This window comes from Rhodococcus koreensis, from assembly GCF_017068375.1.
Taxonomy (GTDB): Bacteria; Actinomycetota; Actinomycetes; order Mycobacteriales; family Mycobacteriaceae; genus Rhodococcus_F; species Rhodococcus_F koreensis.
This window is the reverse complement of the sequence record NZ_CP070609.1, coordinates 285,748-343,418: the sequence shown is the minus strand read 5'-3', so window position 1 is coordinate 343,418 and position 57,671 is coordinate 285,748. Positions and strand designations below refer to the sequence as shown.

Sequence of the window (57,671 nt, the reverse complement as noted above, 5' to 3'; positions counted from 1 at the left end):
CGAACACCCGGGTGGAACTCGACGGGCTCGAGGTCGAGGCCGCCGAGATCGACGTCCAGGTGGCGAAGTTCGACCTGCAACTCACCGTCGTCGAGCAGTTCGACTCCGCCGGCGACGCCGCAGGTCTGGCCGTGCAACTGTCCTACGCGACAGATCTGTTCGACCACACCACGGCCGAGTCGATCGGCGAACGATTCGCCCGGCTCCTCGACGCGGTCGCAGGCAACCCGCCGGTCGCCGTCGGCGACCTCGACCTCCTCGCGGCGGGGGAACGCGCCGCCCTCACCGCGGCCAACGCAACGCACCGTCCGGTGCTGGCGGACACCCTGGTGTCGCTGTTCGCAGCCCAGGCCGCCGCCACCCCGGATGCCGTGGCGCTGGTGTTCGACGATCGGCGGCTGACCTACGCCGAGTTCGACGAGCAGACCGACCGACTCGCCCGCCACCTGATCCGGAACGGGGTGGGACCGGAGTCCGTCGTCGCGGTCGGGATGCGGCGCTCGATCGACCTGCTCGTCGCCGTCTACGCGATCGTGAAGGCAGGCGCAGCGTATCTGCCGATCGATCCCGACCATCCGGTCGAGCGCACCGCGTACGTGCTCGACACCGCACAGCCGGTCTGTGTGCTGACACGCGCCGCCGACGACACGACGTTCTCCACCGCGGCACTCGTGGAGTACATCGACACCCTCGACCTCCCCGAGGAGGACTCGGAACCGGTCGCCCCCGCGCTCACCGCGGCGAACACGGCGTACGTGATCTTCACGTCCGGCTCGACGGGTCGTCCGAAGGGGGTCGCGGTCACGCACGGCGCGATCGTGAACCGGCTGCTGTGGATGCAGCACGAATACGCCCTGACCAGCTCGGATATCGTTCTGCAGAAGACCCCGGTGACGTTCGACGTGTCGGTGTGGGAGCTGTTCTGGCCGCTGCAGGTCGGGGCGTCCCTGGTGATCGCCGCACCGGACGGGCACCGCGATCCCGATTACCTCGCCACCCTCATCCGCCGGCACCGCGTCACCACCACGCATTTCGTGCCGTCGATGCTGTCGGTGTTCACTGCTGAACCGGCTGTGGTGCAGTGTGATTCGTTGCGGTTGGTGTTCTGTTCGGGGGAGGCGCTGACGCCGGAGCAGGTGTCGCGGTTCCGGGCGGTCAGTGGTGCGGGTCTGCACAATCTGTACGGGCCGACGGAGGCTGCCGTCGACGTGACGTACTGGGAGACCGGTGCGTCGGACACATTCTCTGTCCCGATCGGTCGTCCGGTGTGGAACACCCAGTTGCATGTGCTCGATGCCCGGTTGCATCCGGTGCCGAACGGGGTGGCGGGGGAGCTGTATCTGGCGGGTGACCAGTTGGCGCGGGGGTACCTCGGCCGCGTCGATCTCACCGCGGATCGGTTCGTGGCGAACCCGTTCGCCGCGGGTGGGCGGATGTATCGGACGGGGGATCTGGTGCGTCGCCGGGCCGACGGGGCGTTGGAGTATCTGGGTCGTACGGATTTCCAGGTGAAGTTGCGGGGGCAGCGGATCGAGTTGGGTGAGATCGAGGCGGCCCTGGAGACGCATCCGGATGTGGTGCAGGCGGTTGTGGTGGTGCACCGGGACGAACGCGGCGAGGAAGCCCTCGTCGCCTACACGGTCGGTGCCGCGAACACCGAGGCGGCGGATCTCCGAGACCACGTTGCCCGGGTGCTGCCGTCGTACATGATTCCGGCGCAGGTCGTGCACCTGGACACGCTGCCGCTGTCGGTGAACGGAAAACTCGACCGTAAGGCCCTGCCCGCACCGAATCTCGACACCGCGACCGCTGAATACGTGGCACCGCGGACCCCCGCCGAGGTGGTTGTCTCCGACGTGTTCGCCGAGATCCTGGGTGTCGAGCGGGTCGGCATCCACGACCACTTCTTCGACCTCGGCGGCAACTCCCTCGTCGCCACCCGCCTGGTATCGCGACTGCGCAACGCACTCGGCGTCCCGGTGTCGCTGCGCGATGTCTTCGATGCGCCGACCGTCGGCGGGCTCGCACAGAGACTCGACGGGGCCGACCCTGCGGCGCACCTCGCGCCTCCCGCACTGACTCCGCGGAAGCGGCCCGAGCAGGTGCCGTTGTCGCCAGCCCAGCAACGCGTGTGGTTCCTCAACCAGTTCGACACCGCGAGTCCGGTCTACAATCTGCCTCTCGCCGTGCGGTTCTCGGGTGACCTCGACATCACGGCACTGAGTCGCGCGCTCCGCGACGTACTGCACCGGCACGAATCGCTGCGCACCGTGTTCCCCGCCTCGGACGCCGGCCCCTGGCAGCGCATCCGCGACGTCCACGACGCCGACCTCGACCTCACCGTCGCCGAGGTGACGGAGGCCGACCTCCCCGCCGCGATCCGGGGATTCGCCCTCGCCGGCTTCGATGTCACCACCGAGATTCCGGTACGCGCTCAACTGCTGCGCGTGCGGAACGACGAACACGTGCTCGTCCTGGTGGTGCACCACATTGCCGCCGACGGATGGTCGTTTGCGCCGCTGTCCCGCGACCTGATGCTCGCGTACGCCGCGCACAGCGGCGGCCACGAACTGCAGTGGACGCCGCTGCCCGTGCAGTACGCCGACTACACACTCTGGCAGCGCGAACTCCTCGGCGACGAGGACGACCCGGACTCGCGGGCCGCCCGCCAACTCGCGTATTGGGGAACCGCGCTGGCCGGGCTGCGGGACAGCCTCGACCTGCCCACCGACAGGCCGCGACCCACCGTCGCGTCGAAGCACGGCGCCACCCTGTCGTGGGAGATTTCCGCCGAACTGCACGAACGCCTGCTAAACCTGGCCCGCACACAGAACGCCACCCTGTTCATGGTCGCGCACTCCGCACTGTCGGTACTGCTCAGCCGGCTCAGCGCGACCACCGACATCGCCATCGGCACGCCCGTCGCCGGCCGCGGCGACCGCGACCTCGACGACCTGGTCGGCATGTTCGTCAACACCCTCGTGCTCCGCGCACAACTGGACCCGGCTTCGTCGTTCACCGAACTACTGCAGCAGGTCCGAGACGTGGACCTCTCCGCGTTCGCGCACACGGATGTGCCGTTCGAACGTCTGGTGGAGCACCTGAACCCCACCCGCACGGCAGCACACCACCCGCTGTTCCAGGTGGCGCTGTTCTTCCAGAACCACGCCCCCACGCACCTCGAACTCCCCGGCCTGTCGGTGTCGAGTCAACCGATCCTTCCCGACGTCGCCGCGTTCGACCTGCAACTCGTCCTCACCGACACCCACGCCGCCGACGGGCGACCCGGCCCCATCGCCGCCGAATTCAACTACGCCACCGACCTGTTCGACGAGAGCACGGTCCGCTCGTTCGGTGCACAGTTCGTCCGGATCCTCGAGGCCGTCACAGTTGCACCGCAGACGCCGGTCGGCGACATCGCGATCGCGGACCCCGCCACACGCATCCGAGAACTGTCCGGATGGAACGCCACCGACCACGACGTCCCCCTCACCACACTGCCGGATCTGTTCGACGCGCAGGTGGCGCGGACTCCCGAAGCCCCGGCACTGGTTTTCGAGGGCGTCTCCCTCACCTATGCGGAATTCGATGCTCGGGTGAATCAGCTTGCCCGGTATCTGATCTGGTGTGGTGTGGGGCCGGAGTCGAGGGTCGCGTTGGCGATGCGGCGCTCGCTGGACCTGGTGGTGGGAATGTACGCGGTGGTGAAGGCGGGCGGTGCCTACGTGCCCGTCGACCCCGACCATCCCGTCGACCGCATCGGGTACGTGCTGGAGTCTGCCAGGCCGGTACGCGTTCTGACCAGTACCACGGATCACAGTGCAGTTCCCTCCGACGTCGACGTGATCACGATCGATGACCTGGACCTGACCGACTACTCCGGCACGCGCATCACCGACGCCGAACGATTGCATCCCTTGCGCGCGGACAATACCGCCTACGTCATCTACACCTCCGGATCGACCGGTAAGCCGAAGGGTGTGGCGGTTGCGCATGCGGCGATTGTGAACCAATTGCTGTGGATGCAGTCGGAGTACGCGTTGACCGGTCGGGATGTGTTGTTGCAGAAGACGGCGACGACGTTCGACGTGTCGGTGTGGGGGTTCTTCTGGCCGTTGCAGGTGGGTGCCACCATGGTGTTGGCGTCTCCGGACGGCCACCGCGATCCGGCGTATCTCGCGGAGGTGATCGACGAACACGGGGTGACGGTGACGGATTTCGTGCCGTCGATGCTCGACGTCTTCGTCGCCGCGGCCTCGGAGGCATCCTGCGCCACACTGCGGCACGTCTTCGTGATCGGCGAGGCACTTCCCCCCGAAACCGCAAGTCGGTTCCGGGCCTTGTCGTCCGCAGGCCTGCACAATCTGTACGGTCCGACGGAGGCGGCGGTGTCGGTGACGTACTGGGAGACGTCCGACACCGACGAGACGACAGTGCCGATCGGGGTTCCGGAGTGGAACACACAGGCGTATGTGCTGGATTCGCGGTTGCATCCGGTTCCGGTCGGGGTGCCGGGTGAGTTGTACCTCGGTGGCGTCCAGTTGGCTCGGGGGTATCTGGGCCGGGTGGATCTGACGTCGGACCGGTTTGTGGCGAATCCGTTCGGTGGTGTCGGGGCGCGGATGTACCGCACCGGTGATCTGGTGCGGCGCCGGCGGGACGGTGTGCTGGACTACATCGGGCGTACCGATTTTCAGGTGAAGTTCCGTGGTCAGCGGATCGAGTTGGGTGAGATCGAGGCGGTGTTGCGGTCGCATCCGGGGGTGACCGGTGCCGCTGTTGTCGTCTACTCGGATGCCGTCACGGGTGATCATCTGGTGGCGTATGTGGTTCCGTCACAAAGTGATGCGGTCGATGCCGCAGGGCTGCGTGCGCATGCCTCGGGCTCGCTCCCGTCGTACATGGTGCCGTCGGCGACGGTGCTGGTCGACGAGTTCCCGTTGAACACGAGCGGGAAGCTGGACCGCAAGGCACTCCCCGCGCCGGAGTTCTCTTCCGCTGCGGGTGAATACACCGCACCGACCACGAGCGTCGAGCACTCCGTTGCCGCGGTGTTCGGCACGGTACTCGGACTCGACCGGGTGAGCGTCCACGACAGCTTCTTCGACCTCGGCGGCAACTCGCTGATCGCGACCCAGCTGGTGTCCCGGATCCGTGGCGAACTGGGTGTCCCGCTCGCGGTGCGGGACCTGTTCGAGTCGCCGACCGTCGCGGAACTCGCGGCCAGACTGTCTCAGTCGACCGGTGCGGACACCCGACTGTCGCTGACCCGGCGGGAACGGCCGGAACGGATTCCGCTGTCGCCGGCCCAGCAGCGCATGTGGTTCCTCAACCAGTTCGATCCGTCGTCCCCGGCGTACAACCTGCCGTTCGCGGTCCGCTTCACCGGGGCACTCGACCGCGTGGCGCTCGCGGCGGCCGTCGCGGACCTGATCGAACGGCACGACACGCTGCGCACCGTATTCCCGGATTCGGCGACCGGACCGCACCAGGTCGTGCGCGACACTGCCGACGCGCTACCGAATCTGACCGTCGCAGACATCGCCGAGGACGAACTGGAGACCGTCCTGGCACGATTCTTCACGACGGGGTTCGACGTCACCACAGACCTGCCGGTCCGCGTCACGTTGCTTCGGGTGGGCGCCGACGACCACGTCCTGGCACTCGTGGTGCACCACATCTGCGGTGACGGCTGGTCGATGGCACCGATGGTCCGCGACGTGATGGTCGCGTACGCGGCCCGCACCCGGGGAGAACGCCCCACCTGGACGCCGCTGCCGGTGCAGTACGCCGATTACGCCCTCTGGCAGCGCGAACTCCTCGGCGACGAATCCGACCCCGAATCCCTCGCCGCCCGGCAGCTCGCCTACTGGACGAACACCCTCGCGGGCATCCCCGAGGAACTGGATCTCCCGACGGACCGGCTGCGACCCGCGGAACAGTCGTATCGCGGTAGGCACGTCGACTTCGTCATCGACGCGTCCACGCACCGCGCGCTGACGGCGCTCGCGCAGTCCCGGCGGGCCACGCTGTTCATGGTGATGCACACCGCGCTCGCCGTGCTGCTCGGACGTCTCAGCGCCTCCTCCGACGTCACCATCGGCACCCCCGTGGCCGGTCGCGGCGAACCCGAACTCGACGATCTGATCGGCATGTTCGTCAACACGGTGGCCCTGCGGACCCACATCGATCCGGGGTCCGCGTTCACCGACCTGCTCGACCACGTCCGGGAGGTGGATCTCGCGGCGTTCTCCCGCGCCGACGTGCCGTTCGAACGGCTGGTGGAGGTGCTCAGCCCCACCCGGCACGCGGCCCGGCATCCGTTGTTCCAGGTGATGCTCACCTTCCAGAACCTCGAGCAGACCGCACTCGAACTCGACGGACTCACCCTGCACGGACTCGACACCGACATCGGCGTCGCGAAATTCGATCTGCACGTGACCCTCGTCGAGCGGTTCGACGCCGCAGGCGACCCCGACGGGATGACTGCGCAACTGACGTACGCAGCCGATCTGTTCGACGAGGACACGGCCGCCTCCATCGCCACCCGATTCACCACGATCCTTGAATTCGTTACCACCGACGCGAGAACGCCGGCCGGTGACATCGCCCTACTCGGCGCCGACGAGCACGCCGCACTGACCCACTGGAACTCGACCGAACACGCGGTCCCCGCGACGACCCTGCCGGATCTGTTCGATGCGCAGGTCGGGCTAACTCCGGGGGCGACGGCCGTGGTGTTCGAGGGAGCCGCGCTGTCGTATGCGGAGTTCGACGAGCGGATAAATCGGCTTGCGCGGTATCTGATCTGGTGTGGTGTGGGGCCGGAGTCGCGGGTCGCGTTGGCGATGCGGCGCTCGCTGGACCTGGTGGTGGGAATGTACGCGGTGGTGAAGGCGGGCGGTGCGTATGTGCCGGTCGACCCGGATCATCCGGCCGATCGCATCGGGTATGTGCTCGACTCGGCGCAGCCCGTCTGTGTTCTCAGCACGTCAGCTGATCGCGGGGATCTTCCGGGCACGTTCGCGGTGCTCGACATCGACGACCTGGATCTCTCGGGATTCGGGTCGAATCCGATCACCGATGCCGACCGGATTTCTCCATTGCGTCCGTTCAACACCGCGTATGTCATCTATACGTCGGGGTCGACGGGGCGGCCGAAGGGTGTGGCGGTTGCGCATGCTGCGATCGTGAACCAGTTGGTGTGGATGCAGTCGGAGTATGGGCTGACCGGTCGGGATGTGTTGTTGCAGAAGACGGCGACGACGTTCGACGTGTCGGTGTGGGGGTTCTTCTGGCCGTTGCAGGTGGGTGCCACCATGGTGTTGGCGTCTCCGGACGGCCACCGCGATCCGGCGTATCTCGCGGAGGTGATCGACGAACACGGGGTGACGGTCACCGATTTCGTGCCGTCGATGTTGGACGTGTTCGTTGCGTCGGTTCCTGCGAGTTCGTGTGGTTCCTTGCGTCATGTGTTCGTGATCGGTGAGGCGTTGCCGCCGGCGACGGTGACACGGTTCGGGGAGTTGTCGACGGCGGGATTGCACAACTTGTACGGGCCGACGGAGGCCGCGGTGTCGGTGACGTACTGGGAGACGTCCGACACCGACGAGGCGACGGTGCCGATCGGGGTTCCGGAGTGGAACACGCAGGCGTATGTGCTGGATTCGCGGTTGCACCCGGTTCCGGTCGGGGTGCCGGGGGAGTTGTACCTCGGTGGCGTCCAGTTGGCGCGGGGGTATCTGGGCCGGGTCGACCTCACATCGGACCGGTTTGTGGCGAATCCGTTCGGTGGTGTCGGGTCGCGGATGTACCGCACCGGTGATCTGGTGCGGCGCCGGCGGGACGGTGTGCTGGACTACATCGGGCGTACCGATTTTCAGGTGAAGTTCCGTGGTCAGCGGATCGAGTTGGGTGAGATCGAGGCGGTGTTGCGGTCGCATCCGGGGGTGACCGGTGCCGCTGTTGTCGTCTACTCGGATGCCGTCACGGGTGATCATCTGGTCGCGTATGTGGTCGGAAAGCCTGCCGGTCAGCTGGATGTGGAGGATCTGCGCCGGCATGCTTCGGGTTCGCTGCCGTCGTACATGGTGCCGTCGGCGACGGTGTTGCTGGACGAGTTCCCGTTGAACACGAGCGGGAAGTTGGACCGCAAGGCCCTGCCCGCACCCGAGTTCACCTCGGATACAACCGAATACGTGGCACCGCGCAACGAGGTGGAACAGGTGCTCGCCGACGTGTTCGCCGGCGTGCTCGGCGCCGGCCGGATCGGTGTCCACGACAGCTTCTTCGACCTCGGCGGCAACTCGCTGTCCGTCACCCGCGTCGCCGCGCGCATCGCCGAGTCGACCGGCACCCGGCTGTCGGTACGGGACGTGTTCGAAGCACCCACCGTGGCCGACCTGGCACTGCGCGTCGACCCCACTACGACGGACGCGCGCCCCGCCCTGACGGCGGCGACCCGGCCCGCCCGCATCCCGCTGTCGCTCGCCCAGCAGCGCATGTGGTTCCTCAACCAGTTCGACGCCGGCTCCCCGGCCTACAACCTGCCGTTCGCGGTGCGCCTCTCCGGCGTCGTCGACACCGCAGCGTTGGCGGCCGCGTTCGACGACGTCGTCGAACGCCACGAGTCGCTGCGCACGGTGTTCCCGAATGGCGGGGACGGCCCCGAGCAGGTCGTACTGGCCGCCGCCGACGTCACCGTGACACTGCCTCCGGTCGACGTCACCGAAGACGATCTCCCCGGCGGGATGGCGGCGTTCGCGTCCCGCGGATTCGACGTCACCGCCGAGACACCGGTACGGGCCACCCTGTTCCGCACCGCGCCCACCGAACACGTCCTGGCCATCTCGCTGCACCACATCGCGGCCGACGGCTGGTCTTTCGGACCACTCGGCCGCGACGTCATGGTCGCCTACGCGGCCCGCGCGGAGGGCAACGCCCCGCAGTGGGCGCCGCTCGAGGTCCAGTACGCCGACTTCAGCGTGTGGCAGAGGAACGTCCTCGGCAGCGAAGACAACCCGGAATCCGTGATGGCCACGCAACTCGGATTCTGGACGCGCACGCTCGCCGGCGCGCCCGACGAACTGCCCCTGCCCTTCGACCGGCCACGCCCCGCGCAACCGACGTTCACCGGGGGAACGGTGCGCTTCGGCATCGACCCCGAAACCCACCGGCGCATTCGACGACTCGCCCGGGAACACGGGGCCACCACGTTCATGGTCGCCCACGCCGCCTTCGCGCTGCTGATGGGACGACTGTCGGCCACCGGCGACGTCGCGATCGGCACCCCGATCGCCGGCCGCGGCGAACGCGCCCTCGACGACCTCGTCGGAATGTTCGTCAACACTTTAGTTCTGCGCACAGCCGTGCGTGGCGGAGACAGTTTCGCCGATATGCTCCGTACGGTGCGCGACACCGACCTCGCAGCGTTCGCCCACGCCGACGTCCCGTTCGAGCGGCTGGTCGACGTCCTCGCCCCGACACGCACCGCGGCGCATCACCCCATCTACCAGGTCGCGCTGTCGATGAACCCGCTGCAGTCAGCGGACTACGAACTGCCGGGATTGCGGATCGGCGTGGAGGACGTCGATCCGGGGGTCGCCAAGATCGACCTCCAGCTGACACTGGGCGAGGAACTCGATCACACGGGCTCGCCGTCCGGGATGCGTGCCGAATTCGTCTACGCCACCGACCTGTTCGACGAGTCCACCGTCCGCGACTTCGCGTGGCGGCTGCAGCGGATTCTCGAGGCCGTGACGTCCAACGCGGATACCGCGGTCGGGGACCTCGATCTACTCCACGACACCGAACGGCAAGGTCTGGTCCCGGCACACGGCCGCCCCGGGCTCGCACCGGTCACGCTGCCGGATCTGCTCGCCGCCGCCGTCCGCAGCAACCCGGACGGTGACGCCCTCGTCGCCCCGACACTTCTCGGCGGCTCCACGAGCACCGTCACCTACCGAGAATTGGACGCAGAGTCGAACCGTGTGGCGCGACTGCTCGCAGCCATGCAGGTGGGCCCCGAGGTGTCGGTGGCGTTGGCGTTGCCCCGCTCCCTGGAGTCGGTTACCTGCACGTGGGCGGTGGCGAAGTCGGGGGCGGCGTTCGTTCCGGTGGATCCGGGTTATCCGCTCGAGCGGATCGTGCACATGCTCGAGGATTGTGGTGCGCCGATCGGTATCACGACTGCGGCGTTGCGGGAAACCCTGCCGGATTCGACGCAGTGGCTCGTTCTCGACGACGACCCCGTGATCGGTGCTCTGGCGTCGTACTCCCCGGAACCCCTGCAGGATTCGGATCGGGTTGCCGCATTGTCGGTGGATCATCCGGCGTACGTGATTTACACGTCGGGGTCGACGGGACGGCCGAAGGGTGTGGCGGTCACGCACCGGGGTCTGGTGAATCTGGCGGCGGACGAGCGGGACCGTCTGGTGGTGTCGGCGGGTTCGCGGGTGTTGCATTTCGCGTCGCCGAGTTTCGATGCGTCGGTGTTCGAGTTGGTGATGGCGGTGTGTGCGGGGGCGACGCTGGTGGTGGCGCCGACCACGATTTTTGGTGGGTCGGAGTTGGCGGAGTTTTTGGCCGACCACGAGGTGTCGCATGCGTTCTGCACGCCGGCGGCGTTGGCGTCGCTGGATCACCGCGGTCTCGAGCATCTGCGGACTGTGGTGGTGGCGGGTGATGTGTGTCCGCCGGAGTTGGTGGCGCGGTGGGCGCCGGGCCGGGTGATGGTCAATGCGTACGGTCCGAGTGAGACGACGATCATGTCGTCCGCGACCGGACCGATGGTGTCCGGGCAGCCGGTGACTATCGGGTCACCGACCGTGGGTGTCGATCTCGTTGTCCTCGATGACCGGTTGCGTTCGGTGCCGGTGGGGGTGCGCGGTGAACTGTATGTCCTCGGCTCCAGCTTGGCTCGGGGGTATGTGCGCCGGGCGGGGTTGACGGCGGGACGGTTTGTGGCGTCGCCGTTCGGCGCGGGTGGCCGGATGTATCGCACGGGGGATGTGGTGCGGTGGGTGGCCTCGCCGGGCGGGTCTCGGGTTCTGGAGTTTTTGGGCCGTAGTGATTTTCAGGTGAAGGTCCGGGGGTTCCGGATCGAGTTGGGTGAGATCGATGCGGTGTTGGCTGCGCATTCGGTGGTGGAGTTCGCCCACACGGTCGGGGTCGACGACGGCACCGGAAATACTCGCTTGGTGTCGTATGTGCTTGCCGCGCCAGGTGCGGTGGTCGACGACCGGGTGTTGGTGGAGTTCGCGGGGCAGCGGTTGCCGGGGTACATGGTGCCCTCGGCGATCATGGTCCTCGACGTGTTGCCGTTGACGCCGGCGGGCAAACTCGACCGCAACGCGCTGCCCGCACCCGTCTTCGCGCGCCGCAGCGCGTTCACGGCACCGCAGACTGCGGCCGAGCAGGCGATCGCCGCCGTATTCGCCGACGTCGTGGGGGAGCCGTCCATCGGACTCGACGACAACTTCTTCGACCTCGGCGGCAACTCGCTGTCCGCCACCCAGGTCGTCTCCCGCGTCGGTTCGGCACTGGGAACACGCATCTCCGTCCGCACCCTGTTCGACAACCCCACCGTGCGCGCACTCGCGACCGCCGCAGCGTCCGACACGACGGCCGAGCGACCTGCCCTCGTCGCCGGTGATCGGCCCGCGACGATCCCGCTGTCGCCGGCGCAGCAACGGATGTGGTTCCTCAACCAGTTCGACACCTCCTCGGCCGCCTACAACATTCCGCTCGCGCTGCGCATGTCCGGCCGGATCGACGTCGCCACCCTGCGCATGGCACTCGGCGACGTCCTGGCCCGTCACGAGGCACTGCGCACCGTCTACCCGGCGACCGAGAACGGTCCGCATCAGGTGATCGCCGCGGTGGAGTCGATCCCCCTCGATCTGACGCCCATCCGCCTGTCCGGTGAAGACCTCACCGGTGCGATCCTGCGCCACGCCTCCGCCGGGTTCGACGTCTCCACCGACCTCCCGCTGCGGGTCCACCTGTTCCGTGAGAGCCGGTCGGAGCACATCCTCCTGTTCGTCGTCCACCACATCTCCGCGGACGGCTGGTCGTTCATCCCCCTCGCCTCCGACGTGATGACGTCCTACGCGGCCCGGACCGCCGGCGACGCCCCGGCGTGGAACGCGTTGCCGGTGCAGTACGCGGACTACGCGATGTGGCAGCGGAACCTGCTGGGCGACGCCGACGATCCGCAGTCGCTCGCAGCCGGTCAGATCGCGTACTGGAAGCGGACACTGGCGGGTCTGCCGGATCAGGTCGCACTGCCCACCGACCGTCCCCGTCCACCGGCACCGTCGCACCGCGGCGGAACGGCGCGACTGACCCTGGACGGCGACATCCACCAGCGCCTGCAGGACCTGGCGCGCGCCCACCACGCCAGCCTGTTCATGGTCGTCCACACCGCACTGGCCGCACTGCTGTCGCGGATGGGTGCCGGTCCCGACGTCGCTATCGGAACGTCCGTCGCGGGCCGCGGCGAGCAGTCCCTCGACGGACTCGTCGGCATGTTCGTCAACACCGTGGTGCTGCGCACCGACGTGCGACCGGACTCGACGGGCGCCGCACTGCTCGACCAGGTCAGGCGCGTCGACCTCGAGGCGTTCTCCCACGTCGACGTGCCGTTCGAGCAATTGGTCGACGCGATCAACCCGACCCGCTCCACCGCGTTCCACCCGCTGTTCCAGGTGGCGCTCGCACTGCAGAACCTGCAGACGCCGACGCTCGAACTGCCGGGACTGGAGGTGTCCGCACTCGACATCGAGTCGCCGATCGCCAAGTTCGACCTGAACTTCGTGCTCGGTGAACGCCACGACGAGGACGGGAACCCGGCGGGACTCGACCTCGACCTCGGTTACGCCAAGGACCTTTTCGACGCGGACACCGCGCTGCGGATCGGCGAGTCCTACCTCCGGGTGCTGTCCGGGCTGGCCTGCGATCCGCGAATCCCGGTCGGCGACCTCGACCTGCTCGGCGACGACACCCGGCTGCGTCTCCTCGCCCAGTCGCACGGCGCGACACGGGACACCGTGCACTCCACCCTCACCGGTCTGCTCGACGAACAGGTACGGGCGACCCCGGACGCCCCCGCCGTGCTCTGGCGCGGCACGACCCTGACGTACGCCGAGTTCGACGCCCGGGCGAACCGACTCGCACGCAGGCTCATCGGCGAGGGTGTGGGGCCCGACGTCGTCGTGGCGGTGGAGATCCCGCGGTCGCTCGACCTGCTCGTCGCCGTCCACGCCGTGGTGAAGGCCGGCGGCGCCTACACCCCACTCGACCCCGGTCAACCGGAGCAACGCAACCGCGACATCGTCGAACAGTCCGGCGCGTCCCTGGTGCTCACCGGCAGCGACCTGCTCACGCAGACCGAAGCCACCCGGCACGGAGTGCGAGCGATCGCACCGGACGACCTCGACCCGGCCGCGTTCGGCGGGGAACCGATCCGTACCGGCGAACGGATCGCACCGCTGCGCCCGGACAACACGGCGTACGTCCTCTTCACATCCGGATCCACGGGACGGCCCAAGGGCGTGGCCGTCTCCCATGCGGCGATCACGGCGCAACTCGAGTGGCTGCGTGAGCAGTACGCGCTCGGCACCACCGACACGATGCTGCTGAAGACTCCGGTGACGTTCGACGTGTCGGTGTGGGAATGCTTCGCGCCGCTCGCCGCCGGCACCCGGCTCGTCATCGCCGAACCCGACGGACACCGCGACCCCCAGTACCTCGCGGACGTCCTCCGCACGCACGGCGTCACCGTCGTGCACTTCGTGCCGGCGATGCTGGCGGCCCTCACGTCCGGGCCCGGCGTGACCGGCCTGCCGGCGCTGCGGCACGTGCTGGTCGGCGGCGAAGCGGTGTCCCCGGAGACGATCGACGACTTCCGGGCATCCCATCCCGCCGAGATCGACAACACGTACGGACCCACCGAGGCGGCGGTGACCACCACGTTCTTCGCGGCCCGGTCCGACAACTCCGACACCGTCCCGATCGGCCTGCCCGTCTGGAACACCAGCACCCTCGTCCTCGACGATCACCTCCGTCCGGTGCCTGCCGGGGTGGCGGGAGAGCTGTACCTCGGCGGTGTCCAACTCGCCCGCGGATACCTGGGCCGCCCCGACCTCACCGCCGAACGCTTCGTCGCCGACCCCTTCTCGACGTGCGGCGCACGGTTGTACCGCACCGGCGACCTCGTCCGCTGGACCGCGGCGGGCCTGCTCGAGTACCTCGGGCGCACCGACTTCCAGGTGAAGGTCCGCGGATTCCGCATCGAACTCGGCGAAATCGTCTCCGCGCTGCTCCGGCACGAGGACGTGGAGCAGGCGGTCGTCGTCCCGCACTCGGACCCGCACACCGGCGAGCACCTGGTCGGGTACGTCGTGCCGCGCGGCAACATCGCACTGGACCGCGACGCCGTCCTCGCCGAGGCAGCGGGCAGCCTGCCCTCCTACATGGTTCCGTCGCTGCTGGTCCCGCTGACCGAACTGCCGGTGACGCCGAACGGCAAGGTGGACCAAAATGCCCTGCCCGCACCGGTATTCGCGGGTAAAGCGGAATACACGGCGCCGCGCACCGCGTCGGAGCGTGTCGTGGCGGCCGTCTTCGCCGAACTCCTCGGCGTTCCCCGCGTCGGTGTCGACGACAACTTCTTCGACCTCGGCGGCAACTCGCTGTCCGCCACCAAACTCAGCACCCGCATCGGTGTGGCGACGCAGACGCGGATCGCGATCCGCGACGTGTTCGACGCCCCCACCGTCGCGGCCCTGGCCCGGCGACTCGACCAGCACGATCCGTCCACTGCGATCGCACCGCTGACGGCGGCGGTCCGCCCCGACCGGATCCCGCTGTCGCTGGCGCAGCAGCGGATGTGGTTCCTCAACCAGTTCGAAACGTCCTCACCCGCCTACAACTTGCCCGCAGCGGTCCGGTTGACCGGCCCGCTGGACACGGCGGCGCTGGCCGCGGCGATCGGTGACCTGATCGCCCGGCACGAATCGCTGCGGACCGTCTTCCCCGATTCCCGGGGTGGGCCGCACCAGGTGATCCTCGCGCCCGGGGACTTCACCCCCGACGTCGTACCGGTCCAGGTGAGCGAGACCGGTTTGCGCGCGGATCTCCAGGAGTTCCTCCTGGCCGGTTTCGACGTCTCCCAGGCGGTGCCGCTGCGGGTGAAGGTGTATTCGCTGGGCGACGCCGAGCACGTGCTCGCCCTCGTCGTCCACCACATCTCCGCGGACGGCGTGTCGATGGAACCGCTGATCCGCGACGTGATGATCGCGTACGCGAGCCGTGCCGCGGGCCATCCGCCCACCTGGGCACCGCTGTCGGTGCAGTACGCCGATTACGCGCTGTGGCAGCGGGAGGTGCTCGGCGCCGAGTCCGACCCGGGTAGCCTCGCCGCCGCGCAACTGGACTACTGGACCCGCACGCTCGCCGGTGTCCCGGACCAGCTGTACCTGCCCGGCGACCGGGGCAGGCCTGCGGTGCCGTCACATCGGGGTGCGGCGACCCGTTTCACCCTGGACGCCGGCACGCACCGGGCCCTGGCCGAGCTGGCACGGGCGCACGGCGCCAGCATCTTCATGGTCGCCCACGCCGCGCTCAGCGTCCTGCTGGGGCGCCTCAGCACCACCGGCGACATCGCCGTCGGCACCGCCGTCGCGGGCCGCGGCCGGGCCGAACTCGACGACATCATCGGCATGTTCGTCAACACCCTCGTCCTGCGGACGACGCTGGATCCGGGAGCGTCGTTCGTGTCGCTGCTCGAGCAGGCGCGGGACGTCGACCTCGAGGCGTTCGCCCACGCCGACCTGCCCTTCGAGCGGCTGGTGGAGGTCCTGAGCCCGGTCCGCTCCACCTCGCACCACCCGCTGTTCCAGGTGGCGCTCGGTGTGCAGGCCGTGTCCGCCGACGGACTGGAGCTGGACGGACTGTCGGTGGAACCGCTCGCCCTCGACGCGAGCATCGCCAAGTTCGATCTGCACTTCACGCTCACCGAGCGGCTCGACGACACGACCGAGCCGGCGGGCATCGACGCCGAACTCATCTACGCGACCGACATTTTCGACGACAGCACCGCCGCCGGATACGCGACCCGGCTGCGCCGGATCTTCGAGGCGGTCGTCGCCGACCCGCAGCGGCCGATCGGCGACATCCCCGTTCTCGGCGAAGACGAATACGCGGCGCTCACCCCGGTCCGCGGCGCCGACCCGCGGCCCGTGCAGATGCTGCCCGAGATCCTCGCCGACGCCGTCGCCGCAGCACCCGACGGCCTCGCCGTCGTCTTCGACGGTGCCGGCCTGACGTACCGGGACCTCGACGAACGGTCGAACCAGCTGGCCCGGTTGCTGGTGGACAGGGGAGTGGGACCCGAAACCCGGGTCGCGCTGGCGCTGCCCCGGTCCTTCGAATCGGTGGTGGCCGTCTGGGCGGTGGCCAAGACCGGTGCCGCCTTCGTGCCCGTCGACCCCGGCTACCCCGCGGACCGCATCCTGCACATGGTGCAGGACTCCGGGGCGATGGTCGGGATCACCGTGTCCGGGAAGCAGGCACTGCTCCCGGACTCGATCCGGTGGATGCTCCTCGACGACCCGGCACTCGAGGTGCACTGCACCCACGAGTCCCGGTTGCCGCTCACCAACCGCGACCGCATGCGGCCGATCCTGTCCGACCAGGTGGCGTACGTCATCTACACGTCGGGATCGACCGGCAGGCCCAAGGGGGTCGCGGTGACGCACCGCGGTCTGATGAACCTGGTGACCGACGAGCGTGAGCTGCTCGGTGTCACGTCCCGTTCGCGGACACTGCATTTCGCGTCGCCGAGCTTCGACGCCTCCGTGTTCGAGATGCTGATGGCACTCGGCGCGGGAGCCACGATGGTCATCGCGCCGCCCACGATCTACGGCGGATCGGAACTCGCGGAACTGCTCGCGGCGGAACGCATCACCCATGCGTTCTCGACCCCGGCGGCGCTGGCGTCGGTGGACCACCGCGGGCTGGGTGACCTCGCCGTGGTCGTCGTCGCCGGTGACGTGTGCCCGCCGGAACTGGTCGCCCGCTGGGCGCCCGGACGCCGCATGGTCAACGCATACGGCCCCAGTGAGGCGACGATCATGTCGTCCATCACCGAACCCCTCCGCGCCGGCGAACCGGTCACCATCGGCGGTCCGAGCCGCGGGGTGCGGGCACTCGTGCTGGACGGGCGGCTGCGTCCGGTGCCGGTGGGGGTGCCGGGCGAACTGTACGTCGGGGGACCGAGCCTGGCCCGCGGCTACCTCGGACGGCCCGGACTGACCGCCGAACGCTTCGTCGCCGACCCGTACGGCGAGCCCGGCGACCTCATGTACCGCACCGGCGACCTCGTCCGGTGGCGGGAGAACCGCGTCCTCGATTTCGTCGGCCGCACCGACCACCAGGTGAAAATCCGCGGATTCCGCATCGAACTCGGCGAGATCGACGCCGCCCTCACCGCACACCCGCAGATCGAATACGCCACCACGGTCGGCTACGAGCACCCGAACGGGGAGACCTCCCTCGTCGCGTACGTGCTGCCGTTCACCGGTGAGGACGTCGACCGCGTCGAGGTCGCGAATTTCGTCGGCCGCACCCTGCCCGCGTACATGGTGCCCGCGTCTGTCACCCTCCTCGACGCCCTGCCGCTCACCCCGGCGGGCAAACTGGACCGGGCCGCGCTGCCCGAACCGATCTTCGCCGCCGCGGCCACGACGTTCGAGGCGCCGCGCAACCCGATGGAGGTGATCGTCGCCGGCATCTTCGCGGACATCCTCGCCCTGCCCGAGATCGGCATCCACGACAGCTTCTTCGACCTCGGCGGCAACTCGCTGCTCGCAACCCAGGTGGTGTCGCGGATCAACGCCGCCCTCGACGTCCACGTCGGGGTCCGTGAGGTGTTCGAATCGCCCACCGTCGCCGCGCTCGCGGCGCGGATCACCGAGACCACCACTCACGGTGCACGGCGGCCCGCACTGACGGCGAGGGTTCGCCCCGAACACATTCCGCTGTCGCTCGCCCAGCAGCGGATGTGGTTCATCAACCAGTTCGACACCGCGTCACAGGCCTACAACCTGCCGGTCGCACTCCGGCTGTCGGGTGAGGTGGACCTGCGCGCCATGCAGATCGCCATCGCCGATCTCGTCGGACGGCACGAGGCGCTGCGCACCGTCTACCCCGATTCCGCCGACGGCCCGCACCAGATGATAGTGCCCGCCGCCGACGCGGTGCCTGACCTGACCCCGGTGCCGGCGCACCCCGACGACATCCTCGGACGGGTGCTCGCACTCGTGACGACGGGCTTCGACGTCACCTCGGACGTGCCGCTGCGGGCGCGGATGTACCGCGTCGGCGCCGACGACTACGTGCTCGTCATGGTCGCCCACCACATCTCGGGGGACGGCTGGTCGCTCGCCCCGCTGGCCCGCGACGTCATGCTCGCCTACACCGCCCGCACCGAGGGACACGTCCCCCTGTGGACGCCGCTGCCGGTGCAGTACGCCGACTACAGCCTGTGGCAGCGGGAACTCCTCGGCGACGAGTCCGATCCCGAATCGGTTGCCGCCGAACAGATCGCGTACTGGACCCGCGCCCTGGACGGTCTGCCGGACCGGGTGTCCCTGCCGACCGACCGCCCCCGGCCCGCTGTCGCCTCCCACCGGGGCGCGCACGTGCCGTTCACCATCGACGCCGACACCCACCGCGCACTGCTGACCCTCGCGCGCGGCCGCAACACCTCCCTGTTCATGGTGATGCACACCGCGCTCGCGGTGCTGCTCGCGCGACTGAGCAACGAATCCGACATCGCCGTCGGCGCGCCCATCGCCGGCCGCGGCGAGGAATCCCTCGACGAACTCGTCGGCATGTTCGTGAACACCCTGGTTCTGCGCACCCACGTCGACCTCGAGAGTTCGTTCGCGGACAGCCTGAACGTCGCACGGTCCACCGACCTGAGCGCGTTCGCGCACTCGGACATCCCGTTCGAGCGCCTCGTCGACGTGCTGAACCCGGCGCGCTCGCGCTCACACCACCCGCTGTTCCAGGTGGCGTTCTCGTTCCAGAACCTCGCCGCCACCACACTCGAACTTCCCGGCCTGCACGTCGAGGGACTCGACGTGCCGAACACGATCTCCAACTTCGATCTGCACCTGACACTGTCGGAGAAGCACGACGCGGACGGCACCCCGGACGTGATCGAGGCCCAGTTCACCTACGCCACCGACCTCTTCGACGACGCGACCGTCCGGGCGTTCGCGGAACGGTTCACCCGCATCCTCGGGTCGGTCGTGCAGAACCCGGACATCGCGGTCGGTGCCATCGACCTGCTCGACGACGCCGAACGGCAGTCGGTGATCACGGAATTCAACGACACCGCTGTCGATCTGCCGCCGACGACCCTCCCCGACCTGTTCTCCGCTCAGGTGGTGCGCACACCCGACGACCCCGCGGTCTTCTTCGAGGGCACCGTACTGACGTACGCCGAGTTCGACCGGCGCGTCGACGCGCTCGCCCACCGGCTGATCGATGCAGGCGTGGGGCCGGAAGCGGTGGTGGGGCTGGCGATGAACCGGTCGATCGAACTGCTCGCCGGGATGTACGCGGTGCTGCGGGCCGGTGGCGCGTACCTGCCGATCGATCTCGGCCATCCGGCAGACCGACTGGCGTACGTGCTGGAGACGGCACGCCCGGTGTGCATCCTCACCACGTCCGCGGACGGGTTCACCGCCGAGAACGTCCCCGTACTCGAGATCGACACCCTCGACCTCGCCCCGCGCGGACCCGTGACCGCCGCGCACCGCCGCGCGCCGCTGCGACCGGAGAACACGGCGTACCTGATCTTCACGTCCGGGTCCACCGGCCGACCCAAGGGCGTCGGGGTGTCGCACGCCGCCATCGCGAACCAACTCCGCTGGAAGCAGCACGAATACCCGCTCGACACCACCGACGCGGTCGTGCAGAAGACGCCGGTCACGTTCGACCTGTCGGTGTGGGAACTGTTCTGGCCGCTGACGGCGGGTGCCCGGCTCGTCATCGCGCGCCCGGACGGTCACCGCGACCCGGCCTACCTGGCGGACCTCATGCGTCAGCAGCGCGTCACGACAGCGCATTTCGTGCCGTCCCTGCTGGAGGCATTCACCCCGGGTGCGGGGGAGCAGCCGGCCCTGCGCCGGGTCCTGTGCATCGGTGAGGCGCTGCCCGCCGACACGGCCGCCCGTTTCCGCAGCCGGTTCGGCTCCGTTGCCCTGCACAACCTGTACGGGCCGACCGAAGCGGCCGTGTCCGTGACCGCCTGGACCCACACCGACGGCGACGCCGACACCGTCCCCATCGGCGGACCGGAATGGAACACGCAGGCGTTCGTGCTGGACGCCCGGCTGAACCCGGTTCCCGTCGGGGTGGCGGGGGAGCTGTACCTGGCCGGTGACCAGCTGGCCCGCGGTTACGTGGCCCGCACCGATCTGACGGCCGAGCGTTTCGTCGCCAACCCGTTCGGCGCACCCGGTTCACGGCTCTACCGCACCGGTGACGTGGTCCGCTGGCGCGTCCGGGACGCGAAGGGGGTCCTCGAGTACCTCGAGCGCTCCGACTTCCAGGTGAAGGTCCGCGGATTCCGCATCGAACTCGGCGAGATCGAATCGGCGCTGGTGCGGTCCGCCGGGGTGGGGCAGGCCGTCGTGGTCGCCCACCAGAACCACCACACCGGGACCGCCCTGGTCGCCTACGCCGTCCCCGAGGACGGCTCGACCGTCGACCCCGTCGCGGTGCTGGCCGACGTCGGCGCCGCAGTACCGAGCTACATGGTGCCCGCCGCCCTCGTCGTGCTCGCGGAACTGCCGCTGACCGCGAACGGGAAACTCGACCGCAAGGCGCTCCCCGCACCCGACTTCGCCTCGACGGCAGTCGAATACCGCGCGCCCGCAACACCGACCGAGGAGATCGTCGCCGCCGTGTACACCGACGTACTCGGCGTCGAGGAAGTCGGCACCGGCGCGAACTTCTTCGACCTCGGTGGCAACTCCCTCGTCGCCACCCGGGTGGTCGCCCGGCTGTCCGCGACGCTCGGTCGCCGCGTCGAGATTCGGTCCCTGTTCGAGGCGCCTGCCGTCGGTGCCCTTGCGTCGCTGCTGGACTCGACGGACGCGACCGCACCCACCCGCCCGGCGCTGACCCCGACAGTGCGCCCCGAACGGCTCCCGCTGTCCTCGGCGCAGCAACGGATGTGGTTCCTCAACCGGTTCGACCCGAACTCCGCCGTGCACAACATCCCAGTGGCGGTCCGGCTGTCGGGCGTCCTGGACGTCGACGCACTGCAGCACGCGGTCACCGACGTCCTCCACCGGCACGAGTCGCTGCGGACGATCTACCCGGACTCCGCCGACGGCCCGCACCAGGTGATCCTGCCCGCCGACCGGGTCGATGACGCGTCCGTCGTCGCGACCGACGAGACCGCACTGCCCACCTTGATCGCCGACCTGGTAACCACCGGATTCGACGTCACCGCGGAGGTTCCGGTACGGGTGCGGATCTTCCGGATCTCCGCGACGGAACACGTCCTCGCGGTGGTCGTGCACCACATCTCCGGCGACGGCTGGTCGATGGCGCCGATGGTGCGGGACGTGATGGCGGCGTACGCGGCGCGGTCGGCGGGCGCGAGCCCGGACTGGGCGCCTCTGCCGGTGCAGTACGCCGACTACGCACTGTGGCAGCGGGCCCTCCTCGGCGACGACACCGACCCCGACTCGGTATCGGCGCGGCAACTCGCGTTCTGGACGCAGACCCTCGCGGGCGCCCCGGATCAGCTGGATCTGCCCACCGACCGGCCGCGTCCCGCGGTCGCGTCGTACCGGGGCGGCACCGTCGACTTCACCGTGCCGTCCGATCTGCACGGCACGCTGCTGGGTGCGGCGCGGGACGCGAACGCGTCCGTGTTCATGGTGGTGCACTCGGCGCTCGCGGTGCTACTGAGCCGGCTCGCCCGTTCCGCGGACATCGCGATCGGAACCCCCGTCGCGGGCCGCGGCGAACGCGAACTCGACGACCTGATCGGCATGTTCGTCAACACGCTGGTCCTGCGACAGCACGTCGAGGGCGCGCGCACGTTCGCCGAACTCCTCGCCGACGTGCGCGAGACCGATCTCGCCGCGTTCTCCCACGCCGACGTCCCGTTCGAGCGCCTCGTCGAGGTCGTCAATCCGTCGCGGTCCACCGGGCGGCACCCCTTGTTCCAGGTGATGCTCACGTTCCAGAACCTCGACCAGGCGACACTGGAACTCGGCGACCTGTCGGTGAGCGGTGTCGACTTCGACGTGGACATCGCCAAGTTCGACCTGCAACTCACCCTGATGGAACAGTTCGACTCCGAGGGAGGCCCCGGCGGGATCGCCGCCCGCCTCACGTACGCCGCCGACCTGTTCGACGAACCGTCCGCGCACGTGTTCGGGCAGCGGTTCCTGCAGGTGCTACGGGCGGCGGTCGACAGTCCGGGCACCGCGGTCGGCGACCTCGACGTCCTCGGCAGCGGTGAACGGAAACAGATCGCCGGCACCAACGCGACGTCGCACCCCGTGCCCGCCGGCACCCTCGCGTCGCTGGTCGACGCGGCGGTGGCGACCGACTCCGACCGGATCGCTGTGGTCTGCGACCGGGAGGAGCTGACCTACGCGAGCTTCGACGCCCGCGTGAACAGGCTGGCGCGCCGACTGATCGAACAGGGCGTCGGCCCCGAGTCGGTGGTGGCGGTGGCGATGCGCCGTTCGATCGATTTGCTCGTCGGAATCCACGCCGTCGTCAAGGCCGGCGGTGCCTACCTGCCGATCGATCCGGACCATCCGGCCGAGCGCACCGCGTATGTGCTCGACACCGCACGGCCCGCATGTGTGCTGGTCAGCGGTGCCGGACTCGCCGACAGCGGCTCGGTCCCCGTCATCGACGTCGCCTCCGAGGACCTCTCCCGGTACGGCAGCGCGCCGCTCACCGATCGGGACCGGCTCCGGCCGCTGTCCGCGGCGAACACGGCGTACGTGATCTTCACGTCCGGCTCGACGGGCCGTCCGAAGGGCGTCGCGGTCACGCACGGCGCGATCGTGAACCGTCTGCTGTGGATGCAGCACGAATATGCCCTGACCAGCTCGGACGTCGTTCTGCAGAAGACGCCGGTGACGTTCGACGTGTCGGTGTGGGAGCTGTTCTGGCCGCTGCAGGTCGGGGCGTCCCTGGTGATCGCCGCACCCGACGGGCATCGCGATCCGCGGTACCTGACAGGGCTGATACAGGAACGTCACGTGACGACCACGCATTTCGTGCCGTCGATGCTGTCGGTGTTCACTGCTGAACCTGCTGTGGTGCAGTGTGATTCGTTGCGGTTGGTGTTCTGTTCGGGGGAGGCGCTGACGCCGGAGCAGGTGTCGCGGTTCCGGGCGGTCAGTGGTGCGGGTCTGCACAATTTGTACGGGCCGACGGAGGCTGCCGTCGACGTGACGTACTGGGAGACCGGTGCGTCGGACACGCTGTCGGTGCCGATCGGTCGTCCGGTGTGGAACACGCAGGTGTATGTGCTCGATGCCCGGTTGCATCCGGTGCCGAACGGGGTGGCGGGGGAGCTGTATCTGGCGGGTGACCAGTTGGCGCGGGGGTACCTCGGTCGCGTCGATCTCACCTCGGATCGGTTCGTGGCGAATCCGTTCGTCGCGGGTGGGCGGATGTATCGGACGGGGGATCTGGTGCGTCGCCGGGCCGACGGGGCGTTGGAGTATCTGGGTCGTACGGATTTCCAAGTGAAGTTGCGGGGGCAGCGGATCGAGTTGGGGGAGATCGAGTCGGCCCTGGAGGCGCACCCGGATGTGGTGCAGGCGGTCGTGGTGGTGCACCGGGACGAACGCGACGAGGAAGCCCTCGTCGCCTATCTGGTGGGACGGCGCGCGGCCGAGTGGTCCGACGTGCGCGCACACCTGTCGACCCGGGTCCCGTCGTACATGATTCCGGCGCAGGTCGTGCACCTGGACACCCTCCCGCTGTCGGTCAACGGCAAACTCGACCGCAAGGCCCTGCCCGCACCGGAGGTCCGCTCCGCCGCCGCCGAGTACCAGCCCCCACGGACCGCGGCCGAACGGGCCGTCGCCACCGTGTTCGGCGAGGTCCTCGGCATCGACCGGGTCGGAGCCACGGACAGCTTCTTCGACCTCGGAGGCAACTCCCTGATCGCCACCCGGGTCGCGTCCGCGCTCGGGTCCGAACTGGGCATCGACTTCCCGCTGCAGTGGATGTTCACCGACCCCACGCCGCGGTCGCTGGGGCAGCGCATCCAGAACGCGGCGACCGACGGAGTGCACGGCGCCGGCGCCTCGCTCGACGTGCTGCTCCCGATCCGCACCCGAGGGACGGCGGAGCCGCTGTTCTGCGTCCACCCGTTCATCGGGCTTGCCTGGAGCTATGCCGGGCTGAGCCGGGAACTGACCGAGGACCGGCCGATCTACGGGCTGCAGTCGCCGGCGCTGACCGAGGACGAGCCGCACCCGGAGACGATCACCGACTTCGCGGATCGCTACGTCCGGGAGATCCGCTCGATCCAGCCGCACGGCCCGTACCACCTGGTGGGCTGGTCGCTGGGCGGGGTCATCGCTCACGAGATGGCAGTGCAGTTGCAGGCGGCGGGCGAAGAGGTGCGTCTACTCGGACTCCTCGACAGCTACGTCGGACTCGACCGCAGCGTGGAGAACACCGCGACCACCGCGGATCTCCTCGGCGGTGCCGGCCTGGACCTGCCCGACGACGGTGTTCTCGACGAACTCGCGCCCGGCGGGCAGTTCGACGCCGAGCGGGCGGCCGCGCTGCTCCGGGTCGTCGGCGGTCCGCTGGCGGCGCTCACCGCCCCGGAACTCGACCGGATCTACGGCAACGCGCTGCGGGCCCCCGACCTCATCGACGGACACCGCCCGAGAATGTTCGACGGCGAACTGGTGTTCTTCACCGCCGCCCTCGACGACGGCTTCCACGTCGACCCGGTGACCTGCTGGGGCCCGTTCGTGCGCGGAAGGATCGACGAGCACCCGGTGGACGCGACGCACTGGACGATGACGACACCGGACGCTCTCGCCGCGATCGCGCCGCACCTCGAGCGTTCGCGGCGCCGGCCGCGGCACGCCGCGCCCGACACCGGCAGGGACACCGACCCGGACGACAGCGAGAACCGGCCGCACTCGGTGCGATGACCGCACTCCGCCGCCGCTCAACCGACCGCAAGGTTTGGTTTGGGCGGTGATGGGGAAATACCACGAAATGTGAGCGGTTGTAGTGGAAATGAGCGGTTGACCACCCGGAACATCGTGAACGCCGGACCTGCCGTGGTTTCAGGGTGCCGGTTTCATACCCCAGGTGTGAGATTTGCCCGAAGAGAAGACCAAACCCTTGACTCCGCCGTACCGAATAGTAGATTGAGAGCGGTCATGTGACCTACCTCTCACACGGTATGGAAGCCCGGGAGGTCGGTCATACGTGGTTTCTTCGACTGCGTGTTCGGGGCGTGACGCTCGGTGCTTGGTGTGCTCGGAATGTAACGCGCCCGCGTTCAGCAGATCGGAGTACTTGGATGAGTCCTGTCGAGACGGTGACCAGCCCAGTGGCCTACAGAAGCTTGTCCGTGTCGAACATCCCGTCCCCGCCCAAAATGGGGTCGCAGGCACCCCGGACCGCGCCGAAGGCGGGGTCGCACACCCCCCGGACGCGGCGAACGCCGCCCCGGCAGAGCCGAGACGGCGTTCGTACGGTTCGGTGGCCTGTGTCAGGCTCCGCGGCGCTTCGCCTTCAGCAGGTCGAGGCGCTCCTTCAGCAGCTCTTCCAGTTCCTCCTTGGAACGGCGTTCGAGCAGCATGTCCCAGTGGGTACGCGGCGGCTTGACCTTCTTGGCCTCGGGCGCCGTGCCCTCGACCAGGGTTCCCTCGAGGCCGTTGCGGCACAGCCACGTACCGGGGATCTCGGCATCGTCGGCGAAGGGAATGTCGAAGACCTCACCGTTGTCGCACCGGTACTTGGCCATCCGACGGGGCGCGAGGTCGTGGTCACGGTCGGTCTCGTAGCTCACCGCTCCGAGTCGACTCCCTCGAAGTACGCGATCTGCCATGGTTGTGTCCTCTCCTCGTTCGTCTCCGCGCGAGCACGCCTGGACCAGCACCAAGCGTTCACACTCATCTACAACGCCACGGCCTCCCGATTGGTTCCCGCACGCCGCGCAGATGCAACCTCGACATCTTACCGGGCGGGCTCGGGGGCGCCGCGCAGTAAGGTGGTCGACCATGACCAGCGCCTCCCGCAGACCGGATTCCTGTGTGTGGTGCGGACGCGAAGTGGCAGAGACGGGGATGGGCCGGCGTCGCCGGTACTGCCGCCAATCGTGCCGTCAACGCGCGTACGAGCAGCGCACCCAGGTCAAGGGCACCAGCATCCCAGCCGATGCGGTGGTGCTCACCTCGGAGGAAGCCTCCGCCATGGTCGACCGGGTTTTCCAGGTTCGATGTGCCGCCGAGGACGTGGCGACAGCCGTTGCCGAAGGTGCGGCGGCCCATGAGGTGGAGTCCCTGTGCGCCGACCTCGTGCAACTCGCACGTGAGGCCGAACGCTTCCGCTGAGCCTCGGACAGAGGCGGGGGAGCGTGGGACGCACTCTGCTCGACCGGTCCGACCGTCGCCGATCGATGGCGATTCCGATACGAACATCACGAATCGACGCACACCGGGCCCACACGTACAGCACGATCAGTACAGCGTGGGAGACCGGCGTCGGTTGGTCCGTCTCACGCGCAGGACTTGCGCATCCAAGGTCTTCTACCCGCTGGGGGAACGAGATGACGAGTGTGAATTCGCCGCAGCCGAATAACGGCGCCGAAGATGTGAACGTTCCCGAAGGGGCCTTCCCGCTCTCCTCGGTGCAACGGAGCATGTGGTTTGCCCAACAACTGAGCCCCACGGTCCCCAAGTTCATCGCGCAGTACATCGAGTTGCGGGGCGAGATCGACCTGGACCTGCTGAGCGATGCCGCAGTGCGGGCCGGTCAGGAGTTCCAGTCGCCGTTCCTGCGTCTGCTCGACGTCGACGGGGAGCCCTATCAGGCGGTCGATTTCACGATCGACCCGTCGATCGGGTTCCTCGACTTCCGCGGCGAGGACGAGCCGATGTCTGCCGCGCAGGCGTGGATCGACGAGGACTACGCGACACCTCTGCGGTTGACCCGGGACCGGCTCGTCGAGATGAACGTCCTGCAGGTCGGTGAGCAGCACTACCTGTGGTACACCAGGATTCATCACGTCGCCCTCGACGGGTACAGCGGCATGACCATGGTGAACCGGATCGCGGCGCTGTACACGGCGGCGATCGAGGGCACCGAACCGGAACCGAACCGTGCGCTGGACCTGCGCGAGCTGTACGCACTCGACCAGAAGTACCGGAAGTCGACCCGGTTCGAGAACGACCGGTTGTACTGGGCCGAACGGATAGTCGGCATCGAGCACGGGTCGACGCTCGCCACCCACGACGCCCCCGCGGCGGCGAAGAGCAGGCTCGAGAGCGCGAAGATCTCCGAATCCGCGCTGGGTTTCCTCGGCGAGTCGGATCAGCGGGTCGGTGCCACGTCGGCGGCCGTCCTGCTCGCGGGGTTCGCCTGCTATCTGTCCCGCATGACGGGCAGGCGGGACGTGCTCATCAACCTGCCGGTGTCGGCGCGCACCACGGCGCCGCTGCAGCGGTCCGGCGGCATGCTCGTCAACGTCGCGCCGCTGCGGATCACCGTCCGCCCCGAGGACACGGTGACCGAACTCGTCCAGCGGACGCAGCTCGAACTGATGGGTGCGCTGCGTCATCAGCGGTGCAGCCTCGAGGACATCCGCCGCGACGCCGGACTCGCGGGGACCGCGGAGGGTCTCGCCGGCCCGATGGTGAATGTCATGCTGTTCCACCAGGCGTTCACGCTGGGCTCCGTCAACGGCGAGTACCACATCGTGACGTCGGGCCCGGTGGACGACTTGCTGGTCAACATCTATCAGAGCGGCGACGGCCAGACACTGCTCGATTTCCGCGGCAACCCCAACCGGTACGGCGCGGAGGAGCTGCGCGCGCACCACCGCCGGTTCGTGGAACTGGTCGAAGAATTCGTCACCGCGGAGCCGCAGACGCGGACCGCCGACATCCACGCCGAGAGCGCGCGCCTCGGTGCGCGGTTCCTCGAACGGGAGTCCCAGCTCGAGTTCTGGAAGCGGGAGCTGGCGGGCCTGCCCGAGGTGACGGCGCTGCCGCTGGACCGGCCGCGCCCGGCTGAGCGGGCCGGCGCGGGCGAGGTCGTCGGGTTCGCCGTCGACGCCGGCGTGCAGCACCGCGTGGCACTGCTGGCCGAGGAGGCGGGCACCGGGATCTTCACCGCGCTGCATGCCGCGCTGGCCGTGTTGCTGGGCCGGCTGGGTGACACCGACGACGTCGTGGTCGGAACACCGATCGTCGGGCGCGACACGACCGACTCCGAAGACCCGGAAGCCGGAGCGTTCTTCAACAAGGCGGTCCTGCGGTCGCAGGTGGACGGGGCGTCGTCGTTCGTCGACCACCTGAGCCGGGTCCGGGACGCCGACCGGGCCGCGTTCTCGCACGCGGCGCTGCCGTTCGACGATCTCGTCGCTGCCGTGGTGGCCGAACCCGACCCGTCGCACACGCCGCTGTTCCAGGTGATGTTCGAGTTCACCGACGGCGGCCATCCGCACGACTCCTCGGGGACCGTGACGGTCAGCCCGATCCAGCGTGAACACCGAGCCCTGGGGCTGGATCTCGTGTTCTCCCTCACCGAATCGGAGACCGGCGGCATCAACGGCCGGCTGCGGTACGCGAAGGACGTGTGGGACCGCGACAGCGCGGAGGCAATCGCCGCCCGCTTCGTCCGCATCCTGCAGTCGGTGACGGCGGATCCGGCCGCGCCGATCGGGGACGTCGACCTCCTCGAACCGGCCGAGTACGCGGAACTCGCACCGGTGCGCGACGAGCCCGCGGTGGAGCCCCGCACGCTTCCCGCACTGCTCGCCGGTGCCGTCGCGGCGGGCGGCGACGGGGACGCCCTCGTCTACGAGGGGCGCACCCTGACCTACGCCGAACTCGACGAGCAGTCGAACCGACTCGCCCGCATGCTGATCGGGCACGGGGTGGGGCCGGGTTCGGTTGTGGCGCTGGCGATCGCGCGCTCGATCGAATCGGTGCTGGCCACCTGGGCGGTCGCGAAGTCCGGGGCCGCGTTCGTCCCGGTCGACCCGAACTACCCGGCCGACCGCATCGAGCACATGCTCACCGATTCCGGTGCGGTCGTCGGTCTCACCGCCATAGCGCACCGCTCGTCGCTGCCGGCGATCACGCCGTGGCTGGTGATGGACGACGCGTCGTTCGGGCGGGAGACGGAACAGCACGCCGCCGGCGCGATCACCGACGCCGACCGCCTCCGGCCGTTGCGGACGGCGGATCCGGCCTACCTGATCTACACGTCCGGCTCCACCGGTACTCCCAAGGGTGTGGTCGTCACCCATGTCGGTCTGGCGAACTTCGCCGAGGACGAGCGGCAGCGGTTCGACGTCACCGCCGGGTCGCGCACCCTGCACTTCTCCTCCCCGAGTTTCGACGCGTCGATCCTGGAACTGCTTCTCGCCGTGGGCGCAGGCGCCACGATGGTGGTGGCACCGTCGACGGTGTACGGCGGTACCGAACTCGCCGACCTGTTGCGCCGCGAACGGGTGACGCACGCGTTCGTGACGCCGGCCGCGCTGGCATCCGTCGATCCCACCGGACTCGACCACATCCGGTGCGTCGTCACCGGTGGTGAGAGCTGTCCTCCTGCGCTGGTGCAGCAGTGGGCGCCGGGTCGCGTCATGTTCAACGCCTACGGTCCCACCGAGGCCACCGTCGTCGCGAGCGTCGCGGGACCGCTGACGGTCGGCGAACCGGTGACGATCGGCCGCCCGTCCCGCGGTTGCGGTCTGCTGGTGCTCGATTCGCGGTTGCACCCCGTCCCCGCCGGGGTGCCCGGCGAGCTGTACATCACCGGCGACGGTGTGGCACGCGGGTACCACAACCGGTCGGTCCCGACGGCCGAGCGGTTCGTCGCCGACCCGCAAGGGACACCCGGTGAGCGGATGTACCGCACCGGCGACCTGGCCCGGTGGAACGCCGCCGGACAGCTGGAGTACCTCGGCCGCACCGACTTCCAGGTGAAGATCCGCGGATTCCGCATCGAACTCGGCGAGATCGACGCCGTCGTCCGCTCGCACCCGAGCGTGGCGTTCGCGACCACCGTCGGCCGCACCGCACCGTCCGGCGACACGGCACTGGTGACGTACGTGCTGCCCGTGGACGGCGCGCAGATCGTCGTCGGCGACATCCTCGAACACGCCGCCGCCGCGCTGCCCGCGCACATGGTGCCCGCCAGGGTGATGGAGCTCCTCGAGGTCCCGCTGACCCCGGCGGGCAAGCTCGACCGGAAGGCGTTGCCGGAACCACAGTTCGAGGCGACGTCCACCGTCTACCGGGCGCCGGTGACCCCGACCGAGATGCAGATCGCGGAGGTGTTCGCGACGCTGCTCGGAGTCGAGCGCATCGGCGTCGACGACAGCTTCTTCGACCTCGGTGGCGACTCCCTCGTCGCGACCCGCGTGGTGTCCCGGGTGAACACTGCCCTCGGCACGGAGATCGGGGTGCTGGATCTGTTCGAGGCGCCCAGCGTCGCGTTGCTCAGCGCCCGCGTCGACGCCGCCGGGCCCCGCACCTCCGCCCGCCCCGTGCTCGCGCCGCGGCCCGGATCCGGCCCGGTGCAGGTGTCGCTGGCGCAGCAGCGGATGTGGTTCATCAACCAGTTGGACACCGGATCTCCCGCGTACAACATTCCCGTCGGCATCCGGCTGCGCGGCACGCTCGACGTGGAGGCGTTGCGGACCGCGGTGAGCGATGTCCTCACCCGCCACGAATCGCTGCGGACCGTGTTCCCGAACACCCCCAACGGTCCGATCCAGGTAGTGCTGCCGGTCGCGGAGGTGAGCCCGCACCTCGACGCAGTCGAGGTCGCCGAGAGCGAACTCGAATCCCGCCTGATCGCCGACGCCGCAACCGGATTCGACGTCACCGTGGAACCGCCGATCCGGGCGGAACTCTACCGGACGGCGACCGAGGACCACGTGCTGGTGTTCGTGGTGCACCACATCGCCGCCGACGGCCTGTCGATGACGCCGCTGACCCGGGACGTGATGGTGGCCTACCACGCCCGCGCCGCCGGCGAGGCCCCGCAGTGGGCGCCGCTGGAGGTGCAGTACGCCGATTTCGCGGTGTGGCAGCGCGAACTGCTGGGATCCTCCGACGATCCGACGAGTCTGCTGTCCCGGCAGCTGGCGTTCTGGGCCCGCACCCTCGACGGTGCCCCCGAGGTCATGGATCTGCCGACGGATCGCCCGCGCCCGGCCCGGCAGTCGATGATCGGCGCCACCGCCGACTTCACGATTCCGGCACGCATCCACACCGCGCTGCTCGACATCGCGGGCGCGAACGACGCCAGCCTGTTCATGGTGGTGCACGCGGCGCTCGCGGTCCTGCTGTCCCGGTCGTCCGGGTCGGCCGACGTGTCGATCGGATCCCCGGTCTCCGGCCGGGGAGAACGGCAACTCGACGACGTCGTCGGCATGTTCGTCAACACCGTGGTCCTGCGCACCACCGTCGACCCCGATCGCAGCTTCCCCGAGATCCTCTCGCACACCCGCTCCGTGGATCTGGAGGCGTTCAGCAACACCGATCTGCCCTACGAGCGGCTCGTGGACGAACTGAAACCGACGCGCTCCGAAGCACATTCACCGCTGTTCCAGGTGATGCTGGTGCTGCAGGGATTCGCGAACACCAGGCTCGAGCTGCCCGGACTCGACGTGGAGGTCGAGGCACTCGAGACCGGTGCCGCCAAGTTCGATCTCCAGGTCATCCTCACCGAGCACATCGAGGACTCCGGCGCCCCGGGCGCGATCGACGTCCAGTTCTCCTACGCGTCGGAACTGTTCGACCCGCCGACGATGACGGCGCTGGCCGCACGGTTCGTCACCCTTCTCGAGACCATCACCGCCGGGTCGGACGCGAAAGTCGGCGACCTCGACCTGATCGGCGCGGACGAGACGCACCGGATGCTCGAGCAGTGGATCGCCACCGACGTTCCCGTCCCGGACCCGGCGACCCTGGTCAGCCTGTTCGAGTCGCAGGTGGCCCGCACCCCGGACGCCGTGGCCGTGGTGTTCGCCGAAGAGGAACTGCTCTACGCGGAGTTCGACGCCCGCGCCAACCGGCTGGCCCGCGAACTCCTCGCCCGCGGCGTCGGACCCGAATCCCGGGTGGCCGTCGCGCTGCGCCGTTCCCTGGAACTGATGATCGCGATCTATGCGGTGGAGAAGACCGGGGCCGCGTACGTGCCGCTCGACCCCGACCATCCGGCGTCGCGGATCGCGTACGTGATCGAGAGCGCCGAACCCGCCTGCGTTCTCACCGCCTCCCGCGATCGGTGCGAGGGCGTCGACAGCGCGGACGCCGCTGTGATCGAGATCGACACCCTGAACCTGTCCCGGCGGCCCAGCACCCCGATCACCGACGCGGAGCGGGGCGGTCCGATCCACCCCGATTCGACCGCCTACGTGATCTACACGTCCGGGTCGACGGGCAGGCCCAAGGGCGTCGCCGTCAGTCACCGGGCGATCGCGAACCGGCTGCTGTGGATGCAGGACACGTACCGGATGGATCACACGGACGTGGTGTTGCAGAAGACGCCGGTCACGTTCGACGTGTCCGTGTGGGAACTGTTCTGGCCCCTCGAGGTCGGTGCGCGACTCGTCCTCGCCGCGCCGGACGGTCACCGGGACCCGACGTACCTGTCCCACATCATCGCCGACCACCAGGTCACCACCATGCACTTCGTGCCGTCGATGCTCGCCGTGTTCACGGCGGGCGCCGAACCGGAACTGTGCGGTTCGCTGCGCCAGGTGTTCTGCAGTGGTGAGGCCCTCCCGCCGGCCACTGCCGACAGTTTCCGCGAATTCGGATCCGCGGCGCTGCACAACCTGTACGGCCCGACCGAGGCCGCCGTGGACGTCACCTTCTGGGAGTGCACGGAAGGCGACCGGGCCTCGGTTCCGATCGGCGCACCCGTGTGGAACACGCAGCTGTACGTCCTCGACTCCCGGCTGCATCCGGTGCCGGTCGGGGTGCACGGCGAGCTGTATCTGGCCGGCGTTCAGCTGGCCCGCGGTTACGTCGGTCGCAGTGACCTGACGTCGGACCGGTTCGTGGCGAATCCGTTCGGCGCACCGGGACAGCGGATGTACCGCACCGGTGACGTGGTCCGCTGGCGGGCCGACGGCAACATCGAATACATCGGCCGCCGCGACTTCCAGGTCAAGCTCCGTGGACAGCGCATCGAACTCGGCGAGGTGGAGGCGGCCGTGCTGGCGCACCCGTCGGTGGCGCAGGCCGTCGTCACGGTGCACCGCAGCGAGGCCACCGGCGAAAGCCTCGTCGGCTACGTGATCCCCGTGGCGGGCGCCGACATCGACACCGCGGTCGTGCGCGACGCGGCGGCGGAGGCGCTGCCCGCCTACATGGTGCCGACCCGCATCATCGTGCTCGACCGGTTCCCGCTCGGCGCGACCGGAAAGCTGGATCGCGGCGCGCTGCCCGAGCCGGAGTTCCTCAGCCCGTCAGCGGAATTCGTCACGCCGCGCAACCCGATCGAGGAGATCCTCGCGTCGATCTTCGCGGACCTGCTCGACGCACCCCGCATCGGCGTGTACGACAGCTTCTTCGACCTCGGCGGCAACTCGCTGGTGGCCACCCGGCTGGTGGCGCGGGTCAACGCCGCGCTCGGCAGCCGGATCGGGGTCCGGGAGATCTTCGACGCCCCGACCGTCGCGACGCTGGCCACCCGGATCGAGTCCGAGGCCGTGCAGGGCGCCGAACGTCCGCCGCTGGTGGCCGGGGTGCGCCCCGACCACCTGCCGGTCTCGCTGGCGCAGAAGCGCATGTGGTTCATCAACCAGTTCGACCTCGATTCGCCGGCCTACAACATCGCGCTCGCGGTGCGGCTGACCGGCGACCTCGACGAGGACGCGATGCAGGACGCCGTCGCCGACGTGATGGACCGGCACGAGTCGCTGCGCACCCGGTTCCCGATGGTGGAGGGCGAACCCCTCCAGGTGATCCTGCCGACCGAGGACGTGGTGCCGGATCTGTCGCCGATCGATTCGACGGAAGAGCAGCTGCCCGAGCATATTTCGCGGCTGGCGGGCGCCGGATTCGACGTCACGGTGTCGGTGCCGGTGCGCGCAGCCCTGTTCCGCACGGATCCCGGCGAGCACGTTCTCGTCATCGTCGTCCACCACATCAGCGCCGACGGCTTCTCCATGGCCCCGCTCGCGCGGGACGTGATGACCGCCTACGCGGCCCGCACCGGGGGCCAGGCACCGGACTGGACGCCGCTGCCGGTGCAGTACGCCGACTTCGCGCTGTGGCAGCACCGGGTGCTCGGCAACGCCGACGACCCGGACAGCCTGCTCGCCGCCCAGCTCGACTACTGGACGCACACGCTCGCCGGGCTTCCGGAACTGCTCGCGCTGCCGACGGACCACCCGCGCCCGACGCAGCAGTCGATGCGCGGCGGCATCCACTCCTTCAGCATCGACCAGCAGATCCACAGCCGGTTGATCACGACCGCCCGCGAACACAATTCGAGTGTGTTCATGGCTGTCCACGCCGCGCTGGCCGTGTTGCTGGCCCGGTTGGGCGACACGGACGACGTGGCAGTGGGCACCCCGATCGCCGGCCGCGGCGACGCCGCCCTGGACGACATGGTCGGCATGTTCGTCAACACCCTGGTGCTGCGCACCCCGGTCGAACCGTCCGGCACGTTCACCGACCTGCTGTCCACGGTCCGCGACACCGACCTGAACGCGTTCCACCACGCGGATCTGCCGTTCGAGCGGCTGGTCGACGCGATCTCGCCGGAACGCGCGACGTCGCATTCGCCGCTGTTCCAGGTGGTGCTCGAGTTCCGCAACAACGAGCGGCCGCGGCTGGAGCTGCCCGGGTTGACCGTCACCGGCCTCGACCTGGCCACCGACATCTCCAACTTCGACCTGCAGCTCACACTGACCGAGGAATTCGGGGTGTCGGGGGAGCCCGCCGGGATCTCCGCGGCATTCACGTACGCGTCGAGTCTGTTCGACGCGTCCACGATCGCCGGTTTCGCCGACTACCTGCAGCGGATCTTCGACGCGGTGACGTCCGAGCCGGGCATCGCGGTCGGTGACATCGACCTGATGGTGGCGTCCGAGCGTGCGGCGCTCACCCCGGTGATGGACGGTCCCGACGCCGAACCGCGGACCCTGCCCGAACTCCTCGCGTCGGCGGCGTCCGTGGACCCGAAGGCGGCCGCGCTGTCCTACGAGGGCAGCGAGGTGACGTACCGGGAGCTCGACGAACGGTCGAACCGTCTCGCCCGCCTGCTGATCGGGCGGGGCATCGGCCCCGAATCGGTGGTCGCGCTGGCGATGGCACGTTCGCCCGAGTCGGTGCTGTCGCTGTGGGCGGTCGCCAAGACCGGCGCCGCGTTCGTGCCGGTCGACCCGAACTATCCGACCGACCGGATCGTTCACATGCTCAGCGACTCCGGTGCGGCGCTCGCGCTCACCGTCGCCGAGTTCCGACCCACCCTGCCGGACTGCACCCCGTACGTCGTGGTCGACGCACCCGGCTTCGACGACCAGGTGAGTGCGCACTCCGCCGCCGTCGTCACCGACGCCGACCGGACGCACCCGCTGGCGCTGGAGAACCCGGCCTACCTGATCTACACGTCCGGGTCCACCGGCACCCCGAAGGGGGTCGTCGTCACCCATCGCGGCCTGGCGAACTTCGCCACCGACGAACGCGTCCGGTTCGGGGTCACCCCGCGGTCGCGGACCCTGCACTTCTCGTCGCCGAGCTTCGACGCCTCGATCCTGGAACTGCTGCTGGCGGTCGGATCCGGCGCGACCATGGTGATTGCCCCGGCCTCCGTCATCGGCGGCGCCGAACTCGCCGACGTGCTCCGCGAGGGCCGGGTCACGCACGCGTTCATCACCCCGGCGGCCATGGCATCCGTGGACCCCGCGGGCCTCGACCAGCTCGAGTGCGTCGCCACCGGTGGTGACGTGTGCCCGCCGGAGCTGGTGGCGCAGTGGGTGACCGGCGGCAGGCGGATGTTCAACGCCTACGGACCCACCGAGGCGACGGTCGTGTCGAGCGTGACCGGACCCATGCTGCCCGGTGAGGGCGTCACCATCGGCCGTCCGCCCATGGGCACCGGCGAGATGGTGCTCGATTCCCGCCTGCACCCGGTGCCCAACGGGGTGACCGGAGAACTGTACGTCACCGGTTCCGGTCTGGCCCGCGGCTACAAGGACCGGGCGGGCACCACGGCGGAGCGGTTCGTCGCCAACCCGTACGGCGGCCTCGGTGCCCGCATGTACCGGACCGGCGACCTAGCCCGCTGGAACACCGACGGCCAGCTCGAGTACCTGGGCCGCAGCGACTTCCAGGTGAAGATCCGGGGGTTCCGCATCGAACTCGGCGAGATCGAGAACGCCCTCACCCGCTACCCGGGCGTCGCCCGCTCGGTGGTGTCCGCGCACAAGGGCAGCACCGGCGCCAACCGGCTCGTCGGCTACCTCGTCCCCACGGCGGGCGCGGAACTCGACCCGGAGGCCGTCCTCGATTTCGTCGGCGGGTTCCTCGCGCCGTACATGGTGCCGTCCGCGCTGATCGTCCTCGACGAGTTGCCGCTCACCCCGGCAGGCAAGCTGGATCGCCGCGCGCTGCCCGAACCCGACTTCGGGGCCCGGGTGTCGACCGGCCGCGCGCCGGTGTCGGAGATGGAAGAGGTGCTCTCGACACTGTTCGCCGAGGTGCTCGGTCTGGAATCCGCCGGTGTCGAGGACTCGTTCTTCGCGCTCGGCGGCGACAGCATCATGTCGATCCAGCTGGTGGCCCGCGCGAAGGCCGCGGGCGTCGTGCTGACCCCGCGGGACGTGTTCGAGGCCAAGACTGTCGCCGGTCTCGCGGCGGTGGCGTCGTGGGTGGGCGCCGCCGACGTCGTCGTCCTCGACGAACTGCCCGGCGGCGGAGTCGGCGACATGCCGACCACCCCGATCACGAAGTGGCTGCTCGAACGGGGCGGCGAGTTCAACCGGATGTCGCAGTCCGCGCTGCTGACCGCGCCGCCGAACCTGCGCGAACTCGAACCGCTGATCGGCACGTTTCAGGCCGTCCTCGACCGGCACGACATGCTGCGCGCGCGGCTGATGGTCTCCGCCGACGAATCGCATCTCGCCGTCCGCCCGATCGGTGCGGTGGACGCGCAGGACCTGATCCGCCGGGTCGCGGTGTCCGCCGCCCCGGGAACACCGGCGTTCGCGGCCACCGTGATCGCGGAACTCGACGCCGCGCTGGACCGGCTCGATCCGGCGGCCGGGGTCATGATGCAGGTGGTGTGGTTCGACGCCGGGGAGTCCGGCGGCCGCCTGCTCGTGGTCGCGCATCACCTCGTCGTCGACGGTGTGTCGTGGCGCATCCTCGTCCCCGACCTCGCGACCGCGTGGGCGCAGATCTCGGCAGGCCAGGAACCGGTCCTCGACCAGGTCGGCACGTCCATGCGCCGGTGGGCGCACGGACTGGTCGACGAGGCGGCGAACCGGGCGGGCGAACTGGATCTGTGGCAGCGCATCCTCGACTGCGAGGACCCGCTCGTCGGCAGCCGTCCGCTCGACCCCGACGTCGACGTCAATGCGACCGTCGGCCGGGTCACGGTGCAGTTGCCCGCCGAGGTCAGCGAGGCCGTCCTCACGGCCCTGCCGGAAGCGATCCACGGCAGCGTCAACGACGGACTGCTCACCGCGCTGGCGATGGCGGTCACCCAGTGGCGGCGCACCCGCGGCCACACTCTGCACGGACGGTCCGTCGACGGAACCCTGGTGAGCCTCGAGGGCCACGGCCGTGAGGACCAGGTCGTGCCGGGCGCCGATCTGGGCCGCACGGTCGGCTGGTTCACGGCCATGTTCCCGGTGCGGCTCGACCTGTCGGGCATCGACCTCGACGACGCGTTCGACGGCGGCCGGGCCGCCGGGTCGGCGATCAAGGCGATCAAGGAACAGTTGCTGGCCATCCCGGACCACGGCATGGGTTACGGCATGCTGCGGTACCTCAACGCCGACACCGCACCGCTGCTCGCGGCCCGGTCGCTGCCGCAGATCAGCTTCAACTACCTGGGACGCTTCGCCGCCGACCTGTCCGAGGCGGCCACCCGCGCCGGCTGGACGCCGACCGGTGAAGTCGACATGGACCGGGCGCAGGACCTCGACACTCCGGTCACCTCGGCCATCGACGTCAACGCCGTCACCACCGAGGTCGACGACCGGCCTCAGCTGCGCGCCACCTGGGCGTACGCGGCCGGCGTCCTCACCGTCGCCGAGGTGCGCGAACTCGCCGAACTGTGGGTCCGGGCACTGACCGCGCTCACGACGTACGCGGCCCGCCCCGACGCCGGCGGTGTGACCCCGTCCGACCTCGAACTGGTCAGCCTCGACCAGGACGCCATCGACCGCATCGAGTCGCGCTTCCCGGCGCTGTCCGACATCTGGTCGCTGTCGCCGCTGCAGTCCGGACTGCTGTTCCACGCGTTGCTGGCCGACGAGTCGATCGACTCGTACACGGTGCAGGTGACACTCGAACTGCGCGGCGCCGTGTCGTCCCGCCTTCGGGTGGCCGGGCAGGCCCTGCTCGACCGGCACGCGAACCTGCGGGCGTCGTTCGTCTACGACGAGGGCGGCACCCCCGTCCAGGCGGTCCACGGATACGCGGAACTGCCGTGGACGGAGATCGACCTGTCCGCACTCGACGAGGAGAGCCGCGAAGCCGAGGTCCGGGAACTCCTCGACACCGACCGCCGCCGCGGGTTCGACATGGCCACCCCGCCGCTGCTGCGGTTCATGCTGATCCAGGTCGGTGCGGACGAGCAGCGCCTGATCATCACCAATCACCACATCCTGCTCGACGGCTGGTCGATGCCGCTGCTGATCCGCGACCTCCTGACCCTGTACGCCACGGAGGGGGACGCCACGGCGCTGCCGCGGGTGCATCCGTACCGCGACTACCTCGCGTGGATGTCGCACCGCAGCACCGAGGACTCCCTCGGGGTGTGGCAGCGCGCCCTCGCCGGAGTGGAGGAGCCGACGCTGCTCGCCCCGGCCGACGCCTCGGCCCAGAGCGACACGCAGTCCAGTGAACTGGTCGTCGAACTCGACGTCGACCGCACCGATCAGCTCAGTGTGCTCGCACGCGAACACGGCCTGACCCTCAGCACCCTGATCCGCACCGCGTGGGGAATCGTGCTGGGCGGCCTCGTCGGCCGCTCCGACGTCGTCTTCGGCGGGACGGTGTCGGGTCGGCCCCCGCAGATCGCGGGTATCGAGTCGATGGTCGGTCTGTTCATCAACACGCTCCCGGTGCGGGTGACCCTCGACCCCCGGGAAACGCTGGGGGAGCTGCTCGAACGCATCCAGGGCGAGCAGGCCGCACTGCTCGATCACCACTACGTCGGATTGACCGACATCCAGTCGGTGGCCGGTCCGGGCGCCGGCTTCGACACGCTGACCGTGTTCGAGTCCTACCCCGTCGACCGGGAGGGACTGACCGAGCAGACCGACATCGCCGGCATGCACGTCGTCGACGTGCACGACAGCGCGAACGCCGCGCACTACCCGCTCGCCCTGATCGCCTCGGCACACGAAAATCTGCAACTGAAACTCGAGTACGTCGAGGATCTGTTCGACCGGGCCGCGGTCGAGCGGATCGGCGACCGGATCGTCCGCGCGCTGATCGCGCTCGCCGAGCACCCCGGGATGAAGTTGGCGCAGCTGCGCCTGCTCACCGACGCCGAGGAAGCGGAACTGGTTCCGGCCCGCGGCAGGCCTGGCCGGTCCGTGCGCACACTGCCGCAGATGTTCGCCGAGACGGCCGCCGCGTCGGGCGACGCGACCGCACTGGTGTTCGGCGACCGCCGGATGTCCTACCAGGAACTCGACGAACGGTCCAACCAGCTCGCGCGGCTGCTCATCGGCCGCGGCGTCGGCCCGGAAGACATCGTGGCCCTGGGCATCTCACGGTCCATCGAATCGGTGCTCGCCGTGTGGTCGATCACCAAGACCGGCGCCGCGTTCGTTCCGGTCGACCCGACCTACCCGCGGGAGCGGGTCGAGCACATGGTCACCGACTCCGGGTGCACGTTCGGCGTGCGGGTGGCCGCCGATCGCGACCGGCTGCCCGCCGCGGTGGCGTGGCTGACCCTCGACGATGCCGAGACCGAAGCCGCCGTCGCGGCGATGTCCACCGACACCGTGACCGACGACGAACGCGTCGTGCCGCTGCGCTTCGCGCACCCGGCGTACGTCATCTACACGTCCGGGTCCACCGGCAAGCCGAAGGGTGTGGTGGTCAGCCACCGCGGTCTCGACAACTTCGCCGAGGAGCAGCGCACCCGCTACGCGACGGATTCGGCGTCTCGGGCCCTGCACTTCTCCTCGCCGAGCTTCGACGCCTCGGTCCTCGAATACCTGCTGTCGTTCGCCGTCGGCGCGACCATGGTGATCGTGCCCCCGTCCGTGTACGGCGGTGAGGAACTCGCGGAGCTGATCCGGGCCGAGGGTGTCACCCACGGGTTCGTCACCCCCGCGGCGCTGGCCTCCGTGGACCCCGAGGGTCTCGAGGTGTTCCAGAACGTGGTCGCCGGCGGCGAGGCCGTCCCGCCGGAACTGGTGACCCGCTGGGCGCCGGGGCGCACGCTGTACAACGGCTACGGCCCCACCGAGACCACCATCATGAGCAACCTCAGCGATCACCTGCAGGTGGGGGAGACCGTCACCATCGGCGCCCCCGTCCGCGGCGTGTCGGAGGTGATCCTCGACTCGCGGCTGCAACCGGTCTCCGTCGGCGTCGCCGGCGAACTCTACATCTCCGGTGAGGGCCTGGCCCGCGGCTACCACGCCCGCGCCGGGCTGACCAGCGAGCGGTTCGTCGCCAACCCCTACGGCGACCCGGGCGACCGGATGTACCGCACCGGCGACCTCGCGCGGTGGCGGCCCGACCACACGGTCGAATACCTGGGCCGCACCGACTTCCAGGTCAAGATCCGCGGCTTCCGCATCGAACTCGGCGACATCGACAGCGCACTCGCCGGGCACCCGTCCGTCGCGTTCGCCGTCACCCTCGGCCGCCCCGGTCCCGCCGGCGACACCGTGCTCGTCTCCTATGTGCTGCCGGAGGCCGAGTCGGTGCTCGAACCGCCGGAGCTGAAGGAGTGGACGGCGAATCTGCTGCCCGCGCACATGGTCCCGTCGAGCATCATGATCCTCGACGAGATCCCGCTCACCCCGGTCGGCAAGCTCGATCGGTCGGCGCTGCCGGAACCGCAGTTCCTGCCCACGTCGGACGCCTTCCGGCCGCCGTCGACGGTCCTCGAACACACGATCGCCGACGTCATCACCACGGTCCTGGGCATCGAACGGGTCGGCATCGACGACAACTTCTTCGACATCGGCGGCAACTCGCTGATCGCGACCCGGGTCGCCGCACGCCTGACCGCAGAACTCGACACCGACATCGGCGTCCGCACCCTGTTCGAGGCGCCGACGATCCACGAGCTGGCCCGCCTGATCGAATCGACGGCCTTCGCCCCGGCACACGACGGCGACCACGTGCGGCTGCCGCTCGGCCCGATGGCGCAGCCCGCGCACGTGCCGGTGTCGCTGGCGCAGAAGCGGATGTGGTTCCTCAACCAGTTCGACACGTCGTCGGCGGCCTACAACATCCCGCTCGCCGTGCGGCTGACCGGTCACTTGGACGTCGAATCGCTGCGCGCGGCGGTGACGGACGTGTTCGTCCGGCACGAGTCGTTGCGGACCGTCTTCCCGTCCCACGACGGTGAACCGACCCAGGTGGTGCTCTCACCCGGCCAGTGGACACCGAACCTCGAGATCACCGAGGTGTCCGAGGCCGAACTCCGCGAGCACATCGCCGGTCTCGCGACCGCCGGTTTCGACGTCACGGCCGACGTGCCGATGCGGTCGGCGCTGTTCGCACTCGCCCCCGACTATCACGTGCTCGTCATCGTGGTGCACCACATCTGCGCCGACGGCTTCTCGCTCACCCCGCTCGCCCGGGACGTCATGACCGCGTACGCCGCCCGCATCGCGGGAAGCGCACCGCAGTGGAACCCGCTGTCGGTGCAGTACGCCGACTACACGCTGTGGCAGCTGCAACTGCTCGGCGACGAGAGCGACTCCGAGTCGCTGATCTCCCAGCAGCTCCGGTACTGGACGGATCAGCTGGCCGACCTGCCCGAACTCCTGCAGCTGCCGACCGACCGGGCGCGCCCGGTCCAGCAGTCGTTCCGGGGTGCGCAGGTCGACTTCACGATTCCGGCGGACGTGCACCGGGCGCTGTCCGCGCTGGCGCGCAAACACAACTCCACCATGTTCATGGCCGTGCACGCGGCCCTGTCGGTGCTGCTGTCCGCGCTGTCGTCCACCGAGGACATCGCGGTGGGAACCCCCATCGCGGGTCGCGGTGACGCCGCACTCGACGACATGGTCGGCATGTTCGTCAACACCCTGGTGCTGCGGAGCGCGGTCGACCCGGCGGCGGGTTTCGGCGCCCTGATCGATCAGGTGCGGGCCACCGACCTCGCCGCGTTCCACCACTCGGACCTGCCGTTCGAGCGGCTCGTCGACGTCCTCGCGCCGGAGCGTTCCACCGCGCACTCGCCGCTGTTCCAGGCGCTGCTCGAGTTCCGGAACAACGAGACACCGCGCCTCGAGCTGCCCGAACTCACCGCGGCCGCCGTCGATTTCGACCTCGAGGTCGCCAAGTTCGACCTGCAGCTCAGCGTCGAGGAAGGATTCGACGCGGACGGGGTGGCGTCGGGGATCACCGCGTCGTTCATCTACGCCACCGACCTGTTCGATGCCGGCACCGTCCGCACGTTCGCCGACCGGTTCCTGCGAATCCTCACCGCCGTCACCGCCGACCCGCAGGCCCCGGTCGGTGACATCGTGGTCACCGACGCCGCCGAGCGGTCGGCGATGGCGACCGTGTGGAACACCGCCGGAGTGGAGGCGGGCACCGACACCCTCGCGGACCGGTTCGCGCAGAGCGTGGCCCGGTTCCCCGACGCCACGGCCGTGACGTCGGAGGACGTGGCGCTGACGTACGCGGAACTCGACGCCCGGTCGAACCGGCTGGCCCGGCTGCTCATCGCCCAGGGGGTGGGCCCGGAAACGCTGGTGGCCGTGGCACTGCCGCGCACCTGCGATCTGATCATCGCCCTGCTGGGCGTGATCAAGTCCGGCGGCGGCTACCTGCCCGTCGACATCACCTACCCGGCGGACCGGCTGGCGTTCGTGTTCGAGGACGCCGCACCGAACTGCGTGATCACCACCACCGGCGACGTCTCCGCCCTGCCCGACTCGGAGACGCCGGTGATCCTGCTCGACGACCCGGAGACCACCGCGGACCTCGCGCAGCAGTCGCCGGCGACGATCACCGACGCCGACCGGGTCACCCCGCTCGACGCCGCGTCGGTGGCGTACGTCATCTACACGTCCGGGTCCACGGGCCGCCCCAAGGGCGTCGTCGTCTCGCACCGCAACGTGCTGACCCTGTTCGCGAACACCCAGCCGCTGTACGGGTTCGACGAGAACGACGTGTGGACGATGTTCCACTCCTACGCGTTCGACTTCTCGGTGTGGGAGCTGTGGGGTCCGCTGCTGCACGGCGGCCGGCTCGTCGTCGTCGACTACTACACGGCACGGTCGCCGGAGATGTTCCACGAACTCCTGCGCAACGAGCAGGTCACCGTCCTCAACCAGACCCCGACCGCGTTCTATCAGCTCGCCGAAACCGACCGCATCGTCTCGGAGATCGACGTGAACGCGGCGGCACTGGCGCTGCGGTACGTGATCTTCGGCGGTGAGGCTCTCGACCTCGGTCAGCTCGGCCGCTGGTACTCACGGCACGACGACTCCGCCCCGACCCTGGTGAACATGTACGGCATCACCGAGACGACGGTCCACGTCAGCTACCTCGCGCTCGACCGTGCGTTCGCGGAATCGGCGTCGGCCAGTGTGATCGGCCGCGGCATCGCCGGGCTGCACGTGCACGTCCTGGACCGGCGCCTGCACCCGGTGCCCCCGGGCACCATCGGCGAGATGTACGTCTCGGGTGACCAGGTCACCCGCGGCTACCTGGGCCGGGCCGGGCTCAGTTCCACCCGGTTCGTGGCCGACCCGCTCCGTCCCGGGGCACGGATGTACCGCACCGGCGACCTGGCTCGGTGGAACACCGACGGTCAGCTGGAGTACCTGGGCCGCAGCGACTTCCAGGTGAAGATCCGCGGGTTCCGCATCGAACTCGGCGAGATCGAATCCGCGCTGCTCCGGTACCGCGGCATCGCGCAGGCCGTCGTCCTCACCCGCGACGACGGGCACGGCGGCCACCGGCTGATCGGCTACGTGGTTCCGGAATCCGGCGCCACCGTCGAGGTGTCCTCTGCCCTCGAGTTCGTGGGCACCCAGCTCACCTCGTACATGGTGCCCGCCACCCTCGTGGTGCTCGACACGCTGCCGTTGACGAGTAACGGCAAGCTCGACCGCCGCGCCCTGCCGGAACCCGACTTCGGGGCCCGGGTGTCGGCGGGCCGTGCCCCGGCGACGGAGATGGAGACCGTCCTCGCCGGCCTGTTCGCCGAGGTGCTCGGTCTGGAATCGGTGGGTGTGGACGATTCGTTCTTCGCGCTCGGCGGCGACAGCATCATGTCGATCCAGTTGGTGGCCCGCGCGAAGGCCGCCGGGGTGGTCCTCACCCCGCGGGACGTGTTCGAGGCCAAGACCGTGGCCGCCCTCGCCGAGGCGGCGTCCTGGGCGGGCGCCGCCGACGTGGTGGTCCTCGACGAACTGCCCGGCGGCGGGATCGGCGAGATGCCGGTCACCCCGATCACCGCGTGGCTGCTCGAACGCGGCGGCGATTTCCGCCGCTACACCCAGACCGCGCTGCTCTCCCTGCCCGCCGCGGCGGACGAGACACTGCTGAAGCGCACGATCGCCGCCGTCGTCGATCACCACGACATGCTGCGGGCGCGTCTGCTCGGCGCCGCACCGCAGTGGCGGATCGAGGTGCAGGCCACGGGCGCCGTCGACGTGGACGACGTGCTGCACCGGGTCGAGGTCGCGTCGGTCGTCGGGTCCGCGTTCGCGGAGATCGCCACCCACGAACTCGATGCCGCCGCAGGACGATTGGACCCCGAGGCCGGGGTCATGCTGCAGATGGTGTGGTTCGACGCCGGCGACGAGGGCGGGCGGCTGCTGGTCGTGGCCCACCACCTGGTCGTCGACGGCGTGTCGTGGCGGATCCTGGTCCCCGATCTGGCGACGGCGTGGGCGCAGGTCTCCGCGGGCCAGGAACCGGCACTCGAGCCGGTCGGCACGTCGATGCGGCGCTGGTCACACGGACTCGTCGACGCGACCCGCGAACGCAGCGCCGAGATCGAACTGTGGCGCCGGGTGCTCGAGGCCGATGACCCGCTGATCGGATCGCGTCCGCTCGACGCCGCGATCGACGTGGCGGGAACGGTCGAGAAGGTCACCGTGGAGGTGCCCGCCGACGTCACGGATGCTCTGCTGACCCGTGTCCCCGAGGCGTTCCACGGCGGCGTCAACGACGGTCTGCTGACCGCACTGGCGCTGGCGCTGGCGCAGTGGCGGCGCACCCACGGCGATTTCACGCGCGAGTCGCTGGTCAGCCTCGAGGGCCACGGACGCGAGGACCAAGTGCTGCCGGGCGCCGATCTGGGCCGTACCGCCGGCTGGTTCACGGCCATGTTCCCGGTGCGCCTGGACCTGTCGGGCATCGACCTCGACGACGCCTTCGCCGGTGGCCGGGCCGCCGGGTCGGCGATCAAGGCGATCAAGGAACAGCTGCTGGCCATCCCGGACCACGGCATCGGGTACGGCATGCTCCGCTACCTGGACCCGGAGAGCGCCGACCGGTTGCGGGCGCTCGCGAAGCCGCAGGTCACGTTCAACTACCTGGGCCGGTTGGGCGGTGCGACGTCCACCGACATCCACGGGCACGCCTGGGTCCCGGTGACGGACACCAAACTCGACGACATCCCCGCCTCCGACATCCCGGTGGCGTCGGCGCTCGACATCAACGCCGTCACCGGCACCGGGGTCGACGGCAACCGGCTGCGGGCCACGTGGGCGTTCCCGACCGGGGTCCTCACCCCGTCCGAGGTGCGTGCGCTCGCCGACCTGTGGGTGCAGGCGCTGACCGCGCTGACCGAGCACGTCGCGCGGCCCGACGCCGGCGGTGTGACACCGTCCGACCTGGACCTGGTGACGCTCGACCAGGACGCCATCGACCGGCTCGAGTCCCGGTTCCCGGCGCTGTCGGACATCTGGTCGCTGTCGCCGCTGCAGTCGGGACTGCTGTTCCACGCCCAGTTCTCGGACGCCTCGGTCGACCCGTACCTGGTGCAGTTGGCGCTGAAGCTGCGCGGCGACGTGAACGCGGACCGGTTCCGCCGGGCGGGGCAGGCGCTGCTGGACCGGCACCCCAACCTGCGGGCCGCGTTCGTCCACGACAGTGCCGGCGCTTCCGCGCAGATCATCCAGCAGCACGTGGAACTGCCGTGGTCGGAGTTCGACCTGTCGGCCCTGGGTCCCGAGGAGACGGCCCGCGAATACGAGCGGATCGTGGCAGGCGACCGGTCGGTGAAGTTCGACATGGCGGACGCGCCGTTGCTGCGTCTCTCCCTGGTCCGGCTCACCGGGGACGAGTACCGGCTGATCCTGACCAACCATCACATCCTGCTGGACGGCTGGTCGACGCCGCTCGTCCTCCGCGACCTGCTGACGCTGTACGCCCTGGACGCCGACGGCAGCCTGCTGCCGCGGGTCCATTCCTACCGCGACTACCTGTCGTGGATGAAGCGCCACGACACCACGGACTCCCTCGACGCCTGGCGCGCCGCGCTCGACGGTGTCGAGGAGCCGACGCTGCTGGCCCCGCTGGAGCGGGGTGAGGCGCATTCCGCCGTGGCGGAGGAGACCGCGTTCACGCTGTCCGAGGAGCACACCACCCGGTTGCGTGACCTGAGCCGCGAACGCGGGCTCACCCTCAACACCGTCGTCCAGACGGCGTGGGGAATCGTGCTGGGCGGCCTGGTCGGCCGCTCCGACGTGGTGTTCGGCGGGACCGTGTCCGGCAGGCCGCCGCAGATCGCGGGCATCGAGTCGATGGTCGGTTTGTTCATCAACACCCTCCCGGTGCGGGTCACCCTCGACCCGTGGGAGTCGCTGGGCGAGTTGCTCGAACGCGTGCAGCGCGAACAGGCCACGCTGCTCGACCACCACTACGTGGGGCTGACCGACATCCAGTCGGCGGTCGGCGGCGGCGGCGCATTCGACACGCTGACCGTGTTCGAGTCGTACCCGGTGGACGAGGCGGGGCTGACCGAACAGACCGACATCGCCGGGATGTTCGTCCTCGGCATCGACGGCAAGGACTCCGCGCACTACCCGCTGGCCGTCGTCGCCTCCGGTGACGCCCGGCTGAACTTCAAGTTCGAGTACCTCCCCGAGGTCCTCGAGGAAAGCGCGGTCGACGAGATCGCGGACCGGCTGCGGCGGGTGCTCGACGCCCTCGCCGACCGGCCCGAGATCCCGCTGGCCCACATGCAGCTGCTCACCGAGGCCGAACTCGCCGAGTTCGCGCCGGTGCGCGGCCGCCCCGGGTTCTCCGTCCGGACGCTGCCGCAGATCTTCGAGGACGCGGCGGCGCTGGATCCGAACCGTACCGCTCTGACGTTCGAGGGCCGCAACGTCTCCTACCGGGAACTCAACGAGCGCTCGAACCAGCTCGCCCGGGTTCTCATCTCCCGCGGCGCAGGCCCGGAGACGTTCGTGGCGCTCGGCATTCCGCGGTCGATCGAGTCGGTGCTGGCGGTGTGGGCGGTGGCCAAGACGGGTGCCGCGTTCGTCCCGGTCGACCCGAACTACCCGATGGACCGGATCGAGCACATGCTGACCGATTCGGGGGCGACCATCGGGCTGACCATGGCCGCCTACGAGAAGTCGCTGCCCGACTCGGTGCCGTGGCTGCAGCTCGACTCGCCCAAGTTCGAGAAGGCGTGCCAGGCGAAACCGGCTCTGCCGGTAGCAGATTCGGACCGCCGGTCGCCGATAAGCCTCGACAACGCGGCGTACATCGTCTACACCTCCGGGTCGACGGGCAAGCCGAAGGGCGTCGTCGTCACCCACGAGGGCCTCGACAACTTCGCCGAGGACCAGCGGCAGCGCTTCGCGGCCGCGCAGACGTCCCGCACACTGCACTTCTCGACACCGAGCTTCGACGGGTCGGTGTTCGAGTACCTGCAGGCGTTCGGGGTCGGCGCCACCATGGTCATCGCGCCGCCCACGGTGTACGGCGGAGCGGAACTGGCCGAACTGATCCGGTCGGAACACGTCACCCACGCCTTCGTCACCACCGCGGCGCTGTCGACGGTGGACCCGGAGGGGCTCGACGAGTTCCAGCACGTGGTGTTCGGCGGCGAGGCGTGCCCGCCAGAACTGGTGACCCGCTGGGCGCCCGGCAGGCAGTTGTCCAACGCGTACGGCCCCACCGAGACCACGGTGATGGCCAACATCAGCGACCCGATGACGGTGGGCGACCCCATCACCCTCGGCGGCCCGATCCGCGGCGTCGGCGAACTCGTGCTCGATTCGCGGCTCCAGCCGGTGCCTGTCGGCGTTCCCGGCGAGCTGTACATCACCGGCGCGGGTCTCGCCCGCGGCTACCACCGGCGCCCCGAACTGAGCAGCCAGCGGTTCGTCGCCAACCCGTTCGGGGAGGCGGGGGAGCGGATGTACCGCACCGGCGACATCGTCCGGTGGCGCGCCGATCACACCGTCGAGTACGTGGGCCGCAGCGACTTCCAGGTGAAGATCCGCGGGTTCCGCATCGAACTCGGCGAGATCGACAACGAGATCGCCACGTTCCCCGGGGTCGGCTTCGCCGCGACCCTCGGTGCCCCCGGCCCGTCCGGGGACACGGTGCTCGTGACGTACCTGCTGCCCGTCACGGAAGGGGGCGTCGACCCCGCCGAGCTGACCGCGCACCTGTCGACGCGGCTGCCAGCGCACATGGTGCCGACGAGCATCATGTTCCTCGACGAGATCCCGTTGACCCCGGTGGGCAAACTGGACCGGTCGGCGCTGCCCGCGCCGGAGTTCCACGTCACCACCGCGGAGTTCCAGCCACCGACCAACGACCTCGAACGCAAGATCGTGGACATCTTCACCGACGTCCTCGGTCTCGAACGGATCGGCATCGACGACAACTTCTTCGATCTCGGCGGCAACTCGCTGGTCGCGACGCGTGTCACCGCGCGGCTGCGGGACGCCCTGGACACCGACATCGGTGTGCGGGCGCTGTTCGAGGCCCCCGACGCCCGGTCGCTGGCCGAACGCGTCGCCGACAGCGTCAGCGGCGGCGCCCGACCCGCTCTCGCCCCGGTCGAACGCCCGGATCGGATCCCGTTGTCGCTGGCGCAGAAGCGGATGTGGTTCCTCAACCAGTTCGACACGTCCTCACCCGCCTACAACATTCCGCTGGCGGTGCGGCTCACCGGAACCCTGGACGAGGACGCCCTGCGCCTGGCGATGGCCGACGTCCTCGAACGGCACGAGACGCTGCGCACCGTCTTCCCGACGGTCGGCAACGAACCGACCCAGCGGATCCTGGCCGCCGCCGACGCCCAACCGGACGTCGACACGGTCGAGGTGGACGCGGCGGACCTGCCGCGGCACATCATGGACCTGGTGTCCCGCGGATTCGACGTCAGCACCGACGTCCCGGTGCGGGCGGCCCTGTTCCGGACGGCGCCCGACCATCACGTGCTGACGATCGTGGTGCACCACATCTGCGCGGACGGATTCTCTCTGGCGCCGCTCGCCCGCGACGTCATGGTGGCCTACACGTCGCGGCTGGACGGCGACTGCCCGCAGTGGGCTCCGCTGCACGTGCAGTACGCCGACTACACCCTGTGGCAGCATGCCGGACTCGGGTCGGAGAACGATCCCGAGTCGATGATCAACCGGCAGTTGCGGTTCTGGTCGGAGACGCTGGCCGGGTTGCCGGACGTCATCCAGTTGCCGACCGATCGGCCGCGGCCGATCCAGCAGACGTTCGAGGGTGATCGGGTCGAGTTCGCGATCGACGCCGATCTCCATCAGCGGCTGACAGCACTGGCCCGGACCAACAACGCCACCATGTTCATGGCCGTCCACGCCGCGCTGGCCGTGCTGCTGTCGCGGCTCGGCAGCACCGACGACGTGGTCATCGGCACCCCGGTCGCCGGGCGCGGTGAAGAGGCGCTCGACGAGATGGTCGGCATGTTCGTCAACACGCTTGTCCTGCGGAACCGGATCGATCCGTCCGCGACGTTCACCGAACTGGTGCAGCAGATCCGGGAATCCGACCTGGCCGCGTTCCAGCACGCGGATCTGCCGTTCGAGCGGCTCGTCGAGGAACTCAACCCGACCCGGTCCACGTCGTACTCGCCGCTGTTCCAGGTGGCCCTCGAGTTCCAGAACAACGAGAACCCGACGCTGGAACTGCCGGACCTGCGGGTCGAGAACGTGGACCTCGAGACCCGGGTGGTGAAGGAAGACCTCGAGGTGATCCTGGCCGAGCGGTTCGACCAGGACGGCGCGCCCGCGGGTGTCGCCGGCGGCCTGGACTTCGCCGTCTCCTTGTTCGACCCCGACACGGCGCGTTCGATCGCGGACCGGTTCGTGCGGGTCCTCGCGGCCGTCGTCGCCGACCCGGACCGGCCGATCGGCACCGTCCCGCTGCTCGACGAGGCGGAGATCGACGAGATGGTCCCGGCCCGCGGCAAGCCCGACGTGCGGCCCGAGGTGTGGCCGGACCTGCTGACGGCCGCCGCGGCCCTCGACCCCGACTCGGTGGCACTGTCGTTCGAGGATCGGCAGGTCACGTACCGGGAACTCGACGAATGGTCCAACCGGCTGGCGCGGGTGCTGTGCGCTCAGGGTGTCGGACCGGAGACGTTCGTGGCCATCGGTATGCCGCGGTCGATCGAGGAAGTGGTGTCGATCTGGTCGGTGGCCAAGTCGGGTGCCGCGTTCGTGCCAGTCGATCCGACGTACCCGCGGGACCGCATCGACTACATGCTCACCGACTGCCGGGCTTCGGTCGGCCTGACCGTCGCCGGCAGGCGCGACAACCTCCCGGACACGGTGCCGTGGCTGGTGCTCGACGACGAGACGTTCGCCGAGCAGGTCGCGGGCATGTCCTCGGCGCCGGTGACCGACGCCGACCGCACGATCCCGCTGCATCTGGCGCACCCGGCGTACCTGATCTACACATCGGGGTCGACCGGGAAACCGAAGGGGGTCATCGTCACTCACCGCGGCATGGCCAACCTCACCGCGGAGGAACACGAACGGTTCCAGGTCACGCACGATTCGCGGGTCTCGCATCTGGCGTCCCCGAGCTTCGACGCGTCGATCTTCGAGCTGATGATGGCGTTCGGCGCCTCGGCGCGAGTCGTGATCGTGCCGCCCACCGTCTTCGGTGGCGCCGAGTTGGCGGACCTGTTCCGGCGCAACGAGGTCACGCACGCGTTCATCACGCCCACCGCGCTGTCGTCCATCGAGGATGTCGGGCTCGAGTCGCTGCGGGTCCTCGCGGTGGCCGGCGAGGCCTGCCCGCCGGAACTGGTGGAGATCTGGGGCAAGCACCGCAACATGCACAACGGGTACGGGCCCACCGAGACGACCATCCAGGCGAGTGTCAGCGCCCCGATGCGTCCGGGCGGGGTCGTGAACATCGGCGCCCCCGCACTGGGCTTCGGTTCGCTGGTCCTCGACGAACGCCTGCAGCCCGTCCCGGCCGGCGTGCCCGGCGAGCTGTACATCACCGGACCCGGACTGGCACGCGGGTACCACAACAGGTCGGCGCTCACCTCGGAACGGTTCGTCGCCTGCCCGTACGGGGAGCCCGGCCGCCGGATGTACCGCACCGGCGACGTCGTGCGCTGGCGTGGCGACCACACCATCGAGTACATCGGCCGCACCGACTTCCAGGTGAAGGTCCGCGGCTTCCGCATCGAACTCGGTGAGATCGACGCCGTCCTCGCCCGGCACCCCGCGGTCGCGTTCGCGGCCACCATCGGTCACACCGGTCCGTCCGGCGACACGCTCCTCGCGTCGTACGTGCGGGCCGCCGAGGGCCACGACCTCGAGCCGGCGGAACTGCGCACCCACGCGTCCGACCGCCTGCCCGCGCACATGGTCCCGTCGGCGGTGGTGGTTCTCGACCAGATCCCGATGACCCCGGTCGGCAAGCTCGACCGCAAGGCGCTGCCCGCGCCCGAGTTCGGCACCACCGGCGCGGCCTTCCGGGCCCCGACGACGGCGACCGAGCGGATCATTGTCGAGGCCTTCGCCGAGGTGCTGGGCGTGGACCGGGTCGGCACCGCCGACAGCTTCTTCGACCTCGGGGGTAACTCGATCGTCGCTACCCGGGTGATCACGGTGCTGCAGGAGCGCCTCGGACGGCAGATCCCGTTGCAGTCCATGTTCCTGGATCCCACGCCCGCGGGGCTGGCGCTCCGGGTCGACACCGAGAACGCCGCCGGGTCGCCGGTGGACGAGGCGCTCGGCGTCGTCATCCCGCTGCGCCCGACGGGGGAGAAGCCGCCGCTGTTCTGCATCCATCCCGGGATCGGTCTGTCATGGGGGTATGCGGGACTGCTGCAGCACCTCTCGCAGGACCGTCCGGCGTTCGGCCTGCAGTTGCCGATCATCAGCGGCGGCCCGGCCGTCGACTCGATCGAGCAGCTGGCGCACCAGTACGTGCTGGAGATGCGCAAGGTCCAGGCGCACGGGCCGTACCACCTGCTGGGCTGGTCGCTCGGCGGCGTCATCGCGCACGCCATGGCCGTCGAACTGCGGCGGGAGGGGGAGGCCGTCGACACCCTCGCCCTCATGGACAGCTACGTGGCGAACGGGACCGATCAGGGCCCGGAGAGCCTCACCGTGCCCGAGTTGCTGCACGGTCTCGGGCTGGACCTCGAGTCCGTGTCCGGGGAGGAACTCACGTACGAGCGGGCGGTCGAGTTGCTGGACGACGCGTTCGGGCAGAAGACCGGACTGACTCCTCGGCACCTCGAGCGGATCAGCGCCGGGTTCACGAACTCCTCGCGGATCATGAACAACTTCCGGCCCCAGGTGTTCGACGGGGACCTGCTGTTCTTCACCGCCGCCGGGTCGGCGGCGACGGGCGAGCATTCACCGGAGGAATGGCGCGATTCGGTCACCGGCGGCATCCGGGAAGTCAAGATCGAGTGCGAGCACAACCAGATGATCGAACCCGAGGTCCTGGCCGTGGTGGGGCCCGTCCTCGAGGACTATCTGGGCACGCACTGACCCGTTTACGTTGCGGGCGGGCCCGCCGTCGATTGCAGTGCAGTAACGGGCGGGCCCGAATCGCGATATCTCCTGCGAACTCGGTAACAATCGATCTCTACCCACACCAGGAGGCGACATGAAGCGCTCACGTATCACGAGCCTCACCGCGAGCGCTCTGTGTGCCGCATTCGTCGCCTGCACCGCGGTCGCGAACGCCGGAGTTGCCGCCGCCCTGCCGATCTATCCCGCCTCCGACCCCGATCCCTTCTACGGGCAGCCGCAGGGTCTGGCGGAGGCCGCGGTCGGTGAGCCGCTCGCGGTCCGTCCGATGCCGCCGCTGCTGGCCTTCCCCGACACCGACGTCTGGCAGGTGAAGTACCGCACCACCAACTCGGAGGACCATCCGATCTCGTCGGTCTCCACCGTGCTGGTACCCCGCAACCGGCCGGTGAACGGGCCGTTGCTGTCGTATCAGCACATCATCAACGCGCTCGGGCCGCGGTGCGCGCCGTCGCGGACGCTGTACTCGAACGATCCCGACCTCCAGATCAAGGAGGCACCGGCACTGAACCTCGCGTTGCAGCGCGGCTGGACCGTCGCGCTGCCCGACCACCTCGGCCCGAACAGTGCCTACGGCGCCGCCCGGCTCGGCGGAACCATCACGCTCGACGGCATCCGCGCGGTGCAGCGGGTACCGGAACTGGCGGTGGCGGAGAGCCCGGTCGCGCTGGCCGGGTACTCCGGCGGCGGCATGGCCTCGGCGTGGGCCGCGGCACTCGCACCGACCTACGCCCCGGAACTGAACATCGTCGGCGTCGCCGAGGGCGGTGTGCCCATGAACATCGGCAAGATGGCCAACGGTCTCGGCATGCAACCGCATCCGGCGTTCGGTCTCGCGATGGCGGCGGCGCTCGGACTCGAGCGGGAGTACCCGGACAAGCTTCCGATCAGCGAGCAGCTCAACGACCGCGGACTGGCGATGCGCGACGAAATGGTCAACGCCTGCACCAACGGCATTCTCGCGGCAGGCGCCGGCCGCAGCGCCACCGAGGTCGCCAAGACCACGGACCTGATGAGCAGTCCGCAGGCCTGGGAGGTGCTGAACGAGAACAGCGTCGAGTTGTACCCGGGCGTTCCGACTGCACCGATCTTCGAATGGCACAGCCCGACCGATGTGCTCATCCCGGTCGATTCGATCGAGGCGACCATCGCCCGGTACTGCGCCGCGGGCGCCAAGGTGCAGTCGGACCTGTTCCCGAGTCCCGATCACCTGACCACGGCCGTTCTGGGTCTGCCGACCGCCCTGGATTACCTGGACGCTCGCTTCCGCGGCGACCCGGCGCCGTCCAACTGCTGACCCGGTAGGTGCCGATCGGCGGCGGGCCACCCAGGCTCGTCGCCGGATTGTGTTCTGCCCGTGCGCAGTCCGAAAATGTTGAGCGTTTGAGCAGATCTACCAGGGGGTATTCCGAACCCATGCACCCCAGCACACGCACCGCAGTCGTGACGGGATCTGATTCGCCGATGGGCCGCGCCGTCGCCCTGGCACTCGCGGGAGACGGTTTCGACGTGGGCCTCGCCTATGCCTCGGACCGGGAAAGCGCCGAAGCCACGGCCGCCGACGTCGAATCCAGATCGGTGCGCGCGGCCGTGCAGCGCATGGACCTGGCCGACCTGCCCGGCTCCGCTGCCGCCGTCGACGAGTTCGCCCGGGACCTGGGCGGAATCGGCGTCCTCGTCAGCTGCCCCGGCAGCACCGCGGTCGAGTGCATCCAGCGCGCCGTGCGGTACATGATCGCCGGTGGCGGGGGCGGACGGATCGTCAACGTCACCACCTCCGCGTCCGGTCTCGGCGGGCTGACGGGTCTGCTCGCCGCCGAACTGGCGCGGTACTCGATCACCGTCAATTCGGTGGTGGTGCCCGCGGTCGAACCGGACTTCGCGGCGCCCGGCCCCGACGATCGGGAAGTCGCCGACGTGGCGTCGTATCTGTGTGCGCCGGCCGGAATGTTCGTGACCGGTGCCGCGTACGTCGTCGACGGCACGAGGATCGCGATGATCCCGCACAGCCTGACCGAGGCCGGTGCGTTGCGTCCGCCCCGCCGGGCCGGCCGCATCCGGTCCTACACCGGCCGCTGGGCGCCCACCCGCTGGACGCGGTGATCCCGTCCGCGGGTCCATTCGAAACCCGCGGACGCGCAGCCGAAAACGCGGACGCGGAGCCGAAAGCGTCGTTGCCCCCGCACACCGGGAGTACCGTGTGCGCAGGGGGCTGCGAGTCGAGAGTGACGGTGTGATGCCGGCGGCAGTGAAGGGCACAGTGGGAAACCTGCCCCACGAACTGACGAGTTTCGTCGGCCGTCGCCGTGAGGTGACCGAGGCGCGACGCCTGCTGTCCGTGTCCCGTCTGGTGACTCTCGCCGGTATCGGGGGTGTGGGGAAGACCCGGCTCGCGTTGCGGGTGGCCGCCGACGCGAGCCGCGCGTTCGAGGACGGTGTGTGGCTGGTCGAGTTGGGAGAACTCGACGACGACACCACGCTCGTCGACGCCGTGTCGTCGGCGCTGCGACTGCGGGAGCAGCGCACCGGGAACCCGGAAGTACTGCTGACCGAGTACCTCGCCGACCGGCAACTGCTGCTGGTGCTCGACAACTGCGAGCACGTGGTCGCCGCGGCCGCGGCGCTGTCGGAGACGTTGCTACGGAGCTGTCCGGAACTGCGGATCCTCGCGACGACCCGCGAACCCCTGGCGATCGGCGGGGAGGCGGTGCTCCGGGTGCCGCCGCTGACGGTGCCCGAACCCGAACGCACCTCCCTGCAGGGCCTGCCGCAATACGAGGCGGTGACGTTGTTCGTCGAACGGGCGGCCACCGCGGTGCCGGAGTTCGAACTCACCGAGGAGAACCATGTGGCGGTGGCCCGGATCTGCCGCCAGCTGGACGGGTTGCCGTTGGCGATCGAGCTGGCGGCGGTGCGGCTGCGGGTGATGTCGGCGGAGCAGATCCTGCAGCGCCTGACGGACCGCTACCGGTTGCTGACGGTGGGGTCGCGGGGCGCGCCGAGCCGCCAGCAGACCCTGCGCTTGTGCGTCGACTGGAGTCACGAACTGTGCACCGACGAGGAACGCGAACTGTGGGCGCGACTGTCGGTGTTCGCGGGCGGCTTCGAACTGGACGCGGTGGAGGGAATCTGCGCCGGCGACCTGCCCGTCGAGAACGTCCTCGACGTGGTGGCGTCGTTGATCGACAAGTCGATCCTGATCCGGGAAGAGGTCGGGCCTTCGGTGCGGTATCACCTGCTCGAGACGGTGCGCGACTACGGCCGGGAGAAACTGCAGGAGACCGGCGAGCTCGTGTCGCTGCGGAGGCGGCACCGTGACTGGTACGAACAGTTGGTGGTGCGGTGCGAGGCCGAGTGGATCGGACCCCGGCAGGTGATGTGGATCGGCCGGCTCGACGCGGAGAAGCTGAACGTACGGGCCGCCCTGCATTTCTGCCTGACCGAGCCGGGGGAGGCCGAACCGGGACTGCGGATCGCCGCCGCACTGTACCCGTACTGGCGTGCCCGGGGACTGCTCCGCGAGGGGCGCCGCTGGCTCGGGCAGCTGCTGGGGCGGCACCCGGGAGGAGGGAGCCGGGAACGGATCGAGGCGCTGTACGTCGACAGTGTGCTCGCGGGCATGCACGGCGACCGGGAGGCCGCGAAGGCGCTGGTCGACGAGGGGGCCGTTCTCGCCGAGCGGAACGGTGACACACTGCTCGGCGCCCTGGTGGTCCACGCCGCCGGGTGCTGCGCCATGTTCGCCGGCGACCTGCCGCGTGCGCGGGCGTGCTTCGAGGAGGCCCTGCCCGTGTTCCGCGACCGGGGCAGCCTGCTCCAACTGACGTGGGGACTGCTCGGGGTGGCACTGGTCAGCGGCATGCAGGGTGACGGGGCGGTGGCGAAGATGTGCGGATCCGAGATCTTCGCGCTCACCGAGGCCCACGGCGAATCCGTGTATCGCGGCTGGTCGCTGTGGGCTGCGGGAATGGCGGCG

At 69.5% G+C, this 57,671-nt stretch carries 7 protein-coding genes (2 of these 7 only partly in view); 6 read left to right on the top strand and 1 reads right to left on the bottom strand.

Annotated elements, in window-relative coordinates; translation table 11 throughout:
- A protein-coding gene (locus tag JWS14_RS01365; protein WP_206012309.1) for a non-ribosomal peptide synthase/polyketide synthase crosses the window boundary here: on the top strand, positions 1-25,241 show its 3' portion. It extends 4,273 nt beyond the left edge of the window; the window shows 25,241 of its 29,514 coding nt (coding positions 4,274-29,514); the start codon falls outside the window, past its left edge; its stop codon occupies positions 25,239-25,241.
- Positions 25,242-25,810: 569 nt separating this feature from the next.
- On the opposite strand, the gene JWS14_RS01360 is transcribed toward JWS14_RS01365, so the two are convergent.
- A complete protein-coding gene (locus JWS14_RS01360; protein WP_005255751.1) occupies positions 25,811-26,149 on the bottom strand; it encodes an RNA polymerase-binding protein RbpA in 339 nt (112 codons plus the stop codon).
- 172 nt (positions 26,150-26,321) lie between these two features.
- Here JWS14_RS01360 and JWS14_RS01355 point away from each other — a divergent pair, with 172 nt between their 5' ends.
- From JWS14_RS01355 to JWS14_RS01335, 5 genes are all read left to right on the top strand, one after another.
- Positions 26,322-26,654 (top strand): hypothetical protein, encoded by a 333-nt coding sequence (locus JWS14_RS01355; RefSeq protein ID WP_072946210.1) that lies wholly within the window; start codon positions 26,322-26,324, stop codon positions 26,652-26,654.
- Positions 26,655-26,869: 215 nt separating this feature from the next.
- Positions 26,870-53,653 carry a non-ribosomal peptide synthase/polyketide synthase gene (locus JWS14_RS01350; RefSeq protein WP_206012308.1) on the top strand — a complete coding sequence of 8,928 codons (26,784 nt, stop codon included), beginning with the start codon at positions 26,870-26,872 and terminating at the stop codon, positions 53,651-53,653.
- A 118-nt stretch (positions 53,654-53,771) separates the two neighbouring features.
- Positions 53,772-54,992: a lipase family protein gene (locus JWS14_RS01345; protein WP_095864151.1), complete on the top strand. Its 1,221-nt coding sequence runs from the start codon at positions 53,772-53,774 to the stop codon at positions 54,990-54,992.
- A 119-nt stretch (positions 54,993-55,111) separates the two neighbouring features.
- Positions 55,112-55,798: an SDR family NAD(P)-dependent oxidoreductase gene (locus JWS14_RS01340; RefSeq protein WP_206012307.1), complete on the top strand. Its 687-nt coding sequence runs from the start codon at positions 55,112-55,114 to the stop codon at positions 55,796-55,798.
- Between the two features lie 97 nt (positions 55,799-55,895).
- Positions 55,896-57,671 carry the 5' portion of an ATP-binding protein gene (locus JWS14_RS01335; protein ID WP_072946214.1) on the top strand. It continues 582 nt past the right edge of the window, so the window shows 1,776 of its 2,358 coding nt (coding positions 1-1,776); its start codon is at positions 55,896-55,898; its stop codon lies off the right edge, out of view.

Coding starts and splice junctions, on each gene's coding strand:
- JWS14_RS01360 (WP_005255751.1), bottom strand. CDS start 26,149: ATGGCAGATCGCGTACTTCGAGGGAGTCGACTCGGAGCGGTGAGCTAC.
- JWS14_RS01355 (WP_072946210.1), top strand. CDS start 26,322: ATGACCAGCGCCTCCCGCAGACCGGATTCCTGTGTGTGGTGCGGACGC.
- JWS14_RS01350 (WP_206012308.1), top strand. CDS start 26,870: ATGACGAGTGTGAATTCGCCGCAGCCGAATAACGGCGCCGAAGATGTG.
- JWS14_RS01345 (WP_095864151.1), top strand. CDS start 53,772: ATGAAGCGCTCACGTATCACGAGCCTCACCGCGAGCGCTCTGTGTGCC.
- JWS14_RS01340 (WP_206012307.1), top strand. CDS start 55,112: ATGCACCCCAGCACACGCACCGCAGTCGTGACGGGATCTGATTCGCCG.